We start from the raw sequence: 57,671 nt of genomic DNA, 5'->3' as shown, positions 1-57,671 counted from the left end.
ATTTTTTCTTCAAAGATCAAAAGATCATTTCCGCTTTGCTTTGCCCACTCATTTAAAACCGCACTAAGTCCCCCACGAGTAGCATCTCTCATAGCTACAACCTTTATATCTTTTTCTAAAAGCTCTAAAACCTCTTTATCCAAAGCCTTACAATCACTTTTAACATCAGCTTCTAACTCATTTCTTTTGATTAAAACACTAGCTCCATGCCTTCCTATATCACCTGAAAGAAGTATACTAAGCCCTGCTTTGATATTTTTACTTTCTTTTTTAGAAATAATTTCACCCAAGGCCGTAGTGTTGATATAAATTTCATCTGCTTTGCCCTTAGGAACAACTTTAGTATCGCCACAAACTAACATAACTCCGCATTTTTCACATTCTTCTTTAATGCTTTTTAAAATGCGTTCTAGTTTTTCTAGCTCAAAACCTTCTTCTAAGATAAGCCCTAAACTTAGATATTTTGGCTTAGCACCTACCATCAAAACATCGTTAATAGAACCACAAACACAAAGTTTGCCTATATTGACCTCTTCATCTAAAAAAATCGGACTTAAAACAAAAGAATCCGTGCTTAAAGCCAAATTTCCCAAAATCGCCGCATCATTGCTTTCGTTTAAAATTTTATTATCAAAGATCTTAAAAAGCTTAGTTAAAAGCTCGTTCATCTCTTCTCCGCCACCTCCGTGGGCTAAGGAAATATTTTTCATACATTCACCTTTGAGTATTTATAATACGCCGCACAAGCACCCTCGCCAGAAACCATACAACTTCCTATAGGACTTCTTGGCGTACAAGCCTTACCAAAAACTTTACAATCATAAGGCTTGGCCAAACCTCTTAAAATTTGCCCACAAATACAGGCTTTGCTTTCATTTTTACTTTGCACCGTACAATCAAATTTTTTACTCGCATCGTAAGCACTAAATTCTTCTTTTAACTCCAAGCCTCCATCTTTAATAAGTCCTAAGCCACGAAATTCAAAATCACACACCCTAAAGTATTTTTTTACTAAATTTTGTGCTTTAACATTGCCTTCTTTGCTTACGGCTCTTTTGTATTGATTATACACTTTAAAAGTGCCTTCATTGCTTTGTTTTATGATATTTAACACACTTTCTAAAATATCAACTGGCTCAAAACCACTCACCGCTATAGGGGTTTTAAACTTTGCTGCTAAAGGCTCATAAATACCATAACCTGTTATCACACTCACATGAGAAGGGCCTAAAAAAGCATTGATTTTTACATTTTCATCATTCATGATCGCTTCTATGGGTGCTGGAACCGTGATATGATTGATATGAAAAAAGACATTATTTATTTTTTCTTCTATAACCTTTTGAAGAAGTAAAGCACTCATAGGCGTAGTGGTTTCAAAACCTATAGCAAAAAAGATGATATTTTTGTTTAAATTTTGCTTAGCGATTTCCAAAACTTCAAGCGGAGAATAAAGTGCTCTAACATCAGCCCCTTTAGCTCTTAAATCCAGTAAAGAAATTTCACTTCCAGGCACCCTTAAAAGATCCCCTAAGGTACAAAAAATCGTATCTTTCATGGAGGCTAGCTTAATAGCTGTATCAATGCGAACTCTTGGCATAACACAAACAGGACATCCTGGCCCATGGATAAAGTTAATTTCCTTTGGCAAAATAGAAGGCAAAGCATATTTCATGATACTATGCGTATGCCCACCGCAAATTTCCATGATATTGATAGGATTTTTAAGTTCTTGTTCTATAAGTTTTTTTAAAGCTAAAATGCTTTCTTTATCTCTAAATTCATCGATGAAATTCATTTAAACCCAAATCTCCCTCATCACTTTTTATCTCTCCACTATTCATTTTTTCTACTATTTCTTGATAGGTTTTAATGCTTTCTAGTGCAGCTTCTTTGTCGATTTTTTCCATAGCAACGCCTACATGGATTAAGACATAATCGCCCTGTTTTAAAGGCTCATCAATCAAATCCAAATTAACTTTTCTTTTCACACCTAAAGTTTGTACTAAAGCATTGTTTAATTCATCGATTTCTAAAATTTCAGAAGGTATAGACAAACACATTAAAAAAGCTCCTTTTTAAGTTTGAGCACCTTATACCAAAGCTCCATATTAGTGCCATTTTTTGCATCAAGAGTGATAATATCTGCTCTAGGATTTAATTCTTTAATCAACCTAGTCGCCTCTTTAATATCGAAATCAAAATGATGAGCCAAATCTGCCTTTGTGATTAAAACTATATCAGCCTTTTTAAACATCACGGGGTATTTTTGCGGTTTATCACTTCCTTCAGTTACCGAAAGCAAAACCACTTTTAAATGCTCTCCTAAATCATAACTTGCAGGACAAACCAAATTTCCAACATTTTCTATAAAAAGCAAATCCACATCATCAATGGCTAAATGGTGCAAAGCCTCATGCACCATAAAAGCGTCCAAATGACAGCTTTGCCCTGTAGTGATTTGATACGCCAAAGCTCCGGCATTTTTTACTCTTAGAGCGTCATTATTGGTTTCTAAATCCCCTTCAATCACAGCAATTTTAAGTTCATTTTTCAAAGCCTTAATCGTGCTTTCTAAAAGCGTGGTTTTTCCACTACCTGGAGAACTCATTAAATTGATACAAAGCGTGTTAGCTTCATTAAAATGCGCTCTATTATGCTTAGCTTCTTCATCATTTTTGCTTAAAATTTTAGAAATCACTTCTATGGTTTTACCCTCTTTTAAGCTTGGATTTTCATGATGGTGATCGTGATGATGACCATGCGTATGGCTTGAATTTATAGAGCAGCCGCAATCTTTACACATTTTCTTTCCTTATATATTTTTTGTTTCATTTTAACCTTAAAAGCATTAAAAAATTATGAGTTTTTAGAATATTTGCTTTATTTTTCTAAATTTAAAAAATGCACCATTTGTCCTAAGGCTATGGAGCTATCATTACAAGGGTACTTTAAAGGTATAAAAAAATCAAAATTTTTAGCTTTTAAAATTTCAAGCAAGGTTTTGTTTTGAAAAATCCCTCCGCTTAAAAGCACTTTTAAATCATAATCTTTGCTAAAATCTATGATAAAATTTGCCAAGGCATTAAACATACCTGTAATCGCCTTAGTTTTTTCATCTTGCAAAGCTCCTAGGATTAAATTTTTAAAATTAACCTGCCCTTTTTCTACAAAAAGCTTATAAGAAAAATCAAGATTTTTATCATAAAAAGCTTCACACATTAAGCCAACTTGAGCTTCATAAGAACTTTTTTCTAAGTTAAAAACAATACTTCCAAAAGCATCGATAATGCGTCCTAAAGAACTTGTTTGTAAGTTAGAATGAGAATAAATTTTTTTAAGATTTTTAAGTTTAATTTTTGGAATTTTTGCTAAAAAGTCCTTAGCCTTATCTTCTAAATCATAATGAAAAATAAGACTTAAGGCTAAATTTTGTATATTTTTAATATCACTATTTATAAGAGTGAAATTTTCAAAATGTGCAATTCTTTCATATTCTTTTAAATTTCCTACAAAAACTTCTCCACCCCAAATTTTACCATCTTCGCCATAACCTGTTCCATCACAAATAAAAGCTAAAGCCTTTTCATCTTTTGCAAAATTTTCTTCGTATTCAAAATAAGCCGCACAAAAATGCGCATAATGATGAGAAATTTTAATCCTTTCTTCAAATTCTTTTGCATAGCTAAAATGCGGGTGTTTATCACACAAAATCGCATCAAATTTCAAATCATAATTTTGTTTAAAAAATTCTAAAAGTTTAAAAAATCTCTCATGCACATCAAGACTTTTCAAATCCCCTATATAAGGAGAAATTAAAAGTTTATTTTCATAAAAAATCACAAATTCATTTTTAAGCTCTGCACCCAAAGCTAAAAAAGTGCCTTTTTTATTAAAATTTCTTTCCAAATAAAAAGGATTTAAACCCCTTGAAGTACGCAAAAACATAGTTTCACCATTTACCACTTGAGCTATGCTGTCATCACTTGCATTGATAATTTCCCTATCATAATCCAAATAAAAATCAAAAACTTTATCAAGTTTTTTACACAAATTAAACTCATCTTTAATAATACTTTCTCCGCTTAAATTCGCACTCGTTGCTACAAGGCTTCCTTTAAAATACTCAAAAAGCAAAAGATGTAAAGGTGTATAAGCTAACATAATACCGATTTTATCAACATCAGGAGCGATTAAAGAAAAGGCTTTTTTTGCCTTTAAAATCACAATAGGAGCTAAAACCCCACCAAGCAAAGCTTCTTCTTTTTCATCTATAAAGGCAAGTTCTTTAGCACTTTGTAAATCTTTACACATCAAAGCAAAAGGTTTTTTAGGGCGATTTTTTCTAAGTCTTAGAGTTTTTAAAGCTTCTTCATTAAAAGCATCGCACATGAGATGAAAACCACCTATGCCTTTTATGGCTAAAATTTTACCTTCCTTTAAAAACTTCGCACTTTGCATAAAAGCTTCTTGATCTTTAGCTAAAATTTCACCCTTTGGATTTTTAAGAAAAACATTGATTTTGCATTTAGGACAACTAATAGGCTGGGCATGAAAACGCCTATTTTTAGGATCTTCATATTCACTTTTACAAAACTCACACATCAATAATTCTTGCATAGAGGTATTAAATCTATCATAAGGAAGACTTTTTATAATACTAAAGCGTGGCCCACAATGTGTGCAAGTGATAAAAGGATATAAAAAGCGTGGATTTTTTTCATCAAAAAATTCTTTTTTACACTCCTTACAAAGCGCAAAATCGCTTAACATAGGCGTGCTTTTTGTATTCTCTAAAGAAGGAGTAATGCTAAAATTCTCATAGTTTGAAATTGAAATTTGCGTGATTATAAGCTGATCTATTCTTGCTAAAGGTGGAAGATGATTTTTTAAATTTTCTATGAAATTTTCACATTCTTTTTGAGTGCAAGCAAGGATGATTTCTACCCCAAAACCATCATTTCTTACCTCTCCAAAAAGCTTTGATTTCAAAGCTAGTTCATAAACTAAAGGGCGAAAACCCACCCCTTGAACTAGACCTGAAATTTTGATCTTATACCCTAAGTGGCGCATCGCTTAGCTGACAATTTTTAAGATGTTTTAAAGTATTTTTAAGCAAAGATTTATGTTCAAACAAAGATCCACTTATAAGCGCTAAATCACTTTGCTTTTTCTCTCTTAATTCATCATAAGTATCACGTAAGAAATAAGCCAAACTCTCAACCGCTCCATAGGCGATATTAGCACTATCTACACCTGCTAACATAAAACTCATGGCAGATCTTAAGGTTCTTGTATAATCAAAACTTTTATCTTCTTTCAAGCGATAATCAATCTTTACTCCACGAGGCATTTTTGACTCATCAGCGATTTTTAAAAGCTCACTAGCACTCTCTTGTAAATTTCTACCCAAATTTAGCACTCTACCCAGCAAGCCAAGCAAGGAATAAAAATTGTTTTGAAGCTCAAAATTTTCATCTAAAAGAGGAAATTCCTTGTTAAAATTTTCTAAAAGCCTTGCACCAATTTCATCTTTTTTAATCTCTTCATAAAGTTCTTTGCTGTGTTTTGGCAAGGAAAGTTTAAGTAAATTAAGCTCTTTATTGATAAGCAAAATATCTTCATAATCCTTACTTAGCTCTAAAATAAAAGCCTTTTCTTTATAACGGCTTACAAGATAAGAAATTCTTGCCATATTTTTATCTTCTTTAGAAAAAATAAGCTCTCTTGCCTTAGCATTGATAAATTCAAAGCCTTCCAAAACCACCACTTGCTCATCTAAAGCACTGATATAAAAATCTTTTTGATATTCTTCTATCTTTTTTACACTTAAAAATTTATATTCATTTTCAAAAAGTTTTAAACCTAAAGCAAAACAAAACAAATCCCTAGCAAGTCTGATTTTAAAATCATTAAAATCAAGATTGTGATTTTTTCTAAACATGGCATTAAGCCTTAGTTTCATCAAAGGTTTTTCTAAACTTGCAAGAAATTTTAAATTTTCATTTGAACAAACAAAAACTGAATTTATAGCCTTAATATCACAAGGAAGCAAAAAATCTCCTATAAATTCGTTCTTAAACAAAGAAAATTCATAAATACCATTTTTATCTTTTAAATAAATCTTTTTTTCTTGACTTAACAAATCAAAAGCAAGATTTAAAAAAGTATTGAAATTTTCTTCATTGATTTTTTCAAATTCTGATAAATTGCTTGAAAATTCACACTCACAAAACACACCCCATTCATTTTTGTTTAAAAGTTTTTTTTCTTGATAAGCATTAGAATTTAAATGCGTAATATAAGAAAATTTCGAAAATTCTTTATCTTCTGGTATACAAGGGCTAAAACCCTGCCCCGCTTTTACATCAAATTTTTTCAAAAAAACGCTATGACTCATGAAATTCAAAGAATCACAAAAAGTCTTTAAATTTTCTTCATCTGCATCGATAGAAAAATGATAAGTATTTTTTTCTTTACTAAGGGTGTAGTTATAATTTTTCGCATAAAAACGCAATAAATATTCAAAAATATCATTATCCGCATTATAAATAAAATCAAAATCCAAAGTCATATTATGCCTTTTTTGAAAAATAAACTATAAATATAACATTTTTAACTTAAAAATTCTTTCTCTCTTTGCCTAAAATCACTCATAAAATGCTCTATAAAAGTATAAAATTCTTTGCTATGATTGGGAAATTTTAAATGGCTAATTTCATGCAAAATCACATATTCAATAGCTCTTAAACTCTTTTGAATGAGTTTTAAATTTAAATTAATATAAGCTTTATTGTGATTGCAAGAACCCCAACGCGTTTTCATATTTTTAATGCTTAAATGCGTGTAAAATAAACCTGTTTTTTTACTCCATTTTTTAAGATAAAAAGTAAAAATCTTTTTAGCATTTTGTCTTAAAAATAAATCTAATTTTGCTTTATTTTGACAAATTATTTTATCTTTATCAAAATAAATTTTTTTGGCATTTTCATCAAAAATAATTTTATATTTTTTAGCTAAAAAGATTAACTCATCATCTTTTAAAACTTTTTTTTCAAATCTTATTTTTGCCTCATTCATCCAAGAACTTGATTTATCTAAAAACTCATAAACACTTTTAAAGGTGCAAAAATAAGGAATACTAAGAACAAATTCACCCTTTTCATTTAGCCTTAATCTTAAAGTTTTTATGCATTTTTTAGAATAAAAATAGCACTCATCTTTATAAATAAATGATTTTAAACTAGAGCTTTGCCTTGCCATTTTTTACTTTCCCATCTGTATGAATTTACCATTCCACGCAAAAACTCATCTGCACAAAATCCTATCCAAACCCCTAAAATTCCAAGATTAAAATGAAAACAAAGCATATAACCCACAGGCAAAGATACCCCCATCATAAAAACAAGTCCGCTAAAAAATGGAAACTTAGCATCGCCACTTGCGCGCAAGGAATTAACCATAACTATATTAAAAGTTCGTGAAATTTCAAGAAAGATTGAAAGAGCAAATAAAGGTATCATTAAATTTTTTAACTCTTCTTTAAGCCCTAAAATTTGCATAGTAAAATCTTGACAAAGATAGTTCAAAAGTGCCACTAAAGCACTCGCTATTACACTAAAATATAAAGCACGCCAAGCGTGTTTATAAGCTATATTTTCATATCTAGCACCGATTAATTTACCTACTATAATTTCATTAGCTATGCTTATAGCTTGTCCTATAAGCATGATAAGCATTGAAATTTGAAAATAAATCGTTTGCACACTCAAACTCGCCTCACCTAAACTTGCTACAAAAGCAAAAGCTATAGTGTATTGGACTATCCACAAAAGATTTTCCCCTGCTGAAAATCCACCTATATTTAAAACCTTTTTTAAAACTTCTTTTTCAAGTTTTATCATTTCTTTGATTTTAAGATGAATTTTAAGTTTATAAAAAAGTATCGCAAACAAAGCAACTATAGCAACAATGCGAGCAAAAATATTACTAAGCCCTATTCCAAAAAGTTCTGACTTTGTATAATGCAAAACATAATAATTTCCGCAAATCACCACTATATCCATCAAAAAACCTATAAACATGACCCAATAAGCCATATTATAAACCCTTACAATAGCAGCTAAAACAATACCTATGGCATCAAAAAACAAACAAATTGCAAGCATATGTAAGTAAATTTCGCTATCTTTGAGCAATTCTTGTGGAATTTTTAAAAGATAAAGCAAATACTCCCCATGCCATAAAATAAGCACACCGCATACAAAGCCTAAAAGTGCATTTAAGAACAAACTTTGATGAATCACTTTTCTTACTAAAACATGATCTTTTGCACCAATTGCTTGTGCGATCAGCACACTACAACCCACACTTAAAAATGAAAAAATAGTGATAAAAAGATCTAAAATTTGATTTCCAGCGCCCATAGCACCAACAAGAAAATTAGAATAATGCGACACCATAGCGGTATTGATAATCACAGTTAAATACTTAGAAAGCAAATCCCAAAATATAGGAAAACTAAGTCTTGTTAAGGAGAGTTGTTTTTTTGCCATGATATTATCTTATCTCTTTTTTTAAATATTTCTTTTAAAAAACAATTCTACTTAAAAATTACTTTTTTAAATATAAATATTTAATATACTCAATTTGTTATATTTAAAATAATTTGATGATTTTCTTCTTTGAAAGTATACACTAGCTCATCACATTTATATGAGACTTCCTTCTTGCAAATTTTATCTTGCAAAGGTTCTTTTAATATTTGCAATAAATGTTTTTTAAAAAATAATTTTGTGCTCAATCCCATTCCATGATTTAAATTTTTAATAAACTTATTATCAACTTGTGAAATAGCAAAAAATTCTACTTTAAAATTTAATTCTTTTAAAATATGTACAAAATTTTCCTTATTTTTAAAAGGAGATCTTTCATCAAAAATACTATGATATAAAATATATTTTGGATTTGGGTATAAGCTTTGTATTATTAGATGTTCTTTGTTTAATGGTTCTCTTATGATTTTTCTAGCATTTGAAAAATAATTTTTTGAAAATTTATTATTATTCCAATAAGTTTTATCACTTAAATATAAAAATATATTTTTAAATAAAGTATCATCATATGTTCCATGATATCTAGTAAAATCGATTTCTTTTCCAAAACCTATAAGTCTAAAAATATTTCCAAACAAATTAACAAAAGAAGAATTATCTAATATAAAATCAATACTCCAAGGAGCTATTTTTGCACATAAATTTGCTAAATATCCGCCATATGAATTTCCAAACAAAATCGTTCTAATACCCCCCCCCTCATTAGTTTAAATGGAGAATTTTCTTTTATATAAAAAATAGCATTTAAAATATCCATAGCTTGCATTATACCAAAATTTTGATATTCATTTTTAGATGGTAAAAAGCTTACATGCGTTCTTAATTTATAGTTTTGATTTAGTTTTTGATTTAATTTTAATTTTTGAATTTCTTGATCTATTCTTATAAAAGCATTATTTAGATTTTCATAAGAATTTATATCAAAAACATTTATATGGTTTAAATTGATAGTTTTTAAGCTAGTATCCAAAATAATTTTATCTATATCATCTAAATAAAAACTAGAACCCAAATGAGGTCTATTTCCTATGCAATGATAGTTAATATTAATAATAGCAACATTATAATTTCTAGCCAAGTAATCATCGACATAAATATAGTTATTCATATCTTCAGCACCACCTGGAATAATACAAACAATAGCTTCTATTTCTTTACTATCATCATAAGTCAATCTAAATTCTAATTTACTTCCCCTTTTGATATTTAATTCTACATCATCACAAGAATCTATAGAATAAATTTGGTTTATAATCATATTAAACCTTTTTTTGGAAATTTTTAATTAATTATATCATCAAATTTCCAAAAAATAAATCTCACCCAAAAGCACCGCTTAAGTAAGCCTTGGTTTTTTCTTGTTTTGGATTTTCAAAAAATTCCTTGCTTTCTCCAAATTCTATAAGCTCACCTAGGTGAAAAAATGCCGTATAATCAGCTACGCGTTTACCTTGTTGCATATTATGCGTAACCATGATCATAGAAAGATTATGACTTAGTTCTTTTAAGAGCTCTTCTATAACACCTGAGCTAATAGGATCTAGTGCGGAAGTTGGCTCATCTAAAAGCAAGAGCTTAGGTTTTATTGCTAAAGCTCTTGCGATACAAAGGCGTTGTTGTTGTCCGCCTGAAAGAGCTAGGGCATTTTGCTTTAATTTATCTTTAACCTCTTCAAAAAGCCCCACTTTTTGCAAGCAATCCACCACCAAAGCTTCTTCTTCATCTTTGTTTTTAATCATACCGTGAAGTTTTGGTGCATAAGAGATGTTTTCATAAATGCTTTTTACAAAAACATTGGGTTGTTGAAAAACCATACCTACATTTTTACGCAAAGCTACTACATCTTGATTTTTAACATCTTTTCCTTCAATTTCTACTAAACCATCGATTTTTGCGATTTTATCATTCATTCTGTTAAAACAACGCAAAAAAGTGGATTTACCACATCCAGAAGCACCGATGAGTGCGGTAATTTTGTTTTGCTCTATTTGCATATTGATATCAAATAAAGCTTGTTTTTTTCCATAAAATAAATTTAAATTTGTTGTTTTTGCTATCACTTTAATTTTCCTTGAAAATATTTTCTTAATAATATTGCACTAAGATTTAACACGACTAAAAGTCCTAAAAGCACAATAATACCCGCTGCGGTTCTTTCTAAAAATGCACGCTCTGGCATAGCCGACCATGAGTAAATTTGAGCAGGTAAAACGCTAGTTGGATCAAAAATCGAACTAGCTACATCAGGGATAAAGGCTATCATACCGATAATCATCAAAGGTGCAGTCTCGCCTATAGCCCCTGCTAAAGTCAAAATAGAACCTGTTAAAATCATAGGCATAGCCAAAGGTAACATAATACCTTTTACCATTTGAACCTTTGTCATACCTAAGGCATAAGCAGCATTTTTCATATTGATATCCACACTTTTTAAGGCCGCTTTGGTTGAAACAATGATAATAGGTAAACTCATGATCGCCAAAGTAAGCCCACCCACTAAAGCACTTGAGCGAGGCATTCCAAAAAGATTGATAAACACTCCAAGTCCCAAAAGTCCAAACAAGATACTAGGAATACTTGCAAGGTTGTTAATACACACTTCTATAAAATGTGTAAGGATATTTTGTGGTGCAAATTCTTCCAAGTAAATCGCCGCTGCAACGCCTATAGGAACACTTACTACCATACACACAAGCATAACAAGCAAAGTCCCTACAACTGAAGATAAAATTCCTGAATTTTCAGGAGATTTTGAGTCCCCATTTAAAAAGAAATTGCTATTAAATTTAAGCTCTATCTCGCCTTTTTGCACAAGATCATCGACTAAAGTTCTTTGTTTTTCACTAAGGCGATTATATTTTTGCTTCATATATTGATCTACTTCTGAATTTGCCAAAAGCCAAGATTTTTCAGTGATTTGCCCTGTTCTTATCTTTCTTTGCTCAGCGCGAGATAAAAGATCATAAGCAGGAGAATTTCTATTAGCCTCTACAAAAATATAAGTTTGCTTAAAAGCAGGAAATCCAAGATAAGCCACACTTCCTAAAAAGATACAAAGAAAAATTAAATTAATATAAAGCCCCATTTTACAAAGTCTTTTAAAAGACTTTGAAGCTTTTTGTCTTTTTTTAAAAAGTTTTTTCATAAATTTTTCCTTTTGTGAAAGCGATTGATAAGATAAACGCTAAACATATTGATGATTAAAGTGATGATAAAAAGCACCAAACCTAAAGAAAAGGCACTTAAAGCCAAAGAACTATCAAAAGCTTGATCTCCGCTTAAAGCTTCTACGATTTTTACCGTTACCGTTGTCATATCTTCTAAAAAATTTAAAGTTAAATTTGGACGCAAAGAAGCTGCCATCACCACTATCATAGTTTCGCCTAAGGCTCTTGAAAGTCCTAAAAGACAAGCTGCAACTATACCTGGAATAGCCTCGGGCAAAATCACAGCAAAAACCACTTCTTTTTTTGTCATACCTAAAGCATAAGCGCCATTAATCCTTTTCTCGCTTACTGCTTCAATGCAATCTTGAGATAACGAAGCCACTATAGGTACTATCATGATCCCCATGATAAAACCTGCGCCTAAAGCACTTTGAAAGCTTGCTTGTATGCCAAATAAAGAAAAAAACCACACTATAAAAGGCGCTACAACTATAGCCGCAAAAAATCCAAAAACAACAGTAGGAATCCCTGCAATGATTTCTAAAATAGGTTTTAAGTAATTTTTAGATTTTTTGCCAGCAAAAACACCTAAATATATAGCACACATAACCCCTAAAGGTAGAGCTGTTAGCATAGCAATCAATGAAATATAAAAAGTTCCCCAAAAAAGCGATAGTGCTCCAAAAACACCTTGTTTGCTCGTGCCATCTGCATTCATAAAAGCTGCATCAGCTGCCCACTGACTTGAGAATAAAAAGGTAACAACACTTTCTTTTTGAAAGAATTTTAAAGCTTCAATTAAAATTGTAAGCATGATAGCAAAACTTACTATCACGCTTACAAAAGCACATAAAAAAAGTGCAAATTTGATTATTTTTTCTTTTAACAAAGTTTTTCCTTAAAAAACTTTTCCAGCTTTTACAAGCTCATCATTTAAAATTTTTCTATCTTCTACGTGTTTTTGAGAAGCTTTTAATTTATCATCACTTAAAGGAACAAGTCCTATTTTTTCAAGCTCTCCTCCGCTTTTTGCTAAATCATCACTCATATAAATTTTTGCAAATTCAAAGGCTTCTTTAGGATTTTTCTTAGCATTGATATAAATAAATAAACTTCTTGCAAGATCGTATTTTCCATCAGCAATATTTTTTTCATCCGCTTTTACGCCATCGATATCGGCTGCATTGATTTTATCCACATTGCTTACTAAAAATCCGTAACCAAAAAGTCCAAAAGCATCTTTATCGATAGTAAGTTTTGAAACGATTAGATTATCATTTTCACCACTTGGAATATAAGCTCCATCTTGGCGTATGGTTTTATACTCGCCTTTGTATTCAGGAATTTTTTTAGAAATATCACTCATTACAAGCTCTTCTACAGTATCTCTTGTACCTGAGCTTGATGGAGGACCATAAACACTGATTTTACGATTAGGTAAATTTTTATTGATTTGATTCCAGTTTGTATAAGGATTTGGGACAAGTTTGCCACCTTGTGGAACCTCTTTAGCTAGAGCTAGGAAAAGTTCTTTTTTGGTGATGTTTAAAGGCGCGTTGGCTTTATTTTGCGCTAAAACTATACCATCATAACCTACCATAATCCCTACTATATCAGTAACTCCCGCTTTTTTACAAGTTTCAAATTCACTGAATTTCATCGCTCTTGAAGCATTAGAAATATCAGTTATGCCTTCACAAAATACTTTAAATCCACCCCCTGTTCCTAGACTCTCTACGATAGGAGTTTTTGTATTGTGAATCGCTGCATACTCTTCAGCTACAAAAGAAGTAAATGGATACACGGTTGATGAACCTGCGATTTTTAAATCAGCCGCATTTAAAGCACCCGCTAAAGCAAAACTTGCAACACTTAAAGCTAGAATTTTTTTCATTTTTTCTCCTTACTTTTAAAAAAGTAACGGAAGTTTAGAAAAAGTTGGAAACATTTTGGAAACATTTTTTACTTCGCAACGGAAATAAATTCCGTCTTGCGACAAAGGACTTAGTCCTTTTGAAACCTCTAAAAGCACGCCCACCTAAAAATCTTTGCAGATTTTCAGCCTTAAAATAAAATCTATACTCGTAATAAAATATAAAGCTTAATTTCATTTAGAAACATTTTATTTTTATTTTATATATTTTAACTTCAATCCTTTAAAAATTTAGCTTGTTTTAAAAAAATCAATATATCATTTTAAAAACATTCTAAAAATAAAAATAAGGAGATAGAATGCTTTCAAAAAAAGTAGTTGATTTATTAAACGAGCAAATCAACAAAGAAATGTATGCAGCTAATTTATATCTAAGTATGAGTTCTTGGTGCTATGAAAATAGTCTTGATGGAGCTGGGCTCTTTCTTTTTCAACACGCAAGCGAAGAAAGCGAACACGCAAGAAAACTTATAACTTATCTTAATGAAACAGATTCACATGTAGAGCTTAAAGAAGTGAAGCAACCTGAACAAAATTTCAAATCTTTACTTGATGTTTTTGAAAAAACTTACGAGCATGAACAAAGCATTACAAAATCAATCAACGATCTTGTAGAGCACATGCTAGGCAATAAAGATTATTCTACTTTTAATTTTCTTCAATGGTATGTAAGCGAACAGCACGAAGAAGAAGCACTTTTCCGTGGTATAGTAGATAAAATCAAACTCATCAGTGACAATGGAAACGGCTTATATCTAGCTGATCAATATATCAAAAATTTAGCTTTGTCTAAAAAATAATATTTTTGCCTTGAAAAAGGCAAAATTATAATTTCATCTTAGGTAGCGTATGACTTATTTTTCTTTAGAATTTAGTATTTTAATGATTGTATTTTTTGCCATATATTGGGCATTTAAAGATAATTATAAAATACAAAATATTTTAATCTTGGCTTTTTCATATCTTATTTATATACTGATTAATCCTTATTTTGCTTTAATTTTATTTATTTACACTTTTTTTATACATTTTTTTGCCTTGCTTATCTTTGTGCGTCGAAAACGATATATTTTTGCTACTTGTATAACTTTTATAATATTAAATTTATGTTTTTTCAAATATTTTCCAAATATCAAAGGAAGTCTTGATCAAGTGCTAAGCTTTTTGGGGCTTGATTTTTTAAATATCGAACTTATCTTGCCTATAGGCATTAGTTTTTACACCTTTGCTTCTATTACTTACCTTGTAGATGTATACAAAAAACATCATTTAGAAAGCTTTTTAAATTTAGCAACCTTTTTATCATTTTTCCCTACCCTACTTGCAGGGCCGATTATGCGTAGTGCGTTTTTTTTCGAACAAGCTTATCAAAAACGCGAATTTAAACATGCAAATTTGATCATCATTTTGCTTATTTTTGGTATAGTGAAAAAAGTTCTTATTGCTAATTACTTAGGAATTTATGCCAAAAATATTTTAGATTTTCCACAATCTTATAATTTTATACAACTTCTAAGTGCAATTTACGCTTATGCGGTGCAAATATATTGCGATTTTAGTGGATATGTAGATCTAGTTTGTGCTTTTGCTTTAATGTTAGGTTTTACCTTGCCACCGAATTTTAATATGCCTTATCTAGCTAAAAATCTTAAAGAATTTTGGGCTAGATGGCACATCAGCCTTTCAACTTTCATAAGAGATTATATCTATATTCCTTTAGGAGGCAACAGAAAAGGAATGCCTCGCACTGTAGCTAATATACTCATCGCTTTTATTCTTTCGGGCTTATGGCATGGAAGTACTTTGGCTTTTGGGGTTTGGGGTTTATTGCATGGCTTGGGTATTGTATTTATCCATTTACTTGCTTTAAGCAAATTCAGCCTTCAAAAAATTCCAGCTTTAGGAAGATTTTTAACCTTTCAATTTGTATGTTTTACTTGGATTTTCTTTTATTATAATAAAAATTTAGAAGATGCTTTAGAATACTTCAAAGCTTGTTATAATAATTTCTTCCAAATTCCTAGCTATAATGATATTTATATGCTTGTAAGTTTTGGTGTACTTTTTATGATTTATCCTTTATTTATCAATTTTAAAGAATACTGTGTAAAAATTTTAAATCTTACGCCCTTTTTACTCAAGCCATTCATAATTACTTTTATCTTGCTTTTAGTGTTTACTTTTATGCCAAATGGCATTCCTGATTTTATTTATTCGAGTTTTTAAATGAAAATGATTAAATTCTTCTTTATTTTGATTATAGTTTTTGTACTGGTTTGCCTTGTGATGAATCAAAGCATTTTTTCTTATATCGAGCAAAAATATCACTTTACATTTTATCCTAAAAACGATATTTTGCAAGAGGCCAATGGTTTTAAAAATAAACTAGAACAAATCCGTGCAATACTAAGTAATGAGCCTCTACCTCAAAATATAGAAGAAAATATCATGGTTCAAGAAGATATGGATGAACTTAATGCAAGTAATGATTTTATCGATAAAAACACCACTATTGAAGATATACAGCAAACAGAAGACGAAAATGTCAGTTTTATTGACAATACCAAATTAGAAGTTCATAAAGGTGATGAATTTTTATTTATAGGCGATTCTTTAATGCAAGGCGTTGCAATTGCACTCAATCGTGATTTAATTGATCTAGGTTTAAAAGCTAATGATCTTAGCAAGCAAAATACAGGACTTTCTTACAAATCTTATTTTGATTGGGCAAAAGCAACCAAAGAAGCTTTTGCAAAAAATCCCAACATTAAATATCTAGTTGTCTTACTAGGGGCAAATGATCCTTGGGATATCAAAAAAGGTGGAGTTTATCACCGCTTTGGTTCAGATAGCTGGATTGACATCTACACCTATAGAGTAAATGAAATCATCAATATAGCTAAACAACATCATGCAAAAATTCTTTGGTTTGAAATTCCTCCTGTTAAAAAAAATGAACTCAATGAAAAAATACAAATTCTAAACAAAATTTATAGCGAAGAAATTCTCAAAAATAAACAAATTTTTATCAATACAAAACTATTTTTTAGCGTTAATGATGAATTTTCAACCTATATTAAAAATGAAAACAACAAAAGTATAAAAATGAGAACAGACGATGGAATTCATTTTACCTCAAACGGAGCAAAAGAGATGTCAAAACTCTTGCTTCAACATATAACAATCAAGGAAGAAAATGCAAATTAAGCAATTTAAAGCTATATTATTAATTCTTATATTTTCAATCAATTTATACGCAAATAACACAAACCATACCATAGATGAAATTCTAAGCCAAACCAAAAACAAAAGTGCTTTAAGCAATTATGCTTCCAAAAAAGACTTAAAGCTTTTGGAGCAAAAACTTAAAGAGCATAAAAACATAGGTATTAGAATTTATGGAGATTCTCACACGGCAGCAGATTTTTTTCCGCGTGTTATTAGAGGATATTTGATAAAATCAAATTCCATAGGCTTTGCCTACCCTTTGCAACCCAAATATCAACAAAATTTAAATCTTGATTATTCTTATAAAGATTATGAAATTTTAAATTCAAGAAATACAGACACCGCAGGTATTGATTTTCCTTTAGGTGGGATAATAGCTAAGGCTAAAGAAAAGGGTGCAAAAATCACCCTTGATACTAATTTAGACAAGAAAAAATTTAAAGTAGGTTTTGTCTTTAAAGCTCCAAATAACACCAATGCCTTTAGCATTAAAGACGCTCAAAACAAAAGCTATGAGCTAAGATCAGTAGCCAATAAATGGTCATATAAAGAATACGAACTTGTTTTTCCTTTGCAAATTTCTGCCTTACAAAAAAACGCTCAATTAGGAGGATATTTTATCACCAGCAAAGAGGATAATGCTTATTTAGATACCATAGCGATCAATGGGGCAAAAAGCGATCTTTGGATGTCGTGGAATAAAAAAGTAAGCGAGCAAGAATTAAAACTCCTATCTAATGATTTAATCTTACTTGCTTATGGTTCTAATGACGCACTTTTTAAAGGTTTTGAAAAAAACAAATTTAAAAAGAATTTAAAAGATTGGATTCACACACTCAAAACTTACAATAAAAACGCCCTTATCATGCTTGTTTCTCCTCCTACTGTGGTAAAAAAACAAGGTAAAAAATACACCCTAGCTCCTGATTTTTTTGCTATAAGGCAAGCACTTTATGAGGTAGCCAAAGAAGAAAAAACCCTTCTTTTTGATATGCACCAATTCATGCAAGATAGCGGTGGAAAAAATAAATGGATAGAGCAAAAACTCTCTTTGCAAGATGTACATTTAACCATTAAAGGCTATGAATTAATGGCTAAAAAATTGCTTGATGATTTAAAAAAATATGTGCATTATTGATTTTTAATTTTATCGATATAATTAAAAAAGCCTTATCTACTTGATATTTTAGCAGATAAAGCGATACAAATTAAGGCATTTCCAAATTTCTTTCATCATAGTTTAAAGCTGTGATTTGATAATAAGAATTGATGGTTTTAAGAAGATTAAACCTAGCTCCTAGCAAACTTTGCTTAGCGGAATTTAAAGTATTAGAAGCATCTAAATAATCTTTTAATTCACTTTTACCCAAATTATATTTTTCCCAATAAGCTTGAGTGATCAACTCTTGCTTAAAGCTAGTATCTTTTAAAATTTGAAGTAGCATAGTATTGCTTTGATAGTCTTTATAATTTAAGGCAAATTCATTCATAGCACTTTGTAAACTCTGCTCGTAATTAACAAGCGCACTCTCATAATCAAACTGCGAAATTTTGATATTTTGCTTTACTCTGCCATAGTCTAAGAAAGGTAAGGAAATTTTTATATTGCCACTCAAAACTTCAAATTTAAAACTATCATCAAATTGCTTATCGCTGCCATTTAAAGCCCCGCCTAAAGAAATGCTTGGAAAGATTGATTTTTGCACCGAAGTATAGTCTTTAAAAGCGGATTTAAGGGTATTGAGCTTAGAACGCACATCAGGACGATACACAAGAGCTTCTAAAGGAATATTAAAATTAGGATTTAAATTCTTAAAATCAGAAAGAGTTAAAGCTTTAAAATAATCAATATACGCAAAGCCCTCTTGCTTTCCTATCAAATCTTGTAAATTTTTTATAAGTAAATTGCGATTTTGCTCATTGCGTAATAAATCTTGCCTTGCCTTTAATAAATTTTGCTCTATATTAAGCAAATCAAGTTCTTCGATTTTTCCAAGCTCAAATTTATAAGCATAAAGCTCTCTCATTTGTTCTAAATTAGCTAGATACTCTTTAAGTAAATTATCCACATCATTAAAATAAGCAAGTTCAAAAATACCATTTAAAGCCGTATTAATCATACTGATTTTCAAATTTTCAAGATCATAAGCACTGGCCTTTGCGCTAAAATCACTCGCACTTGAGCTATCCCTTATCCTTCCATAAATGTCAAGCTCATAGCTTAAATTAAGACTATTGCTAAATTTCTTACTTTGGACTCCAGAATTTAAATTCTTTTCTCCACTAAGCCCCAAATTTGCACTTAAAGTCGGATAAAAATCATAATCTATCAAATCAGCCCTTGCTAAAGCTGTCAGCAAAGTGCTTCTAGCTATATTTATATCGCTATTATTTAACAAAACAAAATTTAAAAATTCATTCAATTTAGCATTATCATAAGCCTTATACCAATCATAAGTGATATTTAAGTCTTTAAAGCTCTCTTCGCTCATTGTAGGCTCTTTAGGCAAGCTAAGTTTTACACCACAGGCGCTTAAAAAAAATGCCAGTAAAATACTCAATAAATTTTTCATTTTATTCCTTTGATAAGGCGCTAATAGGATTTAAATTGGCTGCATTTCTTGCAGGGAAAAATCCAAAAATAACCCCAATTAAAACAGAACTTAATAAACCCAAAAGCACAGAATACGCATTTAAAATCATAGGAAAATCAGTGCTTAGAGTATTAAAACCAAAAATCACAAAAACAGAAAGCAAAACTCCTAAAATCGCACCCATAGAACATATCATCACCGCTTCGATTAAAAACTGCATCATGATATCCTCTCTTCTAGCGCCTATTGCCATACGAATTCCTATTTCTCTTGTTCTTTCACTCACCGAAACAAGCATGATATTCATCACGCCTATACCCCCAACAATCAAAGCAATCACCGCCACCGAAGCCGTAAGTATGGTAGTCGTGCGTTTATTTGCTGTGATAGCTTGCTTAAAGGTATCAGAATTAAAAGTGAAAAAATCCCTTTGTCCGCGTTTGATTTCTAGAATTCTAATGACAGCATTTTCAGCCAAAGTAGAACTCACATCATCCTTTACTTTTACTATAATTTCACGCAAATTTCTATCGCCTGTAAGCTTATTCATCAGCGTAGTATAAGGCATATAAAGGCGCACTACATTATCTTCTATAGGCTTTTCTGTATCTTTTTGTAAAACTCCTATGATTTTAAAGGGTTGAGAATTAAAAATCACCACACGCCCTAAAACATCTTCACTCTTTTGGCGAGGGAAAAGATTTTTCTTAGCATTAAAATCAAGCACCGCTACATTAGCATTAGTTTCTATATCTTCATTATTTAAAATTCTACCCACTTGAAGTTTTAAACCCTCTATAGCAAAATTATTTACTCCCACTCCTTCAGCTCTAGCGCTTAAAGAAATATTCGTGTAAGTTGCCACGCCTGAAGTATTAGAGTGTGCATCTACTGCTTCTAAATAATCTAAACTTCTAAGCGTTTCTAAATCACTAAAATTAAGCCTTGTCTTACCCGAACGCAAATCCCCAAATCCCTTACCAGGACGAATTTCAATGGTATTAGTCCCAAGTCTTGCGATGGATTCTAAAACCTTAGCTTGAGAGCCAAGCCCTAAAGCTACTACGCACACAACCGAAGCTATACCTATAATAATCCCTAACATGGTTAAAATGGAACGAAGTTTGTGTGCAAGTATGGAAGAATAAGCTATTTTTAAACATTCAAAGGCTTGATTTTTAAGCAAGGTAAGAGTTTTTTTCTCTTTTGGCATACTTTTAACCTGTCCTTGATAAACAATCTTATCTTTTTTGCTATCGCTTAAAATCTCGCCGTCTTTGATTTCTATCACTCTTTTAGCTTGTGCTGCGATTTTTGGATCGTGTGTTACAAGCACTATGGTATGCCCTTGTGTATTTAATTTTTTTAAAATTTCAAGCACCATAATACCGCTTTTACTATCTAAAGCCCCTGTTGGCTCATCAGCTAAAATAAGCTCTCCTCCATTCATCAAAGCTCTAGCTATAGAAACACGCTGTTGCTGTCCTCCACTTAGCTCATTGGGCTTTGATTCTATCTTATGCTCAAGCTCTAAATTGCCTAAAAGTTCTTGGGCTCTAAAATTTCTTTCTTGTACTTTTTTACCCGCATAAACAGCAGGTAATGCGACATTATCATTTGCACTTAGAAGATTTAAAAGATTGTAGCGTTGAAAAATAAAGCCTATTTTTTCGCGTCTTAATCTCGCTTTTTCATCGCTATTAAGCTGGGTTACTTCATAATCATCAAAAATATAACTCCCACTACTTGGCTCATCTAAAGTGCCTATGATATTTAAAAGTGAAGTTTTTCCGCTCCCACTTTGTCCGATGATAGCGACAAATTCACCCTTTTCTATACTTAAACTTACATTTTTTAAAATGGCATTCTCGCCTATATTTTTACAAATATTGTTTAAGAAAATCATCAAAATCTCAATCTTAACTTAGGAGCAGCATTATCACCACTTGAACTTACTACTAGTAATTCACCCTCGCTTAAACCTTCTAAAATTTGAGTATTTACAGAATCTTTAATGCCTAATTTAACATATTTTTTTACTGCTTTTTGATCTTGCAAAATTTCAACATAATACCCTTTTGCGTCATTTTTGATTGCATAAGTAGGCACAGCAATAACATCTTTAGCACTTGCAACAACAATTTCATTTTGTATACTCATACCAATACGCAAAAAATCATCTTTATTTGCCACATAAAATTTAGCATAATAATATATCGCATTGTTAGAACTTGAACTTGAAGAACTTGAACTTGAAGAGCTAGAACTCGTGCTTGAATCACTGATTTGAGTATCTGCAGGATCTATACTTGCTATACTCGCTTGATAGGTTTTTTGAGGATCACTAAGCAAAGAAAAATCAAGCTCTGTGCCGATTTTTATCTTACCAACATCCGCTTCGGCTATCTCCATTCTTACTTCCATCTGATCTAAATTAGCTATGCGGACTATGGTTGGGGTATTTTGATTTGCATTGACAGTTTGCCCCTCATCAACTGCCACATTGATCACAACTCCATCCATAGGCGCAGTGATGGTTGTGTATCCTAAATCTTTTTGAGCATTTTTAAGAGTAATTTCAAGCTGAACTACTTGAGCGTTAAGTTCTGCAACATTTGCCTTTAAAGTGTAAAAATTATTTTTTTGAGTTTCTAAATTTTCAAGAGAACTTGCCTTAGCAGCATAAAGCTTTTGTTCTCTTTGGTATTGTTTACTTGCGATTTCAAGGGCGACTTTTTTACTTTCTAGATTAGCCTTAGCACTTTCAAGCTGCGCCTTTGTGATATCTAAATCATTTTGCTGTTTATCTTTATCAATTTGCGCGATCAAATCACCCTGTTTTACATGCGAACCCACATCCACATAAAGCTTAATGATTTGCCCGCTTACTTGAGCACCCACATCAACTTGATCTTTAGCATAAACCTTCCCCACTGCTTCTATAGTTTGAGAAATATCTATTTTTTTAACCTTTTGGGTAAGATAGGTGATTTTTTCATTATCATTAAAAAATATAAAATAAGCGCCCACTCCAAAAAGTGCTAAAATCACCACAATCAAAACGACCCTATTTTTCATTCTAAACCTTAAATTAAAAAATAAATCTCGCAATTGTATCTATGTAAAGTGAATTTTTTGTGAATTTTTAAATTCATATTTTTAAGAATTTAAAAATTCTAAAGCCATCATACTATCGCCTTGCATTAAGACTTTTAAATTTTCATCTTCCCAGCAAAAAGTAGAACTATGGTGCAAGGTAGGATTTTTCAAATCCTTTGAAATACCCACAAAAACATAAGCACCCATTCTTTCACGCGTTAAAAAAGCAAAATCCTCAGCTCCCATATCAGGCTTAGCTACGCTAATGATATTTTGCTCGCCCAATACCTTGCCAAAAGCTTTTCTAGCTATTTTTGCAGCATTTTCATCATTGATTAAAGGAGGATATTCTCTTTTATAATCAAGCTTAAAATCACCCCCAAATTCTAAAGCAACAGCTCTAGCCGTATTTTCTATAGAACTTTGTAAAAGTTTTTGATTTTCATCACTTAAAAAACGCACCGTTCCTTGCAAGATAGCATTTTGTGGGATCACATTAAAGGTTGTCCCCGCATGAAATTTCCCTATGGTGATAACCCCTGCATCCACAGGTCTTAAACGCCTTGAAATGATACATTGTACATCACTGACAAATTTGCTTGCCATTACTATAGGATCGATAGTCGTATGAGGGTGCGCTCCGTGTCCGCCTTTCCCTATAAATTCAAGATCAAAAACATCAACCCCTGCCATCATCTCACCGCTTACAATTTGAGCAGTATTTTCAAGCAAAGGCCCCCACAAATGGCATCCAAAAACTGCATCCACATGAGGATTTTCAAGTATACCTGCTTCTATCATAGGCTTAGCACCCCCGCTTCCTTCTTCAGCAGGCTGAAACATAAATTTAATCGTTCCACTAAATTCATCTCTTAATTCATTTAAGATCAAAACCGCTCCTAAAAGCCCTGCTGTGTGTCCATCGTGACCACATGCATGCATTTTTCCATTGATTTTTGAAGCATAACTAAGATTTGTTTCCTCTTGCACAGGCAAAGCATCCATATCCGCTCTTAAAAGCACGCATTGAGCTTTTTTAGTGCTTGGTTTTCTTCCTTCTATGCTTGCTAAAATTCCTGTTTTAGCTATATTTTTCTCATACTTAATGCCATATTCATCTAAAATTTCACATACCAATCTTGCTGTATTTTCCTCTTCAAATTCAAGTTCAGGGTGCATGTGAATTTGATGTCTTAAATTGACAATTTTTTCATAGTATTTATCACTTAAATTTTTAACGCGTTCTAACATAGTTTTAGTCCAAATCCTTTATTTTTTCATCTGCTTTTTTATTGTCTATTTTTTCCAAATTTGCTTCCATTTTACGAATTTCTTCTTCGCCACTTCTTACTAAATCTTGATCAATCTTTGAAAAATCTCCAATTTTTTTATCCGCATAATCCACTTTTGACAATATAAAACGCAATAAATTAAGCCTTGCTTTTTTCTTATCATCTGAAGAAATGATAGTCCATGGACAGGTTGGGGTATTGGATGCTAAAAGCATGGAATACTTTGCTAAGGTGTATTTATCCCATAATTCTTGAGATTTTTGATCCACAGGAGAAAGTTTGTATTGTTTTAAAGGATCAATGCGGCGTTTTTCAAAGCGTTTTTTTTGCTCCTCTTTAGAAACAGAAAAATAAAATTTAAAAAACATCAAATTGCTATTTGATATCATATTTTCAAACAAAGGCACCTCTCTTAAAAAGTCTTTATGTTGCTGTGGAGTACAAAAACCCATTACAGGCTCTACTCCTGCGCGGTTATACCAAGATCTATCAAAGATCACAATCTCACCCGCAGAAGGCAAATGCGTCACATAGCGTTGAAAATACCACTGCGTTTTTTCAACATCGCTAGGTTTTTCAAGAGCTACCACACGACATCCCCTAGGATTTAAATACTCTATCAAACGCTTTATCGCACCGCCCTTGCCTGCTGCATCGCGTCCTTCTATAAGTATAAGCACTTTTAAACCCTTTGCTTTTACATAATTTTGAAATTTCAAAAGCTCGATTTGTAGATTTTTTAAATCTTTTTCATATTCTATAGTGCTTTTTTTCTTTTTAACAGAAACATAAATTTCATCCTTTTTTGTTTCCTCTTGAATCTTTGCTGGAACTTTTTCTTGCATGAGCAACCTTTATAAAATATTTAAAGCAAATTTACCATAACAAACTATAATTCACATTAAAATCACAAATTTTACATTTAAGCCTAGGATGACAATGCGTTTTATTTTTACACTTTTATTCACTTGTTATTTTTTATTTGCCTCTGTTTTATCTTTAAATGAAGCCTTTGAAGTAAAATCGAGTTTTTATGATAGCGCTGTATCAATCGATATCAAATTAGGAAAAGATATTTATCTTTATTCTAATCAACTTAAACTCTATCTCAATCAAAACGATATCAGCTCTTTAATCAATCTCCCACCTAGCACCCAAAGACTCAATGAAAAAGTGTATTATCAAGATTTAAATCTAGCCTTGCCTAACCTACTACTTGAGCGTTTTGCACAAAATCAAAACAATCAAATCAAACTCCAATTCCAAGGCTGCTCCGAACAAGGCTTATGCTACAATCCTCAAACTTGGTATTTTGATCTAAAACACAAAGATAATAAATTTGAAATTTCAGCCCCTTATAAAGAAAAGCAAAAAACCTTGAGTGCAAAATCCGAAGAAAGTATGATTGCAAATTTCTTAGCCACAGATAATCTTTTTTGGATCTTACTAAGCTTTTTAGGCTATGGACTTTTACTTTCACTTACTCCTTGCATTTTGCCGATGATTCCTATATTATCTTCACTCATCGTAGCTAAAAGCGAAACAAAATTTTCTAAAAAGCATAGCTTCTTTTTATCTTTTATTTATGTATTTTTTATGTCTTTAGCCTATGCTATTGCCGGAGTTATAGCGAGTTTTTTAGGAGCAAGCGTTCAAGGACTTTTGCAAAAACCTAGTGTTTTGATCTTTTTTGCGCTAATTTTTGTATTGCTTGCTTTGGCAATGTTTGAAAGCTTTCGCTTTGAACTGCCTTTAAAATTTCAAAATTTTCTCCACAAAAAAAGTGAAAAAGGCAAAGGAGTGCTAGGTATAGCCATCATGGGCTTTTTATCGGCTCTTATCGTAGGCCCTTGTGTAGCTGCTCCTTTAACCGGTGCTTTGATCTACATAGCCAACACAGGCGATGCACTTTTAGGAGCTAGTGCCCTTTTTATCATGAGCTTTGGCATGGGAATTCCTTTGCTTTTCATTGGTTTAGGTCTTGGCTTTTTAAAGGCGGGAGCTTGGATGCAAAAAGTAAAAATTTTCTTTGGCTTTGTTATGCTAGCTATGGCTATTTGGATACTTTCTCGTATCATTGAAACAAGATATATTTTGATCGCTTTTGGAATTTTGGGCGTATTTTTTAGTGTATTTATGGGAATTTTTGAACAAGCTTTTAACGCGCTGGCTAAGATTAAAAAAAGCTTATTGATTTTGGTTTTGGCTTATTCTTTAAGTATATTTTTAGGCGGAATCTTTGGCGCAAAAAATTTCTTAAATCCTTTGAATTTAAATTCAAATATGCCCTTAAATTCTTCAAAATTAAATTATAATTTTATAAACGATCTTGACACTCTTCAAAAAGAGATTAAAACTAGCACCCGCCCTATCATGTTTAACTTTACAGCATCTTGGTGTGAAAATTGCAAACTCTTAGATGAGCTTACTTTTAGCGACGAAAGAATTCAAGAAAAACTCAAAAATTTTCATTTAATCAAAATTGATCTGACTCAAAACAGCGACAAAGACTTAGAAATTATGAAAGAATTTGGTGTTTTTGGCCCACCGGTTTTGATATTTTTTGAAAAAGGTAAAGAAAATCTTAGAATCACTGGTTTTATCAGTGCACATGATTTGTTACAAAAGTTAGAAAAATGAAACTCAAAAGCTTACAGATAGGACATATCAAAGATTATAAAGGCTTTAAAAGTGCTTTTATAAAAGATCTTTATTTAGAAGAAGTAGATATCAATTCTTTAGGTATTCTTAACGATAACATAGCCGATACAAAACATCACGGCGGAAAAAATAAAGCCTTATTTGCAAATTCTTATCATAACTACGCCCATTGGGAAAATTTTCTTGGAAAAAAACTTGCATGCGGTATGATGGGAGAAAATTTAACCCTTGAAAATTTACACGAACAAAATGTTTGCATAGGTGATATACACCGATTTGAAGATACTATCTTGCAAGTAAGCGAACCGCGCAAACCTTGTGTTAAAATTTCAAAAGTCCATCAAAATCCAAATTTCACACAAGAAATTTTTAAAACAGGATTAAGTGGGTGGTATTATCGTGTTTTAGAGGGTAAAAAAATCCATGTTCATTCTAAAATCGAGCTTATAGAAAAAAATCCTATAAATTTAAGCGTCTTAGAACTTAATCATTTGTTTTACAATCCTCATCAAGCACTCAAACAAAATCCAAGCTTGCTTGAAAAATTAAGCAAACTCGATACACTGATTTCACAAAATTGGCACGAAACTATACAAAAACGCTTAAAAAATACCTATGATTTAGACTATATGCAAAATTTATAATTTTTTAAAGTATTCTTAGGCTACAATTTAATTTTTTTGAAAGGATAAGCATGCAAAGACAAACATGGAGTAGCACTCTTACTTATATTTTAACCGTCGCAGGAGCAACCATAGGTTTTGGTGCGACTTGGCGTTTTCCCTATCTTGTAGGAGAAAATGGGGGTGGTGCTTATGTTTTAGTATTTTGCGTAGCAATGATACTCATTGGTATCCCTGTTATCTTAGCTGAAAATGTCATCGGTAGAAAATCCATGACAAACAGCGTCGACGCTTTTAAGGGCAAATGGAAATTTGTAGGCTATATGGGGCTTTTGGGTAGTTTTGGTATCATGGCTTATTATATGGTTTTAGGTGGTTGGGTTTTTGTCTATGTTTTTGAGTTAATCATAGGAAATTTCGATCTTTCTCACACTGTAACCAAAGATTTTACTGAGCAGTTTTTTAATGAAAAAATTTCTTTCAATCCTTTAGGCGTAGGAATTTTTACTACACTTTTTGTTCTTATTAATTATATCATTTTAAGGCGTGGCATTATAGATGGTATAGAAAAATCGGTTAAATTTTTAATGCCTTTGCTTTTCATTTGTCTTATGCTTGTTGTAGGACGCAATTTAAGCCTTGAGGGTGCTATAAATGGTGTAAAATTTTATCTTACACCTGATTTTGACAAAATTCTATCCCCAAAACTACTCATCGATGTTCTAGGACAAGTCTTTTTTGCACTTTCTCTGGGTTTTGGCGTGATGATAACTCTTTCATCTCATCTTAGCAAAAATGAAAACATGGCAAAAACCGCCATTTATACAGGAGTTTTAAACACTCTTATCGCCGTACTAGCAGGCTTTATGATCTTTCCTGCACTTTTTGCAGCAGGACTCGAGCCCGATAAAGGACCTTCTTTGGTATTTCAAACCCTACCTATTGCATTTTCTCATATCCACTTTGGGACTATCATTTGCATTTTATTTTTTATACTTTTACTCATCGCTGCATTAACGACAAGTTTACCTATATATCAAGTTATCATCAGTGTTTTAGAAGAAAAATTCAAACTTTCTAAAAAAACAGCTATTAATTTAACCCTAGGTTCGATTTTCATACTAGGAAACATTCCTTGTATACTCACTTATGGACCTTGGAGAAATATCACTCTTATCAAAGGGAAAAATATTTTTGATAGTTTTGATTTTATCAGCGGAAATATCTTATTTGTTTTAACAGCCTTTTTTTGCTGCATTTATGTGGGCTGGGTTCTTGGCAAAGAGCAAAGCATAAAAGAGCTTAGCAATGAAGGTAAATTAAAAAGCATGGGATTTAAAATTTGGTTTTATTATATTAAATTCATCATACCTTTGATCATTTTTGCGATTTTCATTTATGGAATTGCGAATTAATTTTTTATAAATATAAACATAAGAGAATTAAATTTTCATCTTTTATGTTTGATTACTTCTCATTTACTTTTAAGACTTATACTTCCAAATGAACCGAAAACATTCATAAGAAAAACTCCTTAATATAGGCCTAGTAAATACCAAGCTAGGCCTATTTTTATTATATTTTCCACTCTAAAAATTTAGAATTTTTATTATTTTAAGTGCTTTTTAAGAAAAAACTATAGATTTATGTGCTACAATTACAGCGTTTTATTTAATTTTAAACAAGGAGAATTCTCATGAAACTAGTTAAACTTAGTTTAGTAGCAGCTCTTGCTGCAAGTGCTTTCTCAGTGGCTAACGCTACTCCACTTGAAGAAGCGATCAAAGATATCGATGTATCAGGTGTTTTAAGATACAGATACGATACAGGTAGATTTAGTAAAGATTTTGGTGATGGTACAAACAACACAATATCAACTGGTAACCTAAACGGCAGCAAACAAGAACACAAATACAGAGCTCAAGTTAACTTCAGCGGTGCTATAGCAGACAACTTCAAAGCTTTCGTTCAACTTGACTATAATGCAAAAGATGGTGGTTATGGAGCTGATAGTATTAGCAATACAAAAACTTCTTTAAATGTTCGCCAATTATACCTAACTTACACAGATGAAAATGTAGCTACAAGTGTAATCCTAGGTAAACAACAACTTAACACTATCTGGACTGACAATGCAATCGATGGTTTAGTAGGAACAGGTATCAAAGTAGTAAACAACAGCATTGATGGTTTAACTCTAGCTGCTTTTGCTATTGACAGTGTAAACACTGATGAGCAAGGTGAGGGTATAGAAAAACCTAGCAATAGCCGTAAGTCTGATGAAAACTCTCCATATTTAGATTGGAGCCAAAATATTTATGGTGCTGCAGCTATTGGCTCTTATGAAGTCTTAGGTGGACAATACAACCCACAATTATGGTTAGCTTATATGACTGACAATGCTTTCTTATATGCCTTAGATGCAACTTATAGTACCACTATCTTTGATGGAATCAACTGGACACTTGAAGGTGCCTACCTAGGAAACTCAGTAGATAATAAACTTAAAAAAGAACAAGGTACAGCAAGTGGAAATTTCTTTGCTTTAAGAGGCACTGTTGAAGTAAATGGTTGGGATGCAACTCTTGGTGGTTTATACTACGGTAAAAAAGATAAAGTTACTGTAACTGTATTAGAAGATCAAGGAAATATCGACTCTTTACTTGCAGGTGAGGAAATTTTCTATACAGAGGGCTCTCGACTTCATGGTAGCCAAGGTAGAAATATCTTCGGTTATGTTAAAGCAGGTTATACTTTCAACGAAACAGTTCGTGTAGGTGCTGATTTCGTATACGGTGGAACCAAAACAGAAAGCAATAGGAATACTTCTTATATAGGTGGCGGAGATAAACTTGAAGCAGTTGCAAGAGTAAGCTATAAATACTCTCCAAAACTTAACTTCTCAGCATGGTATTCTTATGTAAATATTGATAGTGACAATAATGGAGAAGGTGATCACAACACTGTAAGACTTCAAGCTCTTTACAAATTCTAAGAAGCTCTAAAGTCTATCGAGGTGGAGTTTTACTCCACCTTTTTTTATGTCTTCTTTTTAAAACTTAAATTTATATAAAATATCTTTCTAGCTTAAGTTCAAAGAAATTTTCCCAAGCTAAAAAGCTTGAAGAAAATTAAGATTTAAACCAATGGGTTATTTTTTCAAACAATCCTTTTTGCTCATGGTGCATACCATCTTTTATCCCGAAACTTTCACTGAGTTTTTCTAAAAGTTCTTTTTGCTCATCATTGAGTGAATTTGGAAATTTGATAGCAATTTGCACGATTTGATTGCCTATGCGAGAACTATGCACATCTTTTACTCCCTCTCTTTCAAGTACAAATCTTTGCCCATCTTTTGCACCCTTTGGCAAATTTAAAGTCGCCTCCCCTCGTATGGTAGGCACCTTTATACTTTGTCCTAATATGGCTTGAGTAAAAAATACTGGAAATTCTATATAAATATCCTCATCATCTCTTATAAAAGTATCATCCTTTTCAACGATAACTTTAACATACAAATCCCCTCTATTGCCACTTTTACTAAGATTGCCTTTAGCTGCAACTCTTAAATTCATGCCATTGTCTATACCTTCAGGGATGTTTACTTCTACACTATCCTTAAGCTCTTCATAGCCCCTACCCTTACAATCTTTACATTTCTCACTTGCACTTTCTCCACTCCCCTTACAATCAGGACAAGTTTGCGCAAAAGTGATAAAACCTTGAGAAATTCCTACTTGTCCCCTGCCCTTACATTTTGGACAAGTTTGAAGTTTTCCATCCTTAGCTCCTGTTCCGCTACAAGTTTTACATGAAGATTTGTAAGTAAAATCTATATTTTTTTTACAGCCAAATACCGCTTCTTTAAAACTAAGTTTTAAATTTACTACAAGTTCAGCTTGAAATTTTTCATCACTTGATTTTTTGCGGCGTTGCGATGCTCCACTAAAACCGCCACCAAAAATACTAGAAAAAATATCACCCAAATCCTCAAAGCCACCAAAACCTGCTCCCCCTGATCCAAAGCCACCGCCTTTTAAAGCATCTTTGCCATATCTATCATAAATAGCGCGTTTTTCTTCATTGCTTAAAACTTCATAAGCTTCATTTACAAGCTTGAATTTATCTTCGGCTTCTTTATCTCCTTGATTTCTATCGGGGTGGTATTTTAAAGCCATTTTTCTATAAGCTTTTTTAATGGTATCTTTATCAGCACTTTGAGTAATTTCTAAAATTTCATAGTAGCTTAACTCCATATTTTTCCTTTAAATAATAAAATATTTATAAAATTTGTAAAAATAAAAAATATAATTTTAGCAAAAATAAACTCAATAATTTATCAAAATTTAAATAAAATTATGTAAATATATAAATCTTACCATAAATAATAAAGGATAACAAAATGATTAATGTGTTGATGATAGAAGATGATCCTGATTTTGCCCAATTATTGTCAGAATATTTAACTCAGTTTAATATCAAAATCACAAATTTTGAAAATCCTAAAGAAGCTTTAAATGTAGGTATACAAGGCTATGATTGTTTAATTTTAGATTTAACCTTACCTGGAATTGATGGCCTTGAAGTTTGTAGAGAAATCAGACAAAAATACAATATTCCTATCATCATTTCATCTGCTAGAGGAGATTTAAGCGATAAGGTTGTAGGGCTCCAAATTGGCGCGGATGATTATTTACCAAAACCTTACGATCCAAAAGAAATGCACGCAAGAATCATGAGTCTTATTCGTCGCACAAAAAGAGCTGAAAATACCAACAATGAAAATATCAATTCAGCTTTTAAAATCGATGAAAGAAAACACGAAATCACTTATCAAAACAAAGTCTTAACTCTAACCCCTGCGGAATATGAAATTTTAGAATATCTCATCCAGCAACACGGCTATAGTGTATCTAGAGAACAGCTTGTAAGTCGCTGTAAAAATCTTAAAGATAAAGATTCTAAAAGCCTTGATGTTATCATCGGTCGCTTAAGAACTAAGATAAATGATAGCTCTAAAGCTCCAAAACATATATTTTCAGTTAGAGGTATAGGATATAAACTTATAGGATGACTAGAAATTATTCTATTTATACCAAACTTGTTATTTTATTTGTTGTAACTTTCTTTTTGGTTTGCGTTTTATTTATCGTGCTTTTAAAAATAGAAAGCAATACCTACAGCGAAGAAGAAGGTTTTAAACAAGAAAGTTTTATAAAAAATATCATCAATTCTTATGGCAATGCTTCTGGAGTGGATATAGGAGCTCATCTTAACAATAGTGGCTTTGTTGCTATACAAAATGATTATTTTGTAAAAATCGCAAGACTAGAAGGACAAAGCCTTTTTCGCGCAGGAAATGGAGAAAATGCCTGCACTCTCACCTCTTTAAAATATCAAAACAAACTCTATCTTGATGTCCAATGCAAAGACTTTAGCGCTTTATTTGAAGAAGATACTAACAATAGAGTTTATAATCTTTTGTTGATAGGCTTTTTCTTTTTTTCTTTTTTGGTTGTTTTTATGTATTTTTCAGTATTAAAATCCCTTGAACCACTTAAAAAATTAAGAAGACAAGTCGCAGAAGTGGCTAATGGTGGAAAGCCTGATTTTGAAAATTATCAGCAAGATGAAGTAGGTAAAATAGCCCTTGAATTTCAAAAAGCTTTTAAGAAAAATCAAGAACTCATACAATCAAGACAACTTTTTCTACGCACCATCATGCATGAGCTTAAAACGCCTATTGGAAAAGGTAGGATTATATCTGAAATGCTGCAAGAAGAAAAGCAAAAAGAAAGATTGATCGATATTTTTTTAAGAATGGATTCGTTGATTAATGAATTTGCTAAAATTGAAAACCTTTTTTCAAAAAACTACAATCTTCAGTTTAAACCTGTGCATTTTAGTATCATACTCAATGAAGCTAAAGATTATTTAATGCGTGATGATTTTAATAAAGTCGTCAAGCTCAATTTAAAACACGATGCCTTGATTAATGTAGATATGGAAATTTTTCCTTTGATTTTAAAAAATCTCATTGATAATGCTTTAAAATATTCTAGCAATGGAACTTGTGAGCTTTATTGCTGTAAAGAATGTTTTGTGATAAAAAATCCTGGCAATCCATTAAGAGAACCTATAGAGCATTATTTTGAGGCTTTTACACGCGAACCATATCAGAAAGTCAAAGGTATGGGCTTAGGACTTTATATCGTTTTTGAAGTATGCAAACTGCATAATTTTGATATTATTTATTTTTACGAAGAAGGCAAGCATTGTTTTAAAATTTTTTTCGGAGTAAAAACAAACAATGACGCATAAGGGTATAGAAAAATTTAACGAACTTGTAGAAAGTTTTGCAAAATTACCCACTATCGGTAAAAAAACTGCTATTCGCCTTGCTTATCATATTTGCACAGGAAATCAACTCGAAGGTATGAAACTCGCACACAATATAGAAAATGCTATACGCTTTATAAAACCCTGTCAACAATGCGGGTCTTTAAGCGAAAACGAACTTTGTGAAATTTGCACCGATGATGAAAGGGATAAAAATTGCTTATGTATAGTGCAAAGCCCTAAAGATGTTTTGGTTATAGAAGAGAGTAAAAGTTATGGGGGCTTGTATTTTGTTTTAGATGAATTAAACGATGAAAAGCTTGCTCAATTAAGACAAATGATACTAAAATTACAAAGCAAAGAACTCATTTTTGCTTTCACTCATAATCTAAATTCCGATGCAATGATTTTTTATATAGAAGATAGGCTTAAAGATTTAAATTTACAATTTAGCAAAATCGCACAAGGTATTCCAAGTGGAGTAAATTTAGAAAATGTTGACTTTATATCTCTAAACAAAGCCATCAATTTTCGCACCAAAGTTTAAATCAGTTTTTGTAAGAAATGTCAGATAATTCCTGCAAAGAATGATTTGCTATTTTTTCATAACTAAAACCCTCTTTAGTTAAATACTCAAGCAAAATTTTTTCCATAATTTCACCCGCGCTAACAATCTCTTGCGATAAAGTAAAACTCATAGGCTTAATACGCTTTGGAACACAAGCTAAAATTTGTGTATGGGGCAAATCTCCCATTAATTCCATATATTGTAAGGTTTGAAGCATTTCTATTTCGTGCGCACTACCACTCCAATTGATCTTTTTAGGCATTGCATCATAAGGAAAGAAAAATACATCGCCGATTTTTGAATCATCTGCATCTATACAATCAAGCACTATCATCTTATCATACTCTGCGATAATATAGCTAAGTTGCAAGGCCAAGGTGCCTCCATCGACAAAATCTAAGCTGTGATTTGAATGAGTGAATTTATAATTTTTTTCTAAAAGTTTGCAAAGATGAACGCCTATGCCTTCATCTGCAAACATAATATTTCCTATACCAAGGACAAGAAATTTCAATTTTTCTCTTCTTTAACAAATTTATAACCGCTAACTATAGCATCAATCGCTCCATCTTTACCTTTGATCGCATTGAAAAATGCCATGTAGATATGAACGGGTACGAAGATTAAAATAACCCACATTAAAATTCTATGATAAGTTCTAACATCAGCCAAACCTCCAAGCGCGGCTTCCAAAGGTCTTAACACTTCATACAACAATCCTCCCAAACCCTCATGGTAAGTATGAGTATAAAGAATCAATCCTGTTAAAATAATCCCCACCATAACAATATAGAAAAATATATAGGTTACAAACTGCAAAGGATTATAAACACCTTTTAGATATGGATGCTTACCTAAAAATAGATAAAATTTAATCTGCTCTATCCATAATTTTGGATTAAGTGCATCTACTATGCTGATACGCTCTTTACGACTTATCCTATCAAAAAAGAAAAGATAAACTTTAAAAATCACACAAGCAATCAAAACAAAACCGACGGCTTGATGCACCATTCTGTATTTTGCTTGCATGAAATTAACTGGCTCACCATTGCTTATAGGATTTTGAAAAACATAAGAAAGATAATATCCTGTTATAACCAAAACCACTATAGCAAAAGCTCTTACCCAATGTGTTAAACGCAAACCTATGCTAAATTCATATTCAGCCTTTCTTTGCAATTTTTCTTCTTTATTTTGCATAAAAGCCCCTTTTTATAAACTCGCGTTTACTTTGTATTCGCTTAGATTATTTCCCTTAGTATCCATTACATGCACCGCACAAGCAATACAAGGATCATAAGAGTGAATTTTTCTAATGATTTCAAGTGGTTGTTTTACATCAGCAATTTTTAATCCTATCAAACATTGCTCATAACTTCCGCCCACACCATTAGCATCTTTTGGACTTGCATTCCAAGTAGAAGGAACAACTGCTTGCCAATTTTCTATCACTCCGTTTTTAATCCTACACCAATGACTTAGCGTTCCGCGTGGCACATGCCCCATATAGCGTCCTTTGTACTCTTTAGAATTATCGATCACATAAGGCGCACAAGTACTCTCATCTACTTTTAAATTTTCTACTAAATTACGGAAGGCTTTTAAAGCATTATTAGCCACAATTTTTGCTTCCAAACAACGCGCAGCAGTTCTTCCAAGAGTGCTAAATACAGCATTTAAAGGAAGTCCTGTTTCTTTTAAAAACTCATCTACCACAGGAACAACATTCTGATTACCCTTAGCATAATTTACAACGATATTAGCCAAAGGTCCTACTTGCATAGGATTTCCTTCATAGCGTGGAGCCTTAATCCAGCTATATTTACCCTTAGTATCAAATACCTTAGAATGCACTGTATTTCCATGATGATCTACACTTTCACCCTCTACAAGCCCTGTATAATTTGGATTTGTTTTACCATCATAAGGATGCAAAGGCTCATTATCTGCATACCAAGAATGAGTCGCTTCTTCAGTGATCTTATCTTCTTCTACTTCATATACCTTGCTTAAATCGCCATTTTTGATGATTCCGCTTTCAAATAGCCACTCATCTCTACCAAGCTGGAATTCTTGGAAAGTGTAAAGATTGTTTACCCCAATATCATTTAGCACACTAGGTTCATTTGCATAAGCTTTTCCTGCCATAACAAGATCAGGATAATACGCACGATTAACAAAGTCTTGCACTTCTTTGAATTTTTCCATATATTCACCCATTCTAGCAGGGCTTAGCAAATCCATAACACAAGTTACACCGCCCACAGTTAAGCTTTGTGGATGAGGATTTTTAGCACCAAAAATAGCCATACATTGAGCTATGATTCTTTGAATTCTTAAACACTCTAAATAATGCGATAAAACGATCAAATTTTGCTCTGGAGTTAAGCGATAAGTAGGATGACCATAATAAGCATTTGCAAAAGGTCCTAAATTTCCTTTATCTACAAAAGTTTTAAGTCTTTGTTGCACTTCAAGAAGTTTATCTGCTCCTGTTGCATAAGGCATTGAAGTATATTTAAAAGCTTCATCACTTGCTTTTTTAACATCAGCACTTAAAGCACTTACAACATCTGCCCAATCAAGTCCATGGAGTTGATAAAAATGCACGATATGATCGTGTAAGAAAAGCGCTGCATTCATTAAAGTTCTTGTTAAAAGTGCATTTAAAGGCGGGGTAATACCCAAAGCATTTTCAACCGCAACTATACCCGCTTTATAGTGAGAAAAAGTACAAACACCGCAAATTCTCTGTGTCATAAAACCCGCATCTCTTGGATCGCGTCCTTTAACAATGGTTTCAATACCACGCCATAAAGTAGAACCTGCATAAGCTTCTTTAACCACATTGTTATCATCAACAACAACTTCAACCCTTAAGTGTCCTTCTATTCTTGTAATTGGATCTACTATTATCTTTTGACTCATGTATTTTATTCCTCATTCTTTTTCATGGATGCGATCACCGCATGCGCTGCGATAGCAACGCCTGTGAGTGTAAGCACACCTATACCGATTTTATCTGAAACACTATCCGCACCCAAACCAAAAACAGTATCAAATTTACGACTAGCCATAGGCTCTTCAAAAGGTCCCATAGTATCCCAAAAATTTGGCTCAGAACAACCTATACAGCCATGTCCTGCTTGGATAGGCCAAGAAGTGTGCTGGTTAAATCTCTCTCTTGAGCAGTTATTAAAAGTATAAGGTCCTTTACAACCTACTTTATAAAGACAATAACCATTTTTTGCACCCTCATCGCCAAAGTTTTGTACAAATTCACCCGCATCAAAATGTCCGCGTCTTTCACAAAGATCATGAATTCTTAAACCATAAGCCCATTTTGGTCTATTATAAACATCAAGCGCAGGTAACTCACCAAAAAGAAGATAATGTAAAACATTTCCTACTATGTTTTTTTCACTTGGCGGACAACCTGGCACGTTGATAACAGTTTTGCTTGTGACTTTGCTTAAAGGCTGTGCATTGCTTGGATTTGGTCTTGCAGCTTGAATTCCGCCAAAGCTCGAACAGGTTCCTATCGCAAAAATCGCCAAAGCATTTTCACTCGCTACTTTAGAAAGCTCATATCCACTCTTTCCATGTGGCCCTATGGTTAAAAAATTCTCTGTATCTCCCATAGGGATACCACCTTCAACCATTAAAATATACTTGTTTTTATATTTTTCAATGGCACTTTCTAAATTTTCTTCAGCCTGCCAACCCGCTGCAGCCATAACGGTTTCATGGTATTCTAAAGAAATATAATCAAATATTAAGCTATCAATCGTTGGAGTATCACTTCTTAATAAACTCTCGCTACAACCCGTACATTCAGCCATATGAAGCCAAATCACAGGAAGTCTATCTGCAAGTTCTGCAGCTTTTGCCACCATAGGGGTAAAACTCGCTGGCAATGCTAAAAATGCTGTCATCGCCCCTGCCCATTTCATAAAATCTCTTCTAGTAAAGCCAGATCTTTCCAAAGCTTTTGGTATAGAATTTTCAGGATTTAAAGAAGGAAGTTTCTCAAGTGCGCTTAAACGGGACTCTATTTGATTATAATCAATCATTGAAATTCCTTAATTAATGTAATTTGTTCCACTTAATAATAAAACAAAGCAAATTAAAAATATATTAAAATTTAAATTTCAATAGAAAAATATAAACAAAACTTAAAGATATATTAATAAAAGCTAAAAAATTTATATCCCTTTCTTTAGCTTGCGGATCAAAAATCTTGCAGGATGTATACAAGGAATAAAATTTTTAAACACCCCCAAAGGCTCCTCGTTAATCAAAGCACAAAGATATCTTGCAGCCAAAACAGAAGTGCTAAAAGCTCTTGAGCCATGAGCAAGATTAAGATATAAATTAGGGATATTTTGAGGCAGAACTTGCGCCTTGTTTTTTGTCCATAATAAAGCTTTATATTCTTGCTTATAAAAAGCTTCATCATAAGCTGCTCCCACAATAGCAAACCTATCGCTAGAATAAGATCTAAAACCTACTCTAGAGCCTTTGATGATGATTTCCTCATCGCCTTTTAAAAATTCTTGTATGTTTTGCAAATTTTCTTCATCATCGGCTTTTTGTGGATTTGAATTTGAATTCAGTCTATCATAACTTGCGCCAATAACTTGCAAATCCCCATCACTAGAACAAATATAAGCTTTTGAAGAAAGGGCAAATGCATTATCCAAAAAAGGTTTTAGATGAGTAACCTGTCCTCTAACCTTACTTAAAAGCATTCCATCATAAGCTAAAAAATCCTTAGTATCAGCACCCATAGCATAGATTAAAATATCAAAATCTTGCATTGCTTTTTGGTTTTTAAAATGCAAAATAAATTTGTCATCTTGGTATTGAAAAAAATCATATTCGTGATTAAAATACATTTTTGCTTGACTTTTTTCAAAAAGAGATTTTAAAATTTCTTTAGGCTTAATGTGTCCGCCATCTTCTAAAAAAGCTTCATTCTTGTCAATCTTAAATAAAATATTATCTTTTTGGCTTATAAAACGCTCTTGCATCAAAGGAGTATGAGCAAATTCTATCACTCCTTTTAGATTTAAATCTAAAATTTGCTTATAAAAACGGCTCGCCTCGATAAAAGCAAGTTGAGAAAATTCACCCAAAGCAACATCAGGCTTTAAAATCAAAGAGCTTAAAATTCCACTTTCATTGCCACTTGCGCCACATCCTAAACTATCGTTTTTTTCAAAAACACTGACTTCAAAATCACGCAAAGAAAGCTCATAAGCTAAAGTTGCACCACATATGCCCGAACCTATGATGGCTACTTTTTTATTTTTATACAAACTTGGAATTCTTTGAAAATAAGCTTCTTTGTCTAAAATTGGATTTTTTTTGCGTAAAAAAGCTTTGATCATCTCTCGCTTTCTAAAACCTTTGGTTTTTTGGATTTCAAAGCCATATTTTATAAGATTTTTTTGCAAAGCACTCGAAGCAGAAAAGGTGCAAATTTGGGTATTAGTCTTTGAAAGTCGAGCAACTTGAGCTATGAAATTTTCATCAAACATGGCTGAATTTTTACTCGGAGAAAAACCATCTAAAAACCAAACATCAGCATTAAAATCAAGCTCTCTAAGAATAGCAATATCATCAAAGATTAAATCCAAAAAACAATCTTCAAAATAAAAACGATAATACCCTTTTTTAGCCTTAGGATAAAACTTTAAAAAAGCTTCTAAAATTTCTTTAAATTCTTCATAAAATCCAAGCTTTTGATAAATTTCTCTAAGCTTGTCTTTTTCGATATAAAAACCCTCAATGCTGGTGTAAAATAATTTTTTAGGACGCTTCTTTGCTTGAAGAAATCTTTTAAGGGTTAAAAAGAAATTAAGCCCTATACCAAAGCCACTTTCAGCAATGATAAATGTATCATTTTCTTCAAATTCAAAAGCCTCACTATAAACAAATTTTCTCTCATTTAAACCATCTTTTGAGTTAAAATAAAAATCATCAAAATCCAAAGAAAATGGGGTATTGTCTTTAAAGATTAAATTAGCTTTTTTCATCTATTGTTATAAAAATAATTCTCCACACCATCAGCTATACCCTTAACCAAAGTGTCTTGAAAACTTTTATTTGCGATTCTTTTTCCCTCACTTGGATGAGTGATATATCCAATTTCTATCAAAATAGCAGGCATTTGAGCTCCAACAAGAACCCAAAAAGGAGCTTCTCTTACTCCACCATCGACAATTTTATACTTCTTACGAGTTTGGGTTAAGATATTTTTTTGCACATCGATAGCAAGTTTGTTTGAAGCCACGATCTTTTCTCTGTTTAAAAAATTCAAAATACTTTGCTTTGAAAAATAATTAATCTCTTCAAAATCACCCTGATTTTCTTTTTCGGCAGCTTTTTTACTTCTTTCACTTCTAGCAGGACTTAAGAAAAAAGTCTCCACACCCTCACTGCTTTTTGCTTTTGATGCATTAGGCGCTGCATTTGCATGGATAGATAAAAACAAATCCGCTCTTTTATCATTGGCATATTTTGTTCTATCTCTAAGATTGATAAATTTATCTGAACTTCTTGTATAAAGTACTTTATAACCGCGTTTTTTAAGCTCATTTCCAAGCTTTAAGGTCGTGCTTAAAACTATATCTTTTTCTTTTAAACTCCCTTTTTTATCGCTTAAAGCACCGCTATCCTTACCCCCATGTCCTGCATCTAAGACTATGAGTTTATCGGATTTGAAATTAGAATTTAAAACATTTTTACTAGTAGTTTTTGAAGTGCTTTTGCTTGAAGTAGAAGTGCTTTTGCTTGTACTGCCACTAAAACCTAAAGTCAAACTTTTATCATCTAAATCTTTAAAAAGCTTAAATTCTTTAGTTGAGCTGAGTACAATACGAACTGTTTTTGGATTATACTGAGTAACTGTAACAGCATTTTGTCCAAAAGTAAAATTCTTGCGACTACCTTCTAAAATTCCTTGAAAGCTCACTACTTGTCTAAAGAATTTTTGATCTTTTGTGCTAAAACTTGTAATATCTTTTTCATCAAGCTCATCGCTTAAATTTAAAACAACAGAATTAGAACTTTTATCTACATCTAAAACATATAAAGGTTCATCATTTTCTTGTTCTTTTTTGGTATTTGTTTTAGCTTCTTGAGTTTTAACTGGTTTGGACTCTTGTTTTGCGACTACTTTTTCACTTTCTTGTTTTGCTGCTGTTTTTGACTCTTGCTTACTCGGAGTACTTTTTTGTATAGCTTGTGATTTTTTAGAAATACTTATTTTTTCATCTTCAAAATCAAAGTTTAGAGGAATTTTTTCCTTAGCATAAGCAACGATACGAATCATCTTAGGATTGTATTGTGAAATTACTATACGATAATCATCAAATTTATATTCTTTTCTTCCACCTTCTAAAATACCCTCAAAATCACTGATATAACGATAATTTCCTTTTTCATCCAAAGCAAAACTTTTTATATCTTTTTGCTCTAAATTGGTATTTAAATCAAGTACCACTCCTTGACTTGTCTTACTTGATTTTAAAACATAAACCTTATCTACTTTTTTTGTCTGTTGGGGTTTATTGTTTTGTGTTTTTGTGCTTTCTTGTTTAATTTGTGGGGGTTTTGAAGTACTTTTAGGAGGTTCAAAGCTTGAAACCTCGACATTTTTAGAATCAGGCTGAACTTTTTGCCTATCCTTAATCACCGCTTTTCTTAAAGCATTGATGCTAGCCTTACTCACTCCACTTTCTTCTAATTCGTTCGCATAAGATTTATCATCCAAATTTAAAGCATTAGAACTTATAATCAATCTTTTTAAAATTTCAATTTTAGTTTTTTCATCTTCATTGATCACGCTTTGTATATAAAGACTTTTTAGCTGATGATGGAACTTAACTTGAGCATCATTTTTTGACGCGATAAAATTCTTATCAAAATTAGCAAGCTCATTTTCATATGCCCCAAAACAAATACTAAAAAGTGCGATACAAAAAACTAAAATTCTAAACATTATTCACCATTGACGAGTTTATCCATAAGCTCTTTAACACTGATTAATTTTTCTAAACGATAGCCATTGGCTCCTGTAAAGAATAATCCTGTTTCTTTTTTTCCCGACCATGCATCAAAAAGCCTATCTGCTATACAATAACCCACCTTTGTCGCCTCTTTACCTCGGCCACATGGCGCTACACAATTGCTGATACAATTGATCTTTGGTCCCATTCTTTTATCGACTAAATCAAGTAAATTAGTCCTTACTCCTCTTGCAGGATATCCCACTGGAGATTTGATAAGTTCTATATCTTCTTTTTTACATGCAAGCAATACATTTTTAAACTCATCGCTCGCATCGCATTCAAAAGTACCTATAAAACGAGTTCCCATTTGAACCCCACTGGCACCTAAAGAAATGGCATTTTCTATATCTTTTTTATCCCAAATTCCACCCGCTGCAATCACTGGAAAAGAACCCCAATTTTTAGCCTCTTCAACCACAGGTGCGATTAAATTCTCAAGTTGATAATTAGGATCTAAACATTGCTCATAGGTAAAACCTTGATGTCCGCCGCTCTTAGGTCCTTCAAGCACAACAGCATCAGGCAGACGGTTGTATCTGCTTTGCCATCTTTTACAGATGATTTTTAAAGCCTTAGGTGAAGAGATTATAGGAACTAAAGCAACATCAGGAAAATCTGCTGTAAATTCAGGTAAATTGGTAGGAAGTCCAGCACCTGAAACTATAATATTAAAACCCACTTCACAAGCATCACGAGCAATTCTTGCATAATCATTACTTGCGCATAAAATATTACAACCCAAAGGCGCATCACCGCAAACTTTTCTTGCATTATTTATCAAAGTTTGTAAGCCTTCTCGTGAATAAAAATTTTCACTACCATAAGGCTTAGCATTCAATTCTTTGCTAATATGGGTGCGATTTTCATAATATCCTGTTCCAACAGATGAGATGATACCAAGACCGCCATTTAACGACACTGCTGAAGCCAATTTATCCCAGCTTATACCAAGCCCCATTCCACCTTGAAAAATGGGATATTTTATAGTGTGTTTTCCTATTTGAAGGGATTTTAAACTCATATATTCACCTTTAATTTTGCAAATTTTCTCTTACCTACTTGTAAAATATACTCCCCTGCGCTAAGTTGCATTTGCTCATCGCTTACTTTTTGTGAATTTACACTCACCGCATTTGCATTAATGCTTCTTCTTGCCGCAGAGGTAGAATTTTCCAAACCGCATTCTACTAAAGCTTTAGCAAGCCAAATTTCACCCTCTATCTCAAATTCTTTTATATCGCTTGGCAAAGCATTTCCGCTATGTACGCTGTCAAATTCGGCTTTTGCAGCCTTAGCGCTTTCTTCATTGTGAAAACGCGCAATAATCTCTAGTGCCAAATTTTCCTTAGCAAGCTTAGGATGTAAATTGCCACTAGAAATTTCTTTTTTCATATTTTCAATTTCTTCTAAACTTTTAGTACTTAAAAGCTCGTAATAACGCCACATTAACTCATCACTAATACTTAGAATTTTAGCATACATATCATTAGCTTTTTCTGTAACGCCGATATAATTTCCCAAGCTTTTACTCATTTTATTTACACCATCTAAGCCTTCTAAAAGAGGCATCATCATCACAGCTTGTTCTTTTCCGATATTGTAAATTCTTTGCAGGGTTCTTCCCATTAAGAGGTTAAATTTTTGATCCGTTCCACCCATTTCTATATCGCATTTTAAAGCAACACTATCATATCCTTGAAGTAAAGGATATAAAAACTCACATATAGAAATAGGGCTTTGCTCTTTAAAACGCTTCGTAAAATCATCACGCTCTAGCATTCTTGCTACACTAAAGGTCGAAGTAAGCTCTACTATCCCAGCAGCTCCTAGTTCGTTAAGCCATTGAGAATTGAATTTTAATTGTGTCTTTTGCGGATCTAAAATCTTAAATACCTGCTCCTCATAAGTCTTAGCATTTTTTAATACTTGTTCCTTATCAAGTTTTTTACGTGTAACGCTTTTTCCACTAGGATCGCCAATTTGTCCTGTAAAATCACCGATTAAAAATTGAACTATAGCTCCATGTTTTTGCAAATATGCCATTTTGGTTAAAACTACACTATGACCTAAATGCAAATCAGGTGCTGTAGGATCAAATCCTGCTTTTACGAAAAAATTTTCTCCCTTTTCGTAATAATTTTTAATCAAATTTTCAATTCTTTCCTCATCGATGATTTCTGCGCACCCTCGTTTGATTTCTGCAAGTATATTTTTTATATCCATTTTCTACCTTTTAGTTTAAGCTTCTTTATAAGCGTCATTTAATGAAGTAAAATCTAAAATTTTACAATAAGACTTCAATCTATCTCGGACATTATCAGGATTTATATTGTCAGGAATTTCTATCGTGATCTCAAAATAATCCACCACTGTATTAATATCACTTGACAAACTAATCGTTAATAAATTAATCTGCATTTTAGCCAAAACTGCCAAAAACTCTGCTAAAATTCCTTTTTTATTTTCTAAAGAAAAGATTAATTTGTATGATTTAGGGATATTAGAATCCCATTTAATCAAAACCATGTCTTTATTATTGTCTATCATCTTATCTGCCCTATCGCAGAGTTTATGATGAACTATAGCATTTCCATTTTCGATAAATGCAAGTACAGCATCGCCTCTTTTTGGATGACAGCAGTAATCAAAATCCACATTAGCAATTTTATGATTAGAATACAATAAAAAATTCCCAATCTTTTGTTCTTTGATTTCGTATTTGTCAAACCAATAAGATTTTTTAGCGTATTTTTTAAGCCCATTGACTATATCTTTCAAATAAGCACTATCACTGGCTACTTGTCGTATGCGTCTGCCTAAATTCTCTCTTTCAATCCAATTTTCTATCTTGTTTTTATCTACACTAAAAATAAAACTTAACATATTAATCGCGCTTAAAAGATTGATTTCTCTCATTTTTTGCTTACAAAATTCTCTTATGCTCGCTTTTGCTTTTCCTGTTTTCACACTATCAACCCAAGAACAACGATAAAACCTATCATTGGAAGTTACAACCCTTACTATATCTCCATTTTTAAGCTCGGTTAAAAGAGGGACTTTTACACGGTTAACATAAGCACTTTTTGCATGAAGTCCTACTTTAGTATGCACCTCATAAGCAAAATCAAGCACAGTAGCTCCTCTTGGCAAAGTAAAAATTTCACCCTTTGGAGAATAAACAGCCACATCTTCTACATAAAGACTATCTTTTGCATACTCATAAAGCTCGATAGCATTATAATCTTCTGCGTTTTCAAGATTGTTCGTACTTTGCATCGAAATATCAGTAAGCCAATCAAGTCGCGGAGCCACAACACTCCCATCTTCTTTGTATTTCCAATGTGCAGCTATACCAAATTCAGCGATTTTATGCATATCAAAAGTACGAATTTGTGCTTCGATAATATTTTTTGTATCAAAAAGAGTGGTATGTATAGTTTGATAGCCATTTTGTTTTGGTAAGGCTATGTAGTCCTTAAAACGCGAAACCAAGGGATTAAAATTTGTATGCAAAACCCCTAAAGCCAAATAACAATCGCTCACATTTTCAACCAAAATTCGTACACCAAGCAAATCAAGCACCTCTTCTATACCCACACCTTTTCTTTGCATTTTAAGATAGATAGAATAACTGTGCTTGATGCGTTTTTGAATTTGAAAACTTCCTTGCCTAAAGCCATTGCTAAGAAATAAAAGCTCGATTTTAGAAATAAATTCATTAAGTCCTAGTTGCATTTGCTGGTCATTTGAATTAATATAATTATCGATAAGCTTATACTCATCAGGCATCAAATACTTAAAGCTTAAATCTTCTAAATAATTCTTAATACTAGAAATTCCAAGTCTATGTGCTATGGGTGCATAAACGACCAAAGTTTCTTCGCTAATACGCTTTTGCTTATCTTCTCTTAAAGCATCTAAGGTTAGCATATTGTGAAGTCTATCGCAAAGTTTTACCACCAAAACCCCGACATCTTCAATACTTGCTAAAAGCATATTTCTAAATGTAAGAGCGGATTTGGTTAAACTTTTTTTTGATTTTGAAGGAATGAGATTATCTTCTCTGATTTCTACAATCTTTGTAAGACCTAAAACAAGCTTTAAAACTTCGGATCCAAACTGATCCCTAAGTTCTTCTTCGGTACATTGCGTATCTTCGATCACATCATGTAAAAGCGCAGCCAAAATTGTGGCTTTGTTTTCACTTAAAAAAGCAACCAAGCTTGCAACCAAGATGGGATGAACTGCATAAGGTTCTCCGCTTTTTCTAACCTGACCTTCGTGGGACTTTATGCAATAATCCACAGCTTTTTCTACAATAGCATCCTCCTGACAAATGGTAAAAAGAAGTTCTTTTGCTCTTGTTAAATCTCTACAATTTTTAATATCTTCAATGAGTTTTTCGAGCAATAATTCCTCATCGACTGGTTTCAACTAGACCCTCTAAAGTGATTTTATTTTCTGCTATCTCATATAAAGCAATATCTGCGAATTTTAATTTACTTTTATCAATATCCACTAAAGGTGCTGCACCATCGGCTAATTGTTCTGCTCTTTTTGCAACAACCAAAGAAAGACGGTAGCGATCATCTCCCATTCTTTCTAGAGCTTTAGCTGCTATTTCTTCGATTCTGTTTTCCATTAGTTCTCCTTGATTAATTTTTAACTATAGAACAAAGACTGTTATCGCCTTGTATAATTTTAAGCAAATTTCCTTCTTCAAACATATTGCATACAACTATAGGCAAAGAATTATCCTTAGCTAGAGCGATTGCAGTATCATCCATAACTTTAATATTATCTTGCATTGCCTCATCATAGCTTAAGGTTTGTAAAAATACTGCATCTTCAAATTTATTAGGATCTTTATCATAAACTCCGTTTACTTTTGTTGCTTTAATAACCATTTGTGCATCAATTTCAACCGCTCTTAAGATAGCTGTTGTATCTGTTGTAAAATAAGGATTTCCTGTGCCTGCAGCAAAAATCACAACCCTACCTTTTTCTAAATGTCTTTGAGCTCTTCTCATAATATAAGTTTCACAAAAAGCTTCCATTTGAATCGCACTTTGTACTCTCACATCAAGTCCGCAACTTTCTAAAGCCTCTTGAATAGCAATAGCATTAATAACAGTCGCAAGCATTCCCATGTGATCGCCGCTTGTGCGTTTGATAAGACCGCCTTTGGCTGCTGAAACGCCGCGAATGATATTTCCACCCCCTATCACTATGCCTACTTCTATATTGTTTTTAACCAGTTCTTTAATCTCATTTGCTATGAATTTTAAAATAGAATTTTCAATACCAAAACCATTTTCTCCGGCTAAAGCTTCTCCTGAAAATTTTACTAAAACTCTTTTTCTCTCTTGCATTTTTTCTCCTTAATCAACTTGAAATTATATTGAAAATTGTATTAAAATTAGCTAATTTAAACTAATAAGTTCTAAAGGATTGATATGAAAATTCTTTTGTGTTACTTCAAAAGTTAAATCATTTTTTATCCTACCCACTACCGCACCTTTTTTTACATTTTTACCGACTTTGATATTAGGTGCTATCTTATCTAAGTGTGCATAAATAGTATGAATTCCATTATCATGTTCGACTATCACAACTCTTGCTAGCATACTTGTATCTTTGGCAAAAACTATCTTTCCATCTAAAACACTTTTCACTACAGCATCGGCTTTATTGCTTCTTAAAACAACATTTTCATTGAAAATTTTAATATTATAAACAGGATCGATATAATTTCCAAATTTTTGTTTTACGGTAAAAGATTCTAAAGGGGCTATAGTTTTTTTACCTGTATAACGCTTAGTAGAGCTTCCTTGGTAGCTAGATCCAATTTGGCGAATTTTTTGAGTATTATTGACAATTTTGCTATCGCTGGCAGTTTTTTGACTTTGTTTTTTATCCTCTTGCTTGCTTTCTATAATTTTTAATTGATTTAAGGTTTTTCTTAATTCATCTTGCTGATCTTGCAAATTCTCAAGTTTTTTAGCATAAATTGCCCGATCGGTTTTTTGTTTTTTAATCTCACTGACTTGTTTTTGTCTTAAATTTTGAAGTTTTGCTAATTGGGTATTGTAATCTTTTAAATCTTCATTAATTTTTTTAATTTGTTCTTGCTTATCATCGATTAATTTACTTATATCTTCATAATCCTTAGAAAGTTTAAAAATTTCATCTTGCAAAATTTTATCCAAGCCACCCAAAACCTCAAAAGCCATAAAACTTTCCTTGCTTTCAACATAACCTTGCGGTATAGGCAAATCATAGGCAAAATCCTTAGCCATCAAGGCTATAAGTTTGCCTTCCATATTGGCTTTATTTTTCAAAAGATCTGTGTTTTGACTTGTGAGTAGATTTAAGTCTTTATTTTGTGCCTTGGCTCGAGCTTCAAGCTTGAGAGTTTGAGAATTAAGAGTTTCAATTTGAGCACTTAACTCTTTCAAGCTCTTTTCTCCACTTAATATATCATTGGCTAAATCTTCAAGCTTTTTATTTACCTGCTCTTGAATGCGTTTATTTTCTTCTAAATTCTTAGTTTTTTCACTAATGGCATTAGCATGCATTTCATTGGACAATAAAAAAAAACAAAGAAAAATTAGAATTTTTCTCATTTTTTCACCCTAAACATCACCGAATTTACACAGAATAAACATATAAACAAAGTCACTAAAAAAATCACGCCCAAATGCACGATAAAATTAATAGGAGGCAAGATAATATCAACCGCTTTTAGGCTATCTTGGACTATAGAAAGATTATAAATTTGTGTAAAAAATACAAATAAAATAATAAAAGCAATAAAACAATCCAAAACCACAATCTTATATAGCATAAAAGATCTAAACCAAAAAGGCGCACCAAACAAACACATAATCTCTACGCGTTCAGTGTGTTCAAAAAGCCAAATTCTCATTTGTTTTAAAAACAAAACAAAAGAAAGCAAGATAATGATAAATAAAAACAACCAAAATACAAATTTCATCAAAACAAGCAAAGAATAAACCTTATCATGCGTTTTAGCAAAAGTCTCGACCTTGCTAATACTTGGTATGCTTAAAAGCTGGTTTTTAATGGTATTAAGCTCATTTTGTGTAGGCAAATAATCAAGCTTGATACTATAAAATTTAGGCAAAGAATCTCGTAAAACTTTTAAATTTTTATCAGAAATATCGTTTTTTAAACGATCTATCAAATCTTTAGGATCTAATGGCTCCAAACTAGAAAAGGAAGAAAGTTTGGTTTTGATAACATTCTTATCAAGCTCAGCAGAGCTTGCAACGATGATATTATAATCTTTATTGACAAGCTCTTCATAATGTCTTAAAGTAGCATTTGTAAGTAAAATAAACTCAAAAGCAAACATCATAAAAAGCAAAGGCAAAATCAAAGATAAGTGGGTTTTAAAAAATTTCATTCATATTTCCATTTTCTATATTAAAACGACGATAATTCAGTCTTAAATTACTCGGAATTCTATGTGTAACCACTACAACACAAGTACCTAAAAGCTCTCTAGCTGATTTTAAAAGTGTCCAAATGATATCTGAAGAATACTCATCTAAATTTCCTGTAGGTTCATCGCAAAGCAAAAGCTTAGGATTGTGTGCTAAAGCTCTAGCCATAGCTACTCTTTGTTGCTCTCCTCCGCTTAGTTGATTGGGCAATTTATCCGCTTTAAATGTCAAATTTACATGCTTTAAAAGCTTATTTGCTTGATCATGACAAACTTTTTTACTATAACCTTTAATCACAAGAGGAAGCATCACATTTTTTTCTACGCTGTATTCTTGTATAAGTCTATAATCTTGAAAAATAATACCAATTTGCTGACGCAATTTTAAAAGCTCTGAATTTCCAATCTTTCGCATGGAAGATCCACATACTTCAAGCTCCCCTGAAAGGAGTTCTAAGTCCCCGTAAAAAGATTTTAAAAGAGTGCTTTTTCCACTTCCACTTTTACCTGTAATAAAAACAAAATCATCATCTTTAAAAGTGAAACTGGCTTCTTTAATAACCAATTCATCATAACCTAAAGAAAGTTTATGCGCTTGAATTAAATTTGACATCCCATCCTCTTTGAATTTCAAAATTCGTAAATTATGCTTTATTTTTGCTTAATTTTCAAGAAAATGTTTCATATTGAAGTGAAATTTAACACTTTTCTTAAGCTCTTTTATAGCTTTTAAATTTTCTTGTATCTTAAAAGGCTCTTTAAAAACAAAACTAATCGCCTCTCCTATATGTAAATAACAATGCTCAGGCTTATTAAAAGCACCAAAAGCTATTTTTAATAATAAACTTTCCCCTTGCTTATAAATATTTTCAAAATGCAAAAAGAAATCCTCTTTTTTCAGGGTAAAGTTTTTAAAATTTTTCTCTAAAAGCATCAGATCATTTTTACTTAAATGTATATCTGAAAAATCAAATTCTTCTGATAAAACATTCTTTTCTTCTTTATCTAAATTCCACACCCAAAGATCATAAATATCTTTTTCTTGCCTTTTCCATCTATCTTCGTACTTGCTAGAAATTTCTAAATTTTCATTTTTTCTAATGCTAAATTGCGGTGATGAGAATTCTAAAAATTCCTTAAGGGTAAAGTCAAAATACTCATAACTATCTGTTCTAAGCTCAAAAACCCCTTGGGTTGTAAGCACTCTTGCACATTCTTTGCAAAATGCTTTAGAAACAACGCGGCGATGAGGCTTTTTATCCCAAGGAACTGGGAAATGTAGGAAAATTTTTTCTATAGAATCAGACTGAAGAACACTCAACAAAAGCCTAGCATCACTTTGAACTAATAAGATATTATCAATACCTTGAGCGCGTGCAAGCTTGGCTACCTGCGTGATGGCTGGATTATAAATTTCTATCCCAAGGATTAAAATTTGAGGGTTGTTTTTAGCTTGGTAAAGCAAATGTCTTCCTGAACCAAAACCAATTTCGATGTAAATTTTTCCCTCAAGCCTTTCTAAAACTTCTTCAAAATCATTAGCAATCAAAGGAGTTTTTTCGGCTAAAGCATTATTTTTTATACCAAAAGCCTCGCTGATAACATCCTCGCAAAAATATTGCTTAAAAATATATAAAGCCTTATGTAAATAGGCTATTTTAGAAGGTTTGGTATGCTTATCTACCTTAACTACAAATTCATTTTCTCCTTTTTTAATCTGTAGAAAAAAGCTTTCTTCCTCGACCCTTGTGTAAATTAAATTCACATTATCGTTATGTGCCATCCACACAAATTCTACCCCATCTTTTTCAAAGGGTAGAATGATTTCTTTAAGTTTTCTAGTTTTAAAATTTGGCACTATTGCTTCGCCTTAACTTTCTTTGAAGGCTCTGAACGAAGACCAACAGAATCAATCGCTATCACTTCATAGCTATATTCTACACCCGGTAAAGCTTTAATATCTTTTAATCTTTTTTCTTTTATACTCTTAAAAATAGCATTTTGATCACCGCCATAGCGTCTAACTTCGTATTCAACCGCTCTTGAGTCATTATCCACCCATTCTAAATCAATACCATCACTCGTACTTTGAGCCAAAATAATACTAGGAGAAGATGGAATTCCTAAAGTTTTACCCTCTACCCCATCTTTAGGCATAGGACTTTCAAGCCCGTCTATATCTACCATGGTTACTTTATAGTATTTACTCTTTGCAGCACCTTCAACTATATCTTCATAAGAATTTTGCTCGGTTTTAGCCAAAAGAGTGTAAGGAAGAAAACTTGAACTTGTAGAATAAACTTTATAATACGAAAAATCTTTGTATTTAGGAGCGTCCCATGTCAAAACTACTTTATTGGCTCCATCTAAGCTCGCATTTAAATGCCCAACTTGAGGAGGTAAGGCCTTGCTTGTAGAATTTAAAATAGAACTTGGCTGGCTTTGCACCCCATCAAATCCAACAGCAATAATTCTATAATTAAAACTCTCCTCAGGTTTTAAATCCTCATCTATAAATTCAGCATTCAAGCGATTTTTCACCTCGGCAATTTTTTTAAATTCTTGTCCATCTGCCTTAGCTCTTTCTATGATATAAGAAGCAACTCTTGGATCTGGATGTGGACGCCAAATCAATTTAATTCGGCTTGGTAGATTGGTGATAGCTTGTGCAAAAGGAATAGCCTCTAATCTTGGCATAGTTTTTACTTCAATTACCTTTCCATCTTCTGAAATATGACCTTGATCATTAAAACTTCTCATCATATAGTAATATTTTGTATTTGGCTCAAGTTTAGCATCTACATAATGCGTTTGAAATTTATCTTTAATCGTTCCTACAAGTTTAAATTCAGGATTTGCATCATTTGAGCGATATAAATAAAATCCCTTGATATTATCATATAAAGGATCCCATTCAAACGCTATATTGCTAATATCACTAAGACTTTTAAGATTGTTAATCTTTGGCAAGCTTTCATTGACTAAAAGTTCTTTATTTGAACCCATATTAGAAAGTTGCGAAACACTGCAAGCACTAAATAAAAGAGTCAAAGCACCCAAGCAAAGACTCAAGTGAAATTTTTTCATTAAGCTCTCCTAAAATAAATTTTTTTTCTAAAATTTGTTTAAAATCGTCCATTAATGGAGCTTGGATAAATATTTTTTCTCCATTTCTAGGATGAATGAAATACAAAAAATACGCATGCAGCATAATCCTACACTCGTATTTCCCCCTATAGCCATATAATTCATCTCCTAAAATATGACGATTTATGCTAGCTAAATGTGCTCTAATTTGATGCGTTCTACCCGTAAAAAGCTTAGCCCCAATAAGACTCACTTCCTCGCTTTTTGCCAAGTTAACAAAAGCACTTTTAGCCTCCTTAGAACCCTTAACAAAGCTATTTGTAACTATTTTTTTAATAGCATTAGCACTGGATCGAATCAAAGCTTTATCTATGATAATTTTATCCTCTTTTAGTGGCAAATCAATTAACGCAAGATAAATTCTTCCCATAGTTTTATCACTAAGCTGCTCACTAAGCTTTTGATGAGTAAAATTATTTTTCGCGATCAATATAGCTCCGCTTGTTTCCTTATCAAGCCTATGAACAAGCCCTGCGCGCACTTCTCCGCCTAAGGTAGAAAGGGTGTATTGTTTTTCTATAAGCCAATCCACCAAAGTCGCACTTTTAACACTTTTTGCTCCATGAACAACCAAATTTGAAGGTTTATTTAAAACCAACAAATCCTCATCTTCGTATAAAATTTCTATATCAAAATCTATATCAAATTTAGGCTTAGCTTCCTCTACAAGTGGCAAATTTAAAACAAGTTTATCTCCGACTTTTAACTTAAATGAATTTTTATTTTGAATTTTATCATTAACCCAAACGCAGTTTTTTTCTATCATCAAGGCTATTTGATTGCGACTTTGCTGAAGATTTTTAGCTAAAAAAATATCGAGCCTTGAAGGTTCATCAACCAAAAAAGTTTGCATTTTTTCCTTATAAAATTTTATATAATTTAGAGTTTTATTTTATAATTATATTTTAATACTACAAATTGAAGGCAAATTTTGTTTATACCTGATAGAAGAATTTTAACACATTTTGATTATATGCAACCTATTTTGTTTGTACCTATTATTTTAATTTCGTTTTTTTTAATCTTTGAAGCCAATGCTTTTTTAGCCGAAAAACAATTTGTCTATGCCTGTGTAGGAATTGCCGCATTTAGCGTATTTTTTTTATTGCCCATTCGCAAACTGATGTGGCTTATACCCATAGCTTATTGGGTCAATATCTTTTTGCTTGTAAGTACAGATATTTTTGGTGTTGAAAAGTTAGGTGCTAAAAGATGGCTTGAAATTCCTTTTACTCATTTTACCATTCAACCTTCTGAAATTTTTAAACCTAGTTTTATTTTAATGCTTGCTTATCTCATCTATCAAGATCCACCGCCTAAAAATGGCTATAAATTAAAACAATTTCTAAAACTTAGTTTTTTTATCATTTTGCCTTTTTTATTGATCGCTCAAGAGCCTGATTTAGGAAGTGCTATGGTGCTTTTAATCGTAGGTTTTGGTGTGCTTTTTATCATGGGTGTGCATTATAAAATTTGGCTAAGCATCATCATCGCCATCGGCATAAGCTCTCCCATCATTTATACGCATTTGTTAAAGCCCTATCAAAAACAAAGAATTCATGATTTTATCTCCGAAAAACCAAGCTATCAAGTTGCACAATCCATGATAGCCATAGGCAATGGCGGCCTTATAGGAAAATCTGAAGATGAAGCTACACAAACGCATTTTAACTTTTTGCCTATCTCTACAAGTGATTTTATCTTTGCATATCTTATAGAAAGATTTGGCTTTTTGGGGGGATTTGTATTGATTTTACTTTATACTCTACTCATCTTTCATTTACTAAGCTTAAATCAAAAGCTTAAGGATGATTATTTTGCTAGGGTTGCCATAAACTGCGTAGCATTGTTTATTTTTATTTATGCTGCGGTAAATATTTCGATGACTATAGGATTTGCGCCTGTTGTCGGTATCCCTTTGCCTTTTTTTAGCTATGGTGGAAGTTCTTTTACGATTTTTATGATTTTCTTTGGAATTTTACAGCATTTGATTACCTTTAGATACTTTTGGGTAGACAATAAAAATAAATAAAATAATTTTAAGCAAAAATAAGGTATAATTTTATCTTTAAAAATTAAGGCGGATTTATAGCTCAGTTGGTTAGAGCAACCGGCTCATAACCGGTTGGTCGCAGGTTCGAGTCCTGCTAAATCCACCATTACTCTTTTTTATCAAATCCCTATTTTGCTTTAATATATTAATCAAATGCCTATAATAAAATGTTTTAAAGCTTGTTCTATATCGTTCTTTTATATTCCAAAATGTGCTATAATGTTCTTAAAAAAGTGGGTCACTTTTCCAAAAATGGGTTACAAAATGGGCTACTTTTTACACCAAAATAGACACTAAAAAAGAGAGAAAAATTAATGGCAAAAATTAACAAACTTACCGATAGTTTTTTAAAAAGCATTAAATGCGAAAGTGATAAAAAATTTATAAAATTTGCTGATCCGAGTTTAAAAGGCTTATATGTTTTTATTTATCCTAGTGGTAAAAAATTATTTAAAATAAGACAAGCAAATGATACTTATATAAAAATAGGAGAGTATCCGTTACTTTCCTTAGCAGAGCTTAGAGAAATCGCTTTAAATGCTTTTAAGCTAAAAGCAAAAGGACAAAACATAAAAAACGCTAAAAGACTTAAATTTGGCGATATATATGATGAAGTTTTAGAAAAATGTAAGGCTGATGGATTAAGTCTAAAAGAAATACAAAGAGGATTAAAATACAAAAATGGCGTTTTTAAGAATTTCAAAGATGTAGATATAGAAAGCATCAAGCGTTCACATGTCATCGAAACACTTAAAACCATAGAGCATCAAATCCCTACACTTATAAAAGCTAAAGGCTGGATTAACAAAATCTTTAAATATGCTTTGCAACTTGAAATCGTAGAAAATAACCCTGTGACAAGTATTGATAATTCCATAGTTTTTAAAAAAGCTTCAAAAGTAATTCATCAGCCAACTCTACTAGAAAACGATAAAATTAAAGAATATATATTAGCCTTAAAAAATTCAGATCTTAAAAAAACACATAAAAATCTAATGCTTTTTAATCTTTTGACTGCACAACGCCCCGGTAATGTTATAAAAGCAACTTGGGATGAAATTGATTTAAAAAATGCTATATGGACTATTAAAGCTGAAAAAATGAAAATGAGAAAAGAACATATTATCACTTTAAATTCTCAAGCGCTTAAAATTTTAAAAGAACAAAAGAAAATGAAAGTCAATGATTATATATTTGCTGGAAGTTCAAAAAATGGGTGTAATAGCGAGAATATCACCTGTAATATCAATAAACGACTAGGATATAAAGGTATTCAAAGTGCACATGGCTTTCGTGCTATGTTTAGAAGTTTAGCCAACGAACATCAATTAGATCATGGTGTGAGTATGGATATAGCCGAGCAGTGTTTAGCACACGAGCAAAAAAACGCCATTTTAAAAGCTTATAATCGTAGTGAAAATATAGAATTAAAAAGAAAGTTAATGCAGTGGTGGGGAGATTATATCGAAAAACTTGCAGGGGATTTTTAAATCACCTTGCAAGTTTGCAACCATTTATCAATTTCGGCTTTTTCATATTTAAAAGTAGAACCTATTTTAATCCCTTTAGGAAAATTAAATTTATTTTGATTTACTCGCATTCTCATTTTGCGAATTTTTAGCGGAGTAAATCCCAGATACTCCGCTACTTCTTTTGTTGATAATAATTTTTCTATCTTACCAAATTTTGCCATTTCATACTCCTTTCTCTAAATCAAAGCCTAATTTTGCAATAATTGCTTTTTGCTCTTCATAGCTTAAAAAATTGCTGATTAAAATCAAAACATCACCAAAACAAAAGCGATTATAGCTCGTGCTTTGTTCTAGCACTTTAATTTCTAATGTATCACTTAAACTCTCAAGCGAAGCTGTTATTTTCCAATTTTTATTAATAGCTTTTAACATCTCATCGTTTGCATTTTGATTAAAAGCATTGTCGTTTCTTAAAAGCAACATTTCTTTTATCGTTTGCTTTAACATTTCTTGCGTATTTTCTAGCTCTTTTTCTAATGCTATTTTAGCTTTTATGTATTCTTTGAATTCTTTCATTTTTTATCCTTTCTAACTTAAGCAAATAAGCTTCTTTCTATGTGTTTAAACATAATTTCATTAGCACTTTTAAAAAAGTCTTTTTTAATCTCAAAGCCATAAGCTTTGCGGTTTAAATTTGTAGCTGCTAAAAGAGTGCTACCACTTCCAGCACATGGATCTATAACAACATCACCTGCATCTGTAAAAATAGTGATTAATCTTTCTAGCAATTTAACAGGCTTTTGTGTGGGATGTATTTTAGGAATACCTTCATCTTTTTGCCAATCCATGCAGTTATAAATCATCTTGCCATCATTATTAAATTTTGGAAGTTTTTCACGATATAAGATTAAAGCATATTCACAATTTCCAACTATTCTCATATTTGCTTTTAAAACTTGAGATGAGCTTTGTTTTCTAAAAACCAAATTTATATAATGATTAAAGCCATATTTTTTAGCTACTTCAATTAACATTGCTTGTTGCTCAAAAGAGCAAAAAACAATCATGCAAGGACTTTTACCGCATTCTTTAGGTTCTTTTATAAGCATTTTTGAACAAAAGTGCATAAATTCGCTAACTCTAAAATCATTATCTGTATCAAAAAATGCCTTGTTTGCTTTTTTGCTTTTTCCATTTTTATTATCCCCATTTATATACCATTTAGGAGATGAAGCATAAGCATTGTTGTCTAAATTATAAGGAATATCAGCTATTACAAGCTGTGCTTTTGGTATATTATATCTTTTAAAATTTTGAAAATGGTCGTTATA

General features: G+C 32.0%; 53 protein-coding genes and 1 tRNA gene (1 of these 54 running past the window's edge). 14 read left to right on the top strand and 40 right to left on the bottom strand.

Translation table 11 applies throughout. From position 1 onward, the window contains the following. The 14 genes from hypE to BGS43_RS04220 all read right to left on the bottom strand — a co-directional run. Positions 1-710, bottom strand: partial view of a hydrogenase expression/formation protein HypE gene (gene hypE / locus BGS43_RS04280; RefSeq protein WP_057040516.1) — the 5' portion only. It extends 265 nt beyond the left edge of the window; 710 of the gene's 975 nt are visible here — the first part of the coding sequence; its start codon is at positions 708-710; its stop codon lies beyond the left edge, outside the window. Further along, on the bottom strand, positions 707-1,798 hold the full coding sequence (gene hypD, locus BGS43_RS04275; RefSeq protein ID WP_057040515.1) for a hydrogenase formation protein HypD: 1,092 nt from the start codon (positions 1,796-1,798) through the stop codon (positions 707-709). Before hypD ends, hypE begins: the two co-directional genes overlap by 4 nt. Then, positions 1,782-2,063 (bottom strand): HypC/HybG/HupF family hydrogenase formation chaperone, encoded by a 282-nt coding sequence (locus BGS43_RS04270; RefSeq protein WP_002776342.1) that lies wholly within the window; start codon positions 2,061-2,063, stop codon positions 1,782-1,784. Before BGS43_RS04270 ends, hypD begins: the two co-directional genes overlap by 17 nt. Next, a complete protein-coding gene (gene hypB / locus BGS43_RS04265; RefSeq protein ID WP_096568933.1) occupies positions 2,063-2,806 on the bottom strand; it encodes a hydrogenase nickel incorporation protein HypB in 744 nt (247 codons plus the stop codon). The genes BGS43_RS04270 and hypB overlap by 1 nt, the downstream gene beginning before the upstream one ends. Before the next feature lie 77 nt (positions 2,807-2,883). Next, entirely contained in the window at positions 2,884-5,073 is a 2,190-nt protein-coding gene (gene hypF / locus BGS43_RS04260; RefSeq protein ID WP_096568929.1) for a carbamoyltransferase HypF, read from the bottom strand. Next, the gene (locus tag BGS43_RS04255) at positions 5,054-6,574 is read right to left on the bottom strand and encodes a hypothetical protein (RefSeq protein WP_096568926.1); all 1,521 of its coding nucleotides are present in this window, start codon (positions 6,572-6,574) and stop codon (positions 5,054-5,056) included. Before BGS43_RS04255 ends, hypF begins: the two co-directional genes overlap by 20 nt. Before the next feature lie 41 nt (positions 6,575-6,615). Beyond that, complete coding sequence (locus BGS43_RS04250; RefSeq protein WP_002855023.1) at positions 6,616-7,263, bottom strand: M48 family metallopeptidase; 648 nt, start codon at positions 7,261-7,263, stop codon at positions 6,616-6,618. Beyond that, the gene (locus tag BGS43_RS04245) at positions 7,239-8,555 is read right to left on the bottom strand and encodes an MATE family efflux transporter (RefSeq protein WP_096568924.1); all 1,317 of its coding nucleotides are present in this window, start codon (positions 8,553-8,555) and stop codon (positions 7,239-7,241) included. Before BGS43_RS04245 ends, BGS43_RS04250 begins: the two co-directional genes overlap by 25 nt. An 89-nt stretch (positions 8,556-8,644) precedes the next feature. Then, a complete protein-coding gene (locus BGS43_RS09825; protein ID WP_002858554.1) occupies positions 8,645-9,292 on the bottom strand; it encodes a DUF2920 family protein in 648 nt (215 codons plus the stop codon). After that, positions 9,262-9,873: a DUF2920 family protein gene (locus BGS43_RS09820; RefSeq protein ID WP_014517200.1), complete on the bottom strand. Its 612-nt coding sequence runs from the start codon at positions 9,871-9,873 to the stop codon at positions 9,262-9,264. The genes BGS43_RS09825 and BGS43_RS09820 overlap by 31 nt, the downstream gene beginning before the upstream one ends. 61 nt (positions 9,874-9,934) lie before the next feature. Further along, positions 9,935-10,675 carry a phosphate ABC transporter ATP-binding protein PstB gene (gene pstB, locus BGS43_RS04235; protein ID WP_002776307.1) on the bottom strand — a complete coding sequence of 247 codons (741 nt, stop codon included), beginning with the start codon at positions 10,673-10,675 and terminating at the stop codon, positions 9,935-9,937. Continuing rightward, complete coding sequence (gene pstA, locus BGS43_RS04230) at positions 10,672-11,760, bottom strand: phosphate ABC transporter permease PstA (RefSeq protein WP_002791807.1); 1,089 nt, start codon at positions 11,758-11,760, stop codon at positions 10,672-10,674. Before pstA ends, pstB begins: the two co-directional genes overlap by 4 nt. Next, the gene (gene pstC, locus BGS43_RS04225) at positions 11,757-12,671 is read right to left on the bottom strand and encodes a phosphate ABC transporter permease subunit PstC (protein WP_002844620.1); all 915 of its coding nucleotides are present in this window, start codon (positions 12,669-12,671) and stop codon (positions 11,757-11,759) included. Before pstC ends, pstA begins: the two co-directional genes overlap by 4 nt. A gap of 9 nt (positions 12,672-12,680) precedes the next feature. Then, on the bottom strand, positions 12,681-13,676 hold the full coding sequence (locus BGS43_RS04220; RefSeq protein ID WP_002815172.1) for a substrate-binding domain-containing protein: 996 nt from the start codon (positions 13,674-13,676) through the stop codon (positions 12,681-12,683). Between the two features lie 338 nt (positions 13,677-14,014). Between BGS43_RS04220 and BGS43_RS04215 the strand changes: the two genes are divergently transcribed. From BGS43_RS04215 to BGS43_RS04200, 4 genes are read left to right on the top strand one after another with little or no spacing between them, the layout of a single operon-like run. After that, positions 14,015-14,515, top strand: coding sequence for a ferritin (locus BGS43_RS04215; protein WP_002776281.1), 501 nt, complete (start codon positions 14,015-14,017; stop codon positions 14,513-14,515). Positions 14,516-14,564: 49 nt separating this feature from the next. After that, positions 14,565-15,941: an MBOAT family O-acyltransferase gene (locus tag BGS43_RS04210; protein ID WP_002794746.1), complete on the top strand. Its 1,377-nt coding sequence runs from the start codon at positions 14,565-14,567 to the stop codon at positions 15,939-15,941. Then, complete coding sequence (locus BGS43_RS04205; RefSeq protein ID WP_002787349.1) at positions 15,942-16,922, top strand: SGNH/GDSL hydrolase family protein; 981 nt, start codon at positions 15,942-15,944, stop codon at positions 16,920-16,922. Continuing rightward, positions 16,912-18,081 carry a GDSL-type esterase/lipase family protein gene (locus BGS43_RS04200; RefSeq protein WP_002787347.1) on the top strand — a complete coding sequence of 390 codons (1,170 nt, stop codon included), beginning with the start codon at positions 16,912-16,914 and terminating at the stop codon, positions 18,079-18,081. The genes BGS43_RS04205 and BGS43_RS04200 overlap by 11 nt, the downstream gene beginning before the upstream one ends. A gap of 70 nt (positions 18,082-18,151) precedes the next feature. Here the strand turns inward: BGS43_RS04200 and BGS43_RS04195 are convergent, their stop codons facing one another. The 5 genes from BGS43_RS04195 to ppk2 all read right to left on the bottom strand — a co-directional run bounded on the left by BGS43_RS04195 (position 18,152) and on the right by ppk2 (position 24,773). Further along, on the bottom strand, positions 18,152-19,516 hold the full coding sequence (locus tag BGS43_RS04195; protein WP_002786057.1) for a TolC family protein: 1,365 nt from the start codon (positions 19,514-19,516) through the stop codon (positions 18,152-18,154). A 1-nt stretch (position 19,517) separates the two neighbouring features. Then, positions 19,518-21,443 (bottom strand): ABC transporter permease, encoded by a 1,926-nt coding sequence (locus tag BGS43_RS04190; RefSeq protein WP_002787343.1) that lies wholly within the window; start codon positions 21,441-21,443, stop codon positions 19,518-19,520. After that, entirely contained in the window at positions 21,443-22,615 is a 1,173-nt protein-coding gene (locus tag BGS43_RS04185; RefSeq protein WP_002829694.1) for an efflux RND transporter periplasmic adaptor subunit, read from the bottom strand. Before BGS43_RS04185 ends, BGS43_RS04190 begins: the two co-directional genes overlap by 1 nt. 81 nt (positions 22,616-22,696) lie before the next feature. Beyond that, entirely contained in the window at positions 22,697-23,887 is a 1,191-nt protein-coding gene (locus BGS43_RS04180; RefSeq protein ID WP_002790059.1) for a M20 metallopeptidase family protein, read from the bottom strand. A 4-nt stretch (positions 23,888-23,891) separates the two neighbouring features. Next, entirely contained in the window at positions 23,892-24,773 is an 882-nt protein-coding gene (gene ppk2 / locus BGS43_RS04175; protein ID WP_002776266.1) for a polyphosphate kinase 2, read from the bottom strand. A gap of 94 nt (positions 24,774-24,867) precedes the next feature. Between ppk2 and dsbD the strand changes: the two genes are divergently transcribed. From dsbD to BGS43_RS04155, 4 genes are all read left to right on the top strand, one after another. Further along, positions 24,868-26,568, top strand: coding sequence for a protein-disulfide reductase DsbD (dsbD, locus tag BGS43_RS04170; protein WP_096568921.1), 1,701 nt, complete (start codon positions 24,868-24,870; stop codon positions 26,566-26,568). Then, positions 26,565-27,233 (top strand): MOSC domain-containing protein, encoded by a 669-nt coding sequence (locus tag BGS43_RS04165; RefSeq protein ID WP_025398800.1) that lies wholly within the window; start codon positions 26,565-26,567, stop codon positions 27,231-27,233. Before dsbD ends, BGS43_RS04165 begins: the two co-directional genes overlap by 4 nt. A gap of 50 nt (positions 27,234-27,283) precedes the next feature. Then, positions 27,284-28,627 (top strand): sodium-dependent transporter, encoded by a 1,344-nt coding sequence (locus tag BGS43_RS04160; protein WP_096568917.1) that lies wholly within the window; start codon positions 27,284-27,286, stop codon positions 28,625-28,627. A gap of 281 nt (positions 28,628-28,908) precedes the next feature. Next, the gene (locus BGS43_RS04155) at positions 28,909-30,207 is read left to right on the top strand and encodes a major outer membrane protein (protein ID WP_096568914.1); all 1,299 of its coding nucleotides are present in this window, start codon (positions 28,909-28,911) and stop codon (positions 30,205-30,207) included. 136 nt (positions 30,208-30,343) lie between these two features. Here the strand turns inward: BGS43_RS04155 and dnaJ are convergent, their stop codons facing one another. Further along, positions 30,344-31,468: a molecular chaperone DnaJ gene (gene dnaJ / locus BGS43_RS04150; RefSeq protein ID WP_002822701.1), complete on the bottom strand. Its 1,125-nt coding sequence runs from the start codon at positions 31,466-31,468 to the stop codon at positions 30,344-30,346. A gap of 146 nt (positions 31,469-31,614) precedes the next feature. Between dnaJ and BGS43_RS04145 the strand changes: the two genes are divergently transcribed. The 3 genes from BGS43_RS04145 to recR are packed head-to-tail and all read left to right on the top strand — an operon-like array spanning position 31,615 to position 34,098. Next, a complete protein-coding gene (locus BGS43_RS04145; protein WP_002776259.1) occupies positions 31,615-32,286 on the top strand; it encodes a response regulator transcription factor in 672 nt (223 codons plus the stop codon). Beyond that, positions 32,283-33,533 carry an ArsS family sensor histidine kinase gene (locus BGS43_RS04140; RefSeq protein WP_002825045.1) on the top strand — a complete coding sequence of 417 codons (1,251 nt, stop codon included), beginning with the start codon at positions 32,283-32,285 and terminating at the stop codon, positions 33,531-33,533. Before BGS43_RS04145 ends, BGS43_RS04140 begins: the two co-directional genes overlap by 4 nt. After that, a complete protein-coding gene (gene recR, locus BGS43_RS04135; protein WP_002776257.1) occupies positions 33,523-34,098 on the top strand; it encodes a recombination mediator RecR in 576 nt (191 codons plus the stop codon). Before BGS43_RS04140 ends, recR begins: the two co-directional genes overlap by 11 nt. 1 nt (position 34,099) lies before the next feature. Here recR and BGS43_RS04130 read toward each other — a convergent pair whose 3' ends face one another. The 17 genes from BGS43_RS04130 to BGS43_RS04050 form a co-directional block, all read right to left on the bottom strand. Next, the gene (locus BGS43_RS04130; RefSeq protein WP_057981133.1) at positions 34,100-34,633 is read right to left on the bottom strand and encodes a HyaD/HybD family hydrogenase maturation endopeptidase; all 534 of its coding nucleotides are present in this window, start codon (positions 34,631-34,633) and stop codon (positions 34,100-34,102) included. Next, complete coding sequence (cybH, locus tag BGS43_RS04125) at positions 34,630-35,322, bottom strand: Ni/Fe-hydrogenase, b-type cytochrome subunit (protein ID WP_002825047.1); 693 nt, start codon at positions 35,320-35,322, stop codon at positions 34,630-34,632. Before cybH ends, BGS43_RS04130 begins: the two co-directional genes overlap by 4 nt. A 12-nt stretch (positions 35,323-35,334) precedes the next feature. Continuing rightward, positions 35,335-37,050 (bottom strand): nickel-dependent hydrogenase large subunit, encoded by a 1,716-nt coding sequence (locus tag BGS43_RS04120; protein ID WP_002825048.1) that lies wholly within the window; start codon positions 37,048-37,050, stop codon positions 35,335-35,337. A 5-nt stretch (positions 37,051-37,055) separates the two neighbouring features. Next, the gene (locus BGS43_RS04115) at positions 37,056-38,195 is read right to left on the bottom strand and encodes a hydrogenase small subunit (RefSeq protein ID WP_002825049.1); all 1,140 of its coding nucleotides are present in this window, start codon (positions 38,193-38,195) and stop codon (positions 37,056-37,058) included. 132 nt (positions 38,196-38,327) lie between these two features. After that, entirely contained in the window at positions 38,328-40,163 is a 1,836-nt protein-coding gene (mnmC, locus tag BGS43_RS04110; RefSeq protein ID WP_096568911.1) for a bifunctional tRNA (5-methylaminomethyl-2-thiouridine)(34)-methyltransferase MnmD/FAD-dependent 5-carboxymethylaminomethyl-2-thiouridine(34) oxidoreductase MnmC, read from the bottom strand. Then, positions 40,160-42,130: an N-acetylmuramoyl-L-alanine amidase family protein gene (locus BGS43_RS04105; protein WP_096568908.1), complete on the bottom strand. Its 1,971-nt coding sequence runs from the start codon at positions 42,128-42,130 to the stop codon at positions 40,160-40,162. The genes mnmC and BGS43_RS04105 overlap by 4 nt, the downstream gene beginning before the upstream one ends. Continuing rightward, complete coding sequence (locus BGS43_RS04100; RefSeq protein WP_002776244.1) at positions 42,130-43,221, bottom strand: nitronate monooxygenase; 1,092 nt, start codon at positions 43,219-43,221, stop codon at positions 42,130-42,132. The genes BGS43_RS04105 and BGS43_RS04100 overlap by 1 nt, the downstream gene beginning before the upstream one ends. Further along, the gene (gene tyrS / locus BGS43_RS04095) at positions 43,218-44,423 is read right to left on the bottom strand and encodes a tyrosine--tRNA ligase (protein ID WP_057042163.1); all 1,206 of its coding nucleotides are present in this window, start codon (positions 44,421-44,423) and stop codon (positions 43,218-43,220) included. The genes BGS43_RS04100 and tyrS overlap by 4 nt, the downstream gene beginning before the upstream one ends. 15 nt (positions 44,424-44,438) lie before the next feature. Beyond that, positions 44,439-46,634 carry a RelA/SpoT family protein gene (locus BGS43_RS04090; protein WP_096568905.1) on the bottom strand — a complete coding sequence of 732 codons (2,196 nt, stop codon included), beginning with the start codon at positions 46,632-46,634 and terminating at the stop codon, positions 44,439-44,441. After that, a complete protein-coding gene (locus tag BGS43_RS04085) occupies positions 46,618-46,842 on the bottom strand; it encodes a DNA-directed RNA polymerase subunit omega (RefSeq protein WP_002776235.1) in 225 nt (74 codons plus the stop codon). Before BGS43_RS04085 ends, BGS43_RS04090 begins: the two co-directional genes overlap by 17 nt. A gap of 13 nt (positions 46,843-46,855) precedes the next feature. Then, complete coding sequence (pyrH, locus tag BGS43_RS04080) at positions 46,856-47,572, bottom strand: UMP kinase (RefSeq protein WP_002825053.1); 717 nt, start codon at positions 47,570-47,572, stop codon at positions 46,856-46,858. 51 nt (positions 47,573-47,623) lie between these two features. Beyond that, the gene (locus BGS43_RS04075; RefSeq protein ID WP_002786036.1) at positions 47,624-48,826 is read right to left on the bottom strand and encodes a murein hydrolase activator EnvC family protein; all 1,203 of its coding nucleotides are present in this window, start codon (positions 48,824-48,826) and stop codon (positions 47,624-47,626) included. Then, entirely contained in the window at positions 48,823-49,629 is an 807-nt protein-coding gene (locus BGS43_RS04070; protein ID WP_002776224.1) for an FtsX-like permease family protein, read from the bottom strand. The genes BGS43_RS04075 and BGS43_RS04070 overlap by 4 nt, the downstream gene beginning before the upstream one ends. Beyond that, entirely contained in the window at positions 49,616-50,281 is a 666-nt protein-coding gene (locus tag BGS43_RS04065; RefSeq protein WP_025398791.1) for a cell division ATP-binding protein FtsE, read from the bottom strand. Before BGS43_RS04065 ends, BGS43_RS04070 begins: the two co-directional genes overlap by 14 nt. Positions 50,282-50,329: 48 nt before the next feature. Continuing rightward, positions 50,330-51,526, bottom strand: a complete 1,197-nt coding sequence (gene trmB / locus BGS43_RS04060; RefSeq protein ID WP_002825056.1) for a tRNA (guanosine(46)-N7)-methyltransferase TrmB — start codon at positions 51,524-51,526, stop codon at positions 50,330-50,332. Continuing rightward, on the bottom strand, positions 51,526-52,755 hold the full coding sequence (locus BGS43_RS04055; RefSeq protein WP_096568902.1) for a fibronectin type III domain-containing protein: 1,230 nt from the start codon (positions 52,753-52,755) through the stop codon (positions 51,526-51,528). The genes trmB and BGS43_RS04055 overlap by 1 nt, the downstream gene beginning before the upstream one ends. Further along, positions 52,703-53,668 carry an RluA family pseudouridine synthase gene (locus BGS43_RS04050; RefSeq protein ID WP_002825058.1) on the bottom strand — a complete coding sequence of 322 codons (966 nt, stop codon included), beginning with the start codon at positions 53,666-53,668 and terminating at the stop codon, positions 52,703-52,705. The genes BGS43_RS04055 and BGS43_RS04050 overlap by 53 nt, the downstream gene beginning before the upstream one ends. Before the next feature lie 78 nt (positions 53,669-53,746). Here BGS43_RS04050 and BGS43_RS04045 point away from each other — a divergent pair, with 78 nt between their 5' ends. The 3 genes from BGS43_RS04045 to BGS43_RS04035 all read left to right on the top strand — a co-directional run bounded on the left by BGS43_RS04045 (position 53,747) and on the right by BGS43_RS04035 (position 56,358). Beyond that, complete coding sequence (locus BGS43_RS04045) at positions 53,747-54,847, top strand: FtsW/RodA/SpoVE family cell cycle protein (RefSeq protein WP_002825059.1); 1,101 nt, start codon at positions 53,747-53,749, stop codon at positions 54,845-54,847. A gap of 50 nt (positions 54,848-54,897) precedes the next feature. Beyond that, positions 54,898-54,974, top strand: a tRNA-Ile gene (locus BGS43_RS04040). Positions 54,975-55,182: 208 nt separating this feature from the next. Further along, the gene (locus BGS43_RS04035) at positions 55,183-56,358 is read left to right on the top strand and encodes a tyrosine-type recombinase/integrase (RefSeq protein WP_002787311.1); all 1,176 of its coding nucleotides are present in this window, start codon (positions 55,183-55,185) and stop codon (positions 56,356-56,358) included. On the opposite strand, the gene BGS43_RS04030 is transcribed toward BGS43_RS04035, so the two are convergent. The 3 genes from BGS43_RS04030 to BGS43_RS04020 all read right to left on the bottom strand — a co-directional run. Then, on the bottom strand, positions 56,355-56,561 hold the full coding sequence (locus BGS43_RS04030; RefSeq protein WP_002787309.1) for a helix-turn-helix transcriptional regulator: 207 nt from the start codon (positions 56,559-56,561) through the stop codon (positions 56,355-56,357). The genes BGS43_RS04035 and BGS43_RS04030 overlap by 4 nt on opposite strands. A 1-nt stretch (position 56,562) precedes the next feature. Beyond that, entirely contained in the window at positions 56,563-56,916 is a 354-nt protein-coding gene (locus BGS43_RS04025) for a hypothetical protein (protein ID WP_002787307.1), read from the bottom strand. Between the two features lie 17 nt (positions 56,917-56,933). Beyond that, positions 56,934-57,671 (bottom strand): DNA-methyltransferase (locus BGS43_RS04020; protein WP_141085296.1); only part of this gene is annotated, 738 nt, incomplete at its 5' end.

Origin of the sequence: Campylobacter sp. 110 (genome assembly GCF_002383965.1) — a bacterium.
GTDB classification, from domain to species: Bacteria; Campylobacterota; Campylobacteria; order Campylobacterales; family Campylobacteraceae; genus Campylobacter_D; species Campylobacter_D coli.
Note: the sequence above shows the minus strand (reverse complement) of the source record. Positions and strands in the feature narration are given on the sequence as shown.

Coding starts and splice junctions, on each gene's coding strand:
- BGS43_RS04245 (WP_096568924.1), bottom strand. CDS start 8,555: ATGGCAAAAAAACAACTCTCCTTAACAAGACTTAGTTTTCCTATATTT.
- BGS43_RS04210 (WP_002794746.1), top strand. CDS start 14,565: ATGACTTATTTTTCTTTAGAATTTAGTATTTTAATGATTGTATTTTTT.
- BGS43_RS04105 (WP_096568908.1), bottom strand. CDS start 42,130: ATGTTTAGAATTTTAGTTTTTTGTATCGCACTTTTTAGTATTTGTTTT.
- BGS43_RS04195 (WP_002786057.1), bottom strand. CDS start 19,516: ATGAAAAATTTATTGAGTATTTTACTGGCATTTTTTTTAAGCGCCTGT.
- BGS43_RS04255 (WP_096568926.1), bottom strand. CDS start 6,574: ATGACTTTGGATTTTGATTTTATTTATAATGCGGATAATGATATTTTT.
- ppk2 (WP_002776266.1), bottom strand. CDS start 24,773: ATGCAAGAAAAAGTTCCAGCAAAGATTCAAGAGGAAACAAAAAAGGAT.
- BGS43_RS04215 (WP_002776281.1), top strand. CDS start 14,015: ATGCTTTCAAAAAAAGTAGTTGATTTATTAAACGAGCAAATCAACAAA.
- BGS43_RS09820 (WP_014517200.1), bottom strand. CDS start 9,873: ATGATTATAAACCAAATTTATTCTATAGATTCTTGTGATGATGTAGAA.
- BGS43_RS04035 (WP_002787311.1), top strand. CDS start 55,183: ATGGCAAAAATTAACAAACTTACCGATAGTTTTTTAAAAAGCATTAAA.
- pyrH (WP_002825053.1), bottom strand. CDS start 47,572: ATGCAAGAGAGAAAAAGAGTTTTAGTAAAATTTTCAGGAGAAGCTTTA.
- BGS43_RS04165 (WP_025398800.1), top strand. CDS start 26,565: ATGAAACTCAAAAGCTTACAGATAGGACATATCAAAGATTATAAAGGC.
- BGS43_RS04025 (WP_002787307.1), bottom strand. CDS start 56,916: ATGAAAGAATTCAAAGAATACATAAAAGCTAAAATAGCATTAGAAAAA.
- BGS43_RS04190 (WP_002787343.1), bottom strand. CDS start 21,443: ATGATTTTCTTAAACAATATTTGTAAAAATATAGGCGAGAATGCCATT.
- tyrS (WP_057042163.1), bottom strand. CDS start 44,423: ATGGATATAAAAAATATACTTGCAGAAATCAAACGAGGGTGCGCAGAA.
- BGS43_RS04030 (WP_002787309.1), bottom strand. CDS start 56,561: ATGGCAAAATTTGGTAAGATAGAAAAATTATTATCAACAAAAGAAGTA.
- dnaJ (WP_002822701.1), bottom strand. CDS start 31,468: ATGGAGTTAAGCTACTATGAAATTTTAGAAATTACTCAAAGTGCTGAT.
- BGS43_RS04250 (WP_002855023.1), bottom strand. CDS start 7,263: ATGGCAAGGCAAAGCTCTAGTTTAAAATCATTTATTTATAAAGATGAG.
- BGS43_RS04155 (WP_096568914.1), top strand. CDS start 28,909: ATGAAACTAGTTAAACTTAGTTTAGTAGCAGCTCTTGCTGCAAGTGCT.
- hypB (WP_096568933.1), bottom strand. CDS start 2,806: ATGTGTAAAGATTGCGGCTGCTCTATAAATTCAAGCCATACGCATGGT.
- BGS43_RS04205 (WP_002787349.1), top strand. CDS start 15,942: ATGAAAATGATTAAATTCTTCTTTATTTTGATTATAGTTTTTGTACTG.
- cybH (WP_002825047.1), bottom strand. CDS start 35,322: ATGCAAAATAAAGAAGAAAAATTGCAAAGAAAGGCTGAATATGAATTT.
- hypF (WP_096568929.1), bottom strand. CDS start 5,073: ATGCGCCACTTAGGGTATAAGATCAAAATTTCAGGTCTAGTTCAAGGG.
- BGS43_RS04160 (WP_096568917.1), top strand. CDS start 27,284: ATGCAAAGACAAACATGGAGTAGCACTCTTACTTATATTTTAACCGTC.
- BGS43_RS04075 (WP_002786036.1), bottom strand. CDS start 48,826: ATGAGAAAAATTCTAATTTTTCTTTGTTTTTTTTTATTGTCCAATGAA.
- pstA (WP_002791807.1), bottom strand. CDS start 11,760: ATGAAAAAACTTTTTAAAAAAAGACAAAAAGCTTCAAAGTCTTTTAAA.
- BGS43_RS04055 (WP_096568902.1), bottom strand. CDS start 52,755: ATGAAAAAATTTCACTTGAGTCTTTGCTTGGGTGCTTTGACTCTTTTA.
- BGS43_RS04070 (WP_002776224.1), bottom strand. CDS start 49,629: ATGAAATTTTTTAAAACCCACTTATCTTTGATTTTGCCTTTGCTTTTT.
- BGS43_RS04200 (WP_002787347.1), top strand. CDS start 16,912: ATGCAAATTAAGCAATTTAAAGCTATATTATTAATTCTTATATTTTCA.
- mnmC (WP_096568911.1), bottom strand. CDS start 40,163: ATGAAAAAAGCTAATTTAATCTTTAAAGACAATACCCCATTTTCTTTG.
- recR (WP_002776257.1), top strand. CDS start 33,523: ATGACGCATAAGGGTATAGAAAAATTTAACGAACTTGTAGAAAGTTTT.
- BGS43_RS04120 (WP_002825048.1), bottom strand. CDS start 37,050: ATGAGTCAAAAGATAATAGTAGATCCAATTACAAGAATAGAAGGACAC.
- hypD (WP_057040515.1), bottom strand. CDS start 1,798: ATGAATTTCATCGATGAATTTAGAGATAAAGAAAGCATTTTAGCTTTA.
- BGS43_RS04050 (WP_002825058.1), bottom strand. CDS start 53,668: ATGCAAACTTTTTTGGTTGATGAACCTTCAAGGCTCGATATTTTTTTA.
- BGS43_RS04270 (WP_002776342.1), bottom strand. CDS start 2,063: ATGTGTTTGTCTATACCTTCTGAAATTTTAGAAATCGATGAATTAAAC.
- BGS43_RS04145 (WP_002776259.1), top strand. CDS start 31,615: ATGATTAATGTGTTGATGATAGAAGATGATCCTGATTTTGCCCAATTA.
- BGS43_RS04085 (WP_002776235.1), bottom strand. CDS start 46,842: ATGGAAAACAGAATCGAAGAAATAGCAGCTAAAGCTCTAGAAAGAATG.
- BGS43_RS04140 (WP_002825045.1), top strand. CDS start 32,283: ATGACTAGAAATTATTCTATTTATACCAAACTTGTTATTTTATTTGTT.
- BGS43_RS04185 (WP_002829694.1), bottom strand. CDS start 22,615: ATGAAAAATAGGGTCGTTTTGATTGTGGTGATTTTAGCACTTTTTGGA.
- dsbD (WP_096568921.1), top strand. CDS start 24,868: ATGCGTTTTATTTTTACACTTTTATTCACTTGTTATTTTTTATTTGCC.
- BGS43_RS04115 (WP_002825049.1), bottom strand. CDS start 38,195: ATGATTGATTATAATCAAATAGAGTCCCGTTTAAGCGCACTTGAGAAA.
- BGS43_RS04180 (WP_002790059.1), bottom strand. CDS start 23,887: ATGTTAGAACGCGTTAAAAATTTAAGTGATAAATACTATGAAAAAATT.
- BGS43_RS04100 (WP_002776244.1), bottom strand. CDS start 43,221: ATGAGTTTAAAATCCCTTCAAATAGGAAAACACACTATAAAATATCCC.
- BGS43_RS04065 (WP_025398791.1), bottom strand. CDS start 50,281: ATGTCAAATTTAATTCAAGCGCATAAACTTTCTTTAGGTTATGATGAA.
- BGS43_RS04220 (WP_002815172.1), bottom strand. CDS start 13,676: ATGAAAAAAATTCTAGCTTTAAGTGTTGCAAGTTTTGCTTTAGCGGGT.